Below are 57,671 nucleotides of genomic sequence, written 5' to 3'. Positions count from 1 at the left end.
ATCTAGATGGTCTGTCGGTCACGCCCAACCAGTTTATTTATGTCATGCTCTCAGCGCTTATCGCTGCTGCATTTTGGTTGTTATTTGCGACCAAAAAAGGTCTGCCCGTTTCAACCACTCACGCTATTATCGGCGGCGTGGTTGGTAGCTCCATTGTATTAGGTATCTCGTTAGGTGGCACCGAAATGGCGTTATCTACGGTGAATTGGGGCACGATTGGAACGATTGCTATCTCTTGGGTCATATCACCATTACTCGGCGGCGTTTTCTCCTACCTGTTATATGGCCAAATTAAGAAAAATATTATTGAATATAATGATAGAACAGAAGCGCACATTGCGACGCTAAAGGGCGATAAAAAAACCTTAAAGCAAAATCACAAAGAGTATCTGGATGGTCTGACCGAATCAGAACAACTGGCTTATACCTCAGCGATGTTACGTGATCAAGAAATCTATAAAGATGATGATTGCGACGTTGAAGATTTAGAAACCGATTATTACAAACAGCTTTATGAAATTGAAAACGAGCGCAGCAACCTCGATACCCTAAAAGCATTAAAGCAATGGGTACCTATTATTGCGGCTGCTGGCGGCGCGGTCATGGCCTCTCTGGTTATCTTTAAAGGCTTAAAAAATGTCAATAATGGCATGACAACGCTGCAAGGCTTTTTAATCATGGGCATGATTGCAGCGCTAGTTTGGCTTGCGACCTATATCTATACCAAGAGTATCCGCGGTAAGCATAAGGAAGATTTGACCAAAGCGACATTTATTATGTTTAGCTGGATGCAAGTCTTTACCGCATCAGCCTTTGCCTTTAGTCACGGCTCAAACGATATCGCCAACGCCGTCGGTCCTTTTGCGGCGATTATGGACGTTATCCGTACCAATAGCATTGCTACCGAAGCGGCAGTACCACCTGCAGTTATGTTGACCTTTGGTGTGGCGCTAATTGTTGGTCTTTGGTTTATCGGTAAAGAAGTGATTCAAACCGTCGGTACCAATTTGGCAAAAATGCATCCGGCTTCTGGCTTCTCAGCGGAATTGGCTGCTGCTGCTGTGGTGATGGGCGCTTCAACCATGGGGCTGCCGGTATCGAGTACGCATACCTTAGTTGGCGCGGTACTTGGTATCGGTATCGTCAATAGAGACACCAACTGGGCACTGATGAAGCCTATTGGTTTGGCATGGATAATTACCCTTCCTGCCGCCGCTTCAATGTCAGCTATCAGCTATATTTTCTTAAGTAATATTTTTTAAGACAAAGTTTTTTTAAATGACACTTTTAAAGCTATATTTTTAAAGCCATGTTTTTAGAGTATTGTTCTTAAAGTAGCGTTATTAAGGTAGCTTTTTAAATTAAAGCCGTATGAGTTTTTAACAAGATTTTAACGGTGAGACTTTACTACTTTATTTAACAGCATAAAAAACGCTTATCAGCATCATGCCGATAAGCGTTTTTTTATATCAAAATGAGAGTTAATTTAATCAAAATGAGTTCTATTCGGTGCCAAACTGTTTGCGTTTTTTGGCAAAGAAGCGGTCTAAGCGATCCATGGCATCTTCTAAATCGTGCAGGTTGGGCAAAAACACCAAGCGGAAATGGTCGGGTGCATCCCAGTTAAAGCCGGTACCTTGTACCAGTAAGACGTTTTCTTCTACCAATAAATCCATCATAAACGCCATATCGTCTTCGATAGGGTAGACGGCAGGATCCATCTTTGGAAAGCAATAAAACGCCCCTTGCGGCATGGTACAAGAGATACCTTTAATGGCGTTTAAGCGTGAGACCGCCATTTCGCGCTGCTTATAGAGACGGCCTTTTTTAGAGGTCAAATCCTTCATGCTTTGGTAACCGCCCATCGCGGTTTGAATGGCATATTGCCCTTGAACGTTTGAACATAGGCGCATAGACGCCAGCATATCCAAGCCTTCAATAAAGTCAGCAGCGTGGTGTTTTTTACCAGAAACCATCATCCAACCAGCGCGGAAACCTGCAATACGATGCGACTTTGATAGACCGTTGTAAGACAGCACAAGCACATCATCGGTCAAGGTGCTCATCGGTGTATGTTCCATATCATCATAGAGAATACGGTCATAAATCTCATCGGCCATGATGATTAAATCATGCTCTTTTGCCACCTCGATAATCTGCAGCAGTAATTCATCGCTATACAGTGCACCCGTTGGGTTATTGGGGTTAATAACCACGATGCCTTTGGTTTTAGAAGTGATTTTAGATTTGATGTCCTCGATATCAGGATGCCAATTGTCGTCTTCATTACAGCGATAGTGCACGGCTGTACCGCCTGCTAAGTTGGCGGCTGCCGTCCAAAGCGGGTAATCAGGCATTGGCACAAGGACTTCATCGCCATCATTCATTAGCGCCTGCATGGTCATGACAATCAGCTCAGAGACGCCATTGCCCAAATACACATCCCGTACATCGACAGCAGATAGCAGGCCTTTTGATTGATAATATTGCAAGACCGCTTTACGAGCCGCAAAAATCCCTTGCGAGTCTGAATATCCCGTCGCTTCTGGCAGATTCATCGCCACATCACGCAAAATCTCATGCGGTGCTTCAAGCCCAAAAGGGGCAGGGTTACCAATATTAAGCTTTAAAATACGCTTACCTTCGGCTTCCATTTTATTAGCCGTTTGCAGCAGAGGACCGCGAATATCGTAACAAACGTTTTGTAATTTATCGGATTTTTTTATTGTGTTCATAGAGTGCCCACTCATAGGGTTGTTTTGTGAATGTGGTGCTGCTTGATTTGTCATTGGTTGAGCGTTGTTGCTAACTTGCTTGCTAGGTGCTGCATTTTTATTATGAGCATTTATGCTTTGATTTAAATCTGCGTTGCTAGCAATATCGCTATTAGCTGCATTTTGCAGCTCACCACGCAAAAGGTACCCTTCGCTACAGCCTAAGATACGCGCTAAAGTCGGCAGCTTCGATGATACGATGCCATTGGTGCCGCGCTCCCAGTTAGAAATAGCACCGCGACTGACCTTTGCGCCTGCTGCGGTCATCGCTTGCGCCAATTGCTCGGCAGTCATGCCTTTATCGCGGCGCAGTTGTACCAATCGTTCGGCTTGCGTGCCTTTGTTCGCCTGCAACTCTTTGCTATCAGCCATCGTTATTTACACCTTTTATTAACCAATCAATGCGTTTGTAATGGAATATGACAATAGAATACTTAGCCATAAACCAGTACTAATGCAAGATATTATTGCAAAGTAACTGCTAATGCAAGTATCAAGATAAATATCCGTAAAATTAATTTTAAAGTTATAATAAAATGCAAGAATAACTTGCATTTAAGGTTGGATGATTAGCTTTTAGAATTTTTTAAACAAATTTGGTGCTAAATGGTGAGTGAAATAAGAAGTTACTAAGCCAGCACCAATGAAGCGAAAATAATCAAGCGTACGACATACGGACTCAATAAAATTACAACTTTACTCATTTAGGTGGCAAGATAATTTGTTATATTTTACTTCTCTATCTAAATAATTTTCCCAAGACCTTAAGCTTTCAGCTGGCAAGTTGCGCACCTTTATAATAACTACCTTGAATAGTCAGCCGATAAGCAGCAGATAAAGGCTATCATTTTCATAAAAACCAACGATAACGTTTTGCGAGAAAATGACAAACAACAAACGAGATAGCCACTCATTTCATCCAAATATTCCATAAGGATAAACGATGCAAGACAATCAATTAAGCAAAGAAGAAATCAGCCAGTTGACCGAAGCGGACTGGAAAGAGCGCCTGAGTGCCGATGAATATCATGTGATGCGTGAGAAGGGCACAGAGCGTCCATTTACTGGCGTTTATAACGACGTCAATGATAAAGGTATCTACCGCTGTAAAGGCTGCGGTGCCAGCTTGTTTGAGTCGGACAGTAAGTTTGACGCCGGTTGCGGCTGGCCAAGCTTCGATCAAGGTATCGATAATGGCGCCATTGATGAACACGTCGACGACTCGCTAGGCATGCGCCGTACGGAAGTCACGTGCAGCAATTGCGGCGCGCATTTGGGTCACGTATTCCCTGATGGACCTCGTGAGACCACTGGCATGCGCTATTGCATCAACTCGTTATCTATCGATTTGGATAAAACTGAAGAATAAATGTCAATATAGCTCGTAGTTTGGCTAAAATTAGTATTTTAGCCAAAGTTAGACTGATAAGAAGGAAGTACGTGGTGCTTCCTTTTTTCTTATAAGCCTGCAAATTTCTTATCAACCTGAAGACAATAAAACAATCAATTTAAGGATGAATGATGAGCACTATTTACGATTTTACCGCTGAACGTATGGACGGCACCTCGCAAGCCTTTACTGATTATAAAGGTAAGGTGCTATTAATCGTCAATACCGCCAGTAAATGTGGCTTTACCCCGCAATTTGAAGGGTTAGAGGCGTTGTATCAACAATATAAAGACCAAGGCTTGGTCGTGATTGGTTTCCCTTGTAACCAGTTCGGCGCTCAAGACCCCGGCACTAACGATGAGATTGGTGCGTTTTGCCAAAAGAACTATGGTGTCAGCTTTCCGATGATGGCTAAGGTTGATGTCAATGGCGATGAGGCTCATCCGATTTTTGCATGGCTAAAAAATCAAAAGGGCGGGCTGCTGACAGACGGCATCAAATGGAACTTTACTAAGTTCTTAATTGGTATAGATGGGCAAGTCATTGACCGTTATGCGCCAACCACCAAGCCTGAAGCGCTTAAGTCCGATATTGAGCAAGCGCTAGCAGGGAAATAGCCGATAAGCTGAAAAAATTATTGGTTTTGTATAAAATATAAAACCAATGAAAACAGAGGCTTGCCTGTAAAATTAATAAATTCAGCAAAAATAGTTAAGAAAAGGGCAAATACTGTTTGACAGCCATGTGTAAATCTATATAATACACACCCACAGCAAGGGGCTTTATTGATAAAGCAAGTTGCTGTCGGAAACGCTCATTAAGACGTTTCAAAATTAACCATAGCGTGACAACTATAGTTAATAAAAGCTTTAGAAAATCTTATTTAAATGATTTTCTTTTGCGAAGCTAAAAAGCACTGCTTTTTGATATGCTTCTCAGGGTGATTAGCTCAGTTGGTAGAGCGTCTGCCTTACACGCAGAATGTCGGCGGTTCGAATCCGTCATCACCCACCACTCTTTTAGCGAGTGCGTCCTATTGATAAGGACAAGATGCTAAAAACGACCTAAGCAGCGGTAGTTCAGTTGGTTAGAATACCGGCCTGTCACGCCGGGGGTCGCGGGTTCGAGTCCCGTCCGCTGCGCCATATTTAAAACGAATTTAAGCTCTCGAGTTTAAGCAAGTTTCGCCTCAAGTATTCATTTACTTGAGGTTTTTTTGTGTCTGATTTTTCTTTTAGAGCTTTTGTCTATAAGGGCTTGGCGCCTTCTCTCGATTGGTTTTTACGAAATGGTCTACTCTTTAACAATGCATAAATGATAATTTTTTATGCATGCATTCTCCCTTTTGGGAATCGGTGACCAAGTGCTCAGTGACCAAACGGTGACCATTTTGTGACCAAGGTTGTTAAAGTTTGATGACGTTCATAAAGTAATCGTCGTCTAGGATATTATAATCTGGCCTGCGAATGAGTTGATGACCACGTCAGAACCTTAACACTAATAGCCCTCAAATCATTGTTAATACAACTCGGATTTTTGAAGGTGAATAGCATATTATTCTAGGTTTTGTGCATCTTCCTGCTTCTCAATTTTATGCTGATCTTCTGTACGCTCTACTTTCCAGTAGCTAGATATATATAAATGCGTTTTAGCTATGGACCGGTTGAATTTAAAATAGTCACGCAGTACACGCATACTATGGAATTCACAAGCAGCCCAAACAGCAGGTTGCCCTTCAAGCCAAGTAATGGTTTTAACATGCTCAAGTAAAGGGCTGCTTGCGGAGTTTGGAGTAGGATTTATAACCCAGTAAATGTCAACGTTCTTAGGTTTTTTAAGATTTTGTCGATCTGCCTCGCTGCTGATCTCAAGGATGGCATAGCCGCGTGCATCGTCAGGTAATTGTGCAAGATTGACAGCAATCGCAGGTAGTGCAGTCATGTCACCTATTAATAAAAACCAATCTGCATCACGGTTGATGAGCTTTTTTGGTCCTGGTCCGCCTACCAATATTTGCTCACCCACTTGGGCGTTACGTGCCCACATTGAAGCAGGGCCTTCAGCGTCGTGCAAGGCAAAATCGATATCTATTTCACCCTCACGTTGACCACTTATAGTATAGGTGCGCATTAGTGGTCGAGTCCCATGGCCTTGAGGAAATATGAGTTTGATATAAGCGCTTTCTTGATCTGTTGGAAAGTCAATCAAGCCAGCACCGCCAAGCGTGACGCGGCACATATGTGGCGTGATGTATTTGGTACAAGTAACATCCAGTATTCTTGGAGCGGGTTTTGCCATTTTGATACCTTTCTTAATTTAAGTGTTTCATGTTTTAAGTCATCATTTTAGATAAAGCAAGTGTATAAGACTGACATTACCTTGGTAATAATAAGTCCTACATTGTTTAAAAGTTGGCCTTTAGACTGACTGATATTTGGCGTTCAGGCCCCATCCAACAGTTATTGCTATCGTAGCAAGTACCGACATAGGTTTTATCAAACAAGTTATTGATACTAGCACCGACCGTCAGCATCGGATTGACCTTATAGCTGCCACCAATATCTACCAATGTCACACTTGGCAGCGCATCGGAATTTTGCTTATCAAGTTGCATTCCGTCTTCATAGCGAACCCCTGCATTGAAGGTAAGCTTATCTGTGGCGTAATAGTCTGCCCACAATGTCGCTTTGTGCTTAGCGGTTTGTGCTGGGGTGTTACCTACCACGTCATGGTTGAATTCATCTTTGGTAATCTCAGCATCGGTATAGCTGTAGCTTGTAGCAATATCTACCCACTCACTTAGCATGTGGCTGCCTGAAACCTCGAACCCTTTAGAGGCAATTTCACCCGTTTGGGTTTGACTTCTATAACTGATCTCATCTGCCACCACCACGTTTTTTTGTGTGATGTCAAACACCGCCAAAGTCCCTTGAGTGGCGCGATCTGAGGACAGATATTTGATACCAACTTCTAACTGATCAGCGGTGGTAGGCTCAAATGCTTTATTGGTAATGAAGTTGCTACCGACAACAGGCTGAAACGACTGTGAGTAGCTGGCATAAGGAGAGAGGCCATTATCAAAGTCATAAATGGCAGCAAGGCGACCACTGGTTTTTGAAGCGTCATTATCAATCGTTTTGTTACTATAAACCGCACCTTTAGTGGCTTCGGTTTGCTCGGTAGTGCTGTCAAAATTATCGTGACGTAATCCTGCTACTACCGTCAAATCTTGCCACTGCATCTCATCTTGTACATAAAATCCCAGCTGGCTTTGTTTGATGTCTTGTTCCTGTCGATAAATATCTAATGGCAAAGTGTCAGCATTGATTTGCGAAAAATCGGGTTTGGACAAATCAAGGTTTGGTGTGCCATCTGCTCCAGCATCATAATAAGTGGCGATACTGTCCGTTTCTTGATACTCCACACCGAATAATAAATTGTGCGAGATATTGGCGGTATCTAACTTATAAGCCAGCTGATTGTCTGTGGTCCAGTTGTTCATCTTTCCATCAGTGGTATAGGCCACACGATTTAAAATCTTGTCGCTACCCGTGATAAACCCTTCTTGATTGTACATATTGCGCTGCTGCGCTTCGGCATCGGTATAGCGTAGGATATGCTTAAAGGTTAATTTGTCATTGATAGCCCAGTTGACAGTCACACTTGGCATTATTACTTCTTTGCTAAAATGATTCCACTCGTCACCTGCGTAGGCATCACTATCTAGCTTGCCATAGCTGGCATTGTAGACTGTCCCAACAGCAGGAAGCGGAGTAGAAGGCACCATCTCTGGATCGTCTTGGTAAAAAAGATTGGCAAGAACGGAGACATCTTCTGTCGGTCGCCATTCAAGTGACGGATTAATTAAAGTGCGCTCTTCTTCTGTAGTCTGCATCTGACCCTCTTTTTTACGTTTTAATGCCACCAAGCGATAATTGAGCGTATCTGAAATAGGGCCTGTCGTATCGACTGCCATTTCTTTGAGATTTTGATTGCCAAGTCGTAACTGCACTTCAGATGCTTGAGTGCTTTTTGGTGTTTTGGCGACCTGATTGACCATGCCACCTGGAGCCGCGTAGCCGTAAAGTGAGGATGCTGGTCCTTTTAAGATTTCTACCGCTTCAGTCGCATAAATGTCTACTTGAGGCATCAGGTTCCAAGCACCGTCATAGGGGAGGCGTAATCCATCATAAAAATTGAAATAAGTCTTAAAACCGCGAATATTGTATTCATCAAAAATAGATACCGTACCACGGCTCTCAGTACTCACGCCGGGCTCGTAACGCAAGGCCGCGTTGACACTGTCTGCTTGGCGTTTTTGTAATAGTTCTTGATTGATTCTCGTATAACTTATTGGGGCATCATTAGGGTCTAATGCAGTTTTGGTGCCTGTACTGCGGTAGCTATCGGCATAAACATTAATAGTATCTAAGGTCGTCGCTGGTGTCGGATTAACAGTAGTAACATTCTCATCTTCGTTTTGGACATCTTCAATATTACTTGCCGTTTCTTCAGCATATGCACCATGGCTAATACTCATTAATAAACCAATCCTGACTGCTATTCTTAGTTGTTTCTTTCGGGCAGATTTGGAACATAAAAGAGACGGCATCGTATTTCCTTTCAGATAGAAGTAGTTGACGGTTTTAAATTAAAAGATGAGTATATAAATATGGGAATAATGATAACACTAATGATTATTGTTATCATTAAAAAATTACAATAAGAGTTTTTATAGAAGCATTGGAGGTATTTATTGTCAGCACTTATACAGAATACATAAGGTGTAAGTGAGGAAAAATCATTACTGATTAAAATTATAAAAAGTTAAAAAGCACCTCATATAAGGCCAATTATTTCCTATAAATCGCAGTGTTTTGATGAGTTTTCTTGTATGATGCTGCCATCTTTAAAAACACGTTATAGGCTTGGAAATATTTTGGGTCGAATCTAACAATCAGCTATTTTATATTAATATTATCAATGCGTTCATGACGTTAATTGAGCAGCTAAAGATGGTTAAAGGTCATATTTATGAGTAGAGATACACGTCAACCCCCTAACAATCAACGCTATTTTACAGTATGGAGATGGCATTTTTATGCAGGCATGTTTATTGCCCCTTTTTTGATTATTTTAGCGTTTACAGGACTTGGCATGCTGCTTATGTCCAATACAACAGGCCGAGATAGTGATCGTTTAACCGTCACCCCTCTACAGTCTATGGTTCAAGCACCAATCGCCAATCAAGCAAAAAACGCCCTTCAAACCTTACCAGATAGCACGCTGATTAAATATATCGCACCCCGCAACACCGATACGGTGGCCTTGTTTCAAGTGGTATCAGGTAGGCATGACAATATGGTGGCGGTGAATCCGTACACAGGTGATATTGTTAAGAGTACCCCCACTAATACGGGCTTGTACAATACCCTTGATAGTATTCATAGCGACTTGCTGTTAGGGCAGGTTGGTGATTTTATTCAAGAAGCCACCGCCTCATTAACTATTTTGATGGTTTTAACGGGTTGGTACTTGTGGTGGCAAAAACGCAAATCTGTCAAAGCTATGTTGATTCCGGATGATAGTAACCTAAAGAAAAAGCGTTCATTTTTCCGTACTATTCACGCCACCTTAGGCACTTGGATATCCATTGTCTTGTTGTTTTTTTGCATTTCAGGCATGGCTTGGGCAGGTATTTGGGGCGAGCGAATCATACAAGCTTGGAGTCAGTTTCCGGCCGGTAAATGGGGCGTGGCGCCCATGCCACTTTCGATTGACCATGGTCAGCATCATGCGGGTATGGATATGGATAACGCCAATGCCGCGCTGCACGTTCATGGAGCAGCACCAACACTTACACCAACACATGGTCGTGTATTAAATACGGGCAGTACCAAAGAGGTACCTTGGGTGCTAGAACTGACACCGATGCCGCTGTCAGGGTCAACGAAAGGTGAGAACGGTATCGCGCCTAATATTCCCATTATGATTGATACGGTAGATAGGTTTGCTCGTGAGATTGGCTTTGAAGGGCGTTATCAGCTGAATCTACCACAAGGCGCGACAGGAGTGTGGACGATTAGCCAAGATTCTATGAGCTACGATATGAAAAGTCCAACGGCTGACCGTACGGTACATATCGACCGCTATTCGGGGAAGATATTGGCTGATATCCGCTTTGAGGATTACAATGCTTTTGGCAAGTTTATGGCAGCGGGTGCGGCTATTCACATGGGAACGCTGGGATTATGGAGCGTGTTAGCCAATGGACTGTTTTGCTTATCAGTGATTGCAATTTGTGTGAGCGGTTATGTCATATGGTGGCAACGTCGTCCTCGTAATGCCAACGAAATCATTGGACTAAATCCACCAGCACGTGGACAAGGTTTTTCCATATGGTGGTCGTTTGCCATTCCATTGCTTGTTGTGGCTATTATATTCCCAGCAGCAATCATTGTGATTATGGCTATTACGTTGTTGGATTTTTTGGTAATTTCTCGGGCGCACTTTGTACAGAAGCTATTCAAATAAACGATATGCTTAAATTTAGGCAGTTAATAGTTAAGGTTTAACAGATACTGTGCTTAATTGAGGTCACTTTTAAAAAGTGGCCTTTTTTTTGCTGTGCTATTTTTATCTATAGTGTTTGCTAACAAAAAGTATTGCTATCTCATGACGTAGACCTTCACTGTATCAAAAATATTTCAATACTGTATTGATAATCATTATTATTATCTTTATCATGTACAAACTCTAATGTAACAAATAATATATTTATTCACCAGGACTATTAATAAATAGCTCACTTCTCATGACGCTCTACAAAGCTGACATGTATTAGTAAACACTATTGTCTTGAATAACTGCCTTCCCTCAAATTCTCCTCACTTTCATTGAGATACCATTGATGTTTATGATTACACAAAGTAGAAAACAGCATAAACCTAACCCTTTAAGTTGGTTCGTTAAGCAAACCATGCACCTTTCAGCCATTGCTTCGTTGGCAGTAAGCTCATCTATGATTCATGCTGAAGTATCACAGCAACAAACCGATGATAACGGCATTGAAATCAATCGTGACGAGAATACGACAGAACCAAGTACTACGCTACCGACTATCGTGGTCATGGCAGAGACAAATAAACAGGTCACGGAAAATACTGATAGCTATACAATCCCTGTCACCAGTAGCGCCACAGGTATGGGCTTGTCGGCCAAAGAAACACCGCAAGCGGTCAGTGTGGTTACCAACCAGCAAATCAAAGATCAAAATTCAAACACCCTAATAGATGTGCTTAAACGCACGCCTGCTATTCAAGTAAGTAGCGTTGATGGCGCGCGTAATGGTCTTTCATCAAGAGGCTTTGCTATCAATAGCTTCCAAATTGACGGCTTAAACACCGATTTTGTCCAGCAAGCTGCCATGGGCGAATACTCTGCCAATACCGCGATGTTTGACCATGTTGAAATCGTACGCGGCGCGACTGGTTTGATGAGTGGCTCAGGCGACCCTTCTGCCAATGTCAACTTGATACGTAAACGGGCTGATAGTGCTGTGCCAAAAACAGAGCTATCCGCCAATGTTGATCGTTATGGGCAATATGGTCTCAGTGTTGACCGTAGCCAGCCATTAAGCGAAAGCGGGGCGGTACGAGGCCGAGTGGTGGCTAGCTATCAAGATGGTAATACCTTTATCGACCGTCAAGAACTGGGTCAAAGTCTGTTTTATGCCACAGTAGATGCGGACGTGGGCGACAGCACCACGGTCAGTGTGGGTGCTAGCCGTCAACACAATAAATCAAAATCAACCATGTGGGGCGGCTTGCCAAACTATCTAAGTGATGGGTCAAAAGCGGATTGGGATACCAGTAAAAATGGCAGCGCAGATTGGACAAACTGGGATTCTGATAATACCTATTACTTTGCAGATATTGACCATGATTTTAATGCCGACTGGAACTTGACCGCCAATGCCAGCTATAACGAGAGTGACAGTAGTCCAAAGCTGCTTTATATGTACGCCAATGGCGACCAACAAGTGGACGCTACTACTGGACTTATTTTTAACCTAAACCCATTTCATGCCGATACCGAACGCAAACAGTTCAATGTTAAAAGCAAGTTAACTGGTAATTTTGATGCGTTGGGAAAGACGCATAAGCTCATCGTAGGCGGTTCCTATAGTAAAAGTGATCTTGATACTTTCACTTATAAGTCACCGCCTGATGGTATATTGCCGCTCCCAGATTTTTCTGACTGGGATGGCAGTTATCCTGAACCAGAATGGGGAGAGCGCAATCGCAGCTCTGATGTCACAACCAAAGAAAAAGCTATCTTTGCGGCAACTCAGCTCAAACCATCGGATCCTTTAGCCGTGATTTTGGGAACGCGTGTGTCTGATTTTGAACGCTCAGGTGTGCAGTATGGCCGAAACGTCAACACGGAAGCCAAACACATCTGGACTCCGTACGCAGGTATTACCTATGCGGTTAATGACAATCACAGTCTTTATACCAGCTACAGTGATATCTTCAAACCTCAAACTCAGCGTGATATAAATGGCAAATTCCTCGATCCTATTGAAGGTAAAAACTATGAAATCGGTCTAAAAAGTGAGTCAGATAATGGCGCATTACAAAGCCAAGTGAGTATTTTTAGAATCGAGCAGGACAACCTTGCTCAACTCGATGGCGGTCAAATAATACCCGCACCGACCTTGAAAAAGCCTACTACGGAGCAAAGGTGCCACCAGTCAGGGTGTAGAAGTACAAGTGTCTGGTCAAATCAGCGACCAACTACAAGCGAGCGTTGGTTATACGCATTTTAATGCTGAAGACAACAAGGGCAAGACCATTAATACAGGCTTTGCCGATACCACGCTGAATCTGTTTGCCACTTATAATCTTGATCATATCATTCCTAATTTAATCATTGGCGGCGGCGTTGACTGGTCAAATGGATACTATGGCATTGTCAAAAACCCTGTGACAAAACAATCTGAAAAGTACGGTCAAGATGACGTGACGCTTGCCAATATCATGGCAAGATATACTTTTAACGACAATCTTGAAGCGCAGGTTAATGTGAATAATTTGTTTAATCAAAAGTATCTTGCGGGCAGCACCTTTAGTGAATTGACTTACGGTGAGCCTTTGAATGTAGTCGGCAGATTAACCTATCGCTTTTAATCGTTCGCTTTTAACTTTCATACCGATTATGACCATCTATCTTAATATGCAGGCAGTCACATGAGTAAGCGCCGTAGCAGTCATGGTTTTTATCTACCTGATTTTAAAGTCCTTAGTCGTATTTTTTTAGCGATTATTGGTAGCTATGGCATCGCGGTGCTTACGAGTTTGATGTTTTTGGCCTTACCTATAGATGAGATTTCTGCCATCTATTGGGGTCAAATTGCTAGCGTTGTTGTATGCGCGCTCATCCTTGTCTTAGTATTTTCTTTGCGTCGTTTATGGCTGGCATGGGCGGTGGTCGTCGGTATTGCAGGGCTATTAGGGGTGATTGATTATGTCGCTATTTAGATTTTTTCTTACCATCAGGCTGTTATTATGCCCTCAGACTCTACTAAGACCCAAACTGCCACAATGAGTAATATTCAGACAAAAAGTAAAAATAAAGTGAAGGGCTATCGAGTCATTTTGTCTGACGTGCATACTTGGTTTGGCCTATTATTAGGTTGGTTGTTGTTCACCATTTTTCTGATGGGCACGGTCAGTTATTTTAATAATGAGCTGACGGCATGGATGCAACCTGAAGTTCCGGCACGCTCTCAGCAAACACCATTCATATCCTCAGCATCTACGCAAAATCAAAATATGACAAATCTAGAAGATAAGTCAGATCGTTTTGCTATGGCAATCGCTCACTTACAGCAAACCCAAGCCAATGCCAAAAAATGGTTTATAGCCAAAGATATTGATAGCGATAATATTGCTCAACGTCTGCATATCAATGTGACTACAGATGACAAAAGGCTAAAATATCAGTTTGATACGCAGTCCCAAATGGCATATACACCAAGAGATACCGTAGGCGGTCACTTCTTTTATCGTATGCATTTTGATTTGCATTATATGAGTGTGATATGGGCCAGAATCATCGTCGGTATAGCTTCTATGATGATGTTGATTGCTATTATCACAGGTATTATTGTCCACAAAAAAATATTCACGGATTTTTTTACCTTTCGTTGGGACAAGGGGCAACGCTCGTGGCTTGATGCGCACAATGCTTTTTCTGTGCTGCCAATACCGTTTCATCTGATGATTACCTTTACCGGCATTATTACCTTGATAACCTTGTATATGCCGTGGGCAGGCATGGTATCTACTGTAGATAGTGAGCAGTTTTTTAAGGAAATTTATTCTTATCGGGCAGCGGATACAACCGAGTTACAGACTGCCCCTATGGCCAGTATTGCTCCATTGCTTGCTACAACGCGATCTGATTGGCAAAAACGCAACCCTAATTATGCCGTGACCAGTGTCAGTATTAATCATCCTAATACTGACCAAAGTATGATTATTATCGATGGTAAAGCTGAGCATCAATTATCGACGTTAGGGGTATTTCTTATTTATGATGGGCAGACAGGCAAAGTACTCAAAGACAGTCGACCACCGCCGCTTGCTGTGGAAACACAAGCGGTCATGATAGGTTTGCATGCAGGACGCTTTGCTGATAACTGGCTGCGCTGGTTGTACTTTTTATGTGGCGCAGCGGGCTGCGGTATGATTGCAACAGGCTTAGTGCTTTGGACGGTTAAACGTCGCCGCCAATTATTAACTATAGATAAGCCTGATTGGGGATTTTGGTTAGTAGAAAAGCTCAATATTGCGACGCTAGCGGGATTACCTTTAGCGATGATAGGGTTTTTATGGCTCAATCGTTTGTTGCCGTTAAAGTTAATAGGGCGAGGCAAGTGGGAGGTAGATGGATTTTTTATCATCTGGGCGTTTGGTTTCTTGCTGACGTTATTACTCTCTAGTCGTCATGCGTGGCGTCTATTATTATCATTGGTCACTCTATTGCTTTTATTCACACCGCTACTGAATAGCCTAACCACTGAGCGTGGATTGCTTCACAGTATCTTGAGCTTCGATGTGCTGTTTATCAGCTTCGACGTTATGTTTTTTATTCTAGCGTTGCTGTTTGCTTATATCACTTATGTGGTCAGTTTTAAGAAAACGTCTCGCAAGCAAAAAATAAAGTCACCTAATCGTTCAAAGCTTCAGATGGGAAATTTATAGTATGTCTAACGTGCTGTTATCTGGATTGCTATTGGCATTTAATCTGCTAGGTATGATGGCATTAATGATGACGAGTAAAAGACATAGGGATAAGTTTCATCTCAAACGGCCACTCTTAGTCGCCGTAAGGTCAAACCTGCTATCTCATCATGATGAGCAGAAACGATATATTATTAAACAGAAATGGTTACGATGGATGGGGTTGCTACTGCTATTGGTAAGTTTTATCTTAACTTGTTCATCGCTTCATACTGGTTACTTTATCGTCGTCTGGTTTGCCAGCTTAATCGTAGCAGCAGGAGGTGTATATTTAAGCATGGTTATTTATGAAAAACTGGCATAGTCAGTTTATATAAAAGAGCTATGTTAAAAATAAAATGCTGCTATAAATCTCTCCCGCTTGCTATGTGCTTTGCCCGCCAAAGGCTATGCTATTCTTTGGAATTAAGTAGTTTAATAGTATGACTTATCAGCAGTTATTTTACCTAAGAAGCTACTCTAGCATAGCAATGGCGTCCGCACTGGCGCGCTGGCGTTCTTCTGCATTTAATTCCGTCAGTTTTCCTTCTTTCATCATAAGCAAGCGGTCAGCATGCTCAAAATAACCGTCGTCATGACTGATAATAAACAGCGTTTTGCCCATAGCTCTTAATTCAGGAATCAGCGCTTGATAAAATACTCGGCGAAAAGCAGGGTCTTGGTCAGCGGCCCATTCATCGAGCAGCAGAAAGTCCTTTTGTTCGGCGACAGCGAGCAACATGGCCAAGCGTTTGCGTTGTCCTTGGGACAGCTTGTCGGTAGACAATCGATGCTCAGTTACCGTCACTTTATCTTGCAGGTTCAATTTATGCAGCCACTCGGTCACTAAAGACATATCAGGGTCATTGTCTTGACTGCCGATTAATTGTTTAAAAAGATGTTGATCGCTAAAAATGGCAGAAAATAGCTGCCGATAATGGCTATTATTGTCCGAATCAATCACCTGTTTGTCTACTTTTACAGCGCCTGTCGTAGGCGTAAAAATACCAGTAATTATTTTTGCAAGGGTAGACTTACCGCTACCATTAGAGCCTATCAAAAACACCACTTCGCCACGCCTCAAGGTGAGATTGACATTTTTTAAAATGTCATCAGTAAGCGACTTATTTTCAGTCACAGTTTCTTGTGTATTGTGGTTTATACCTTGATACCGATAACTCACATTGTTCAGTGAGATGGTCTGCCAGTCATTTGCTGCTATATTGGTTAAAAATGCTGGTTGATAATCAGCAAGCGCCAACGTCTGTATTTTATCTAACGCGACTTGCGCCGTTTGTAAAGTTGGATAAGCGCCAACGGCTTGTAGCAGCGGCGATTGCATAAATAGAATGGTTAAAGAAAAAGTGGTGGCAACGCTCATGGGAATATTAAGATAGTTTGAGACCGCAAAGACGACACCAATCGCTGCAAACATCATAATGTTCGACCAATTCACTGCTGATAAGTGGAAGGTATCTGCTTTAATAACGCGCTTTTTATAAGACTGGGCGTGACTTAAAAAATCATTGGTATACAGCTTTTGCGCGCGGTGCTGATTAAGTGCAAGCTCTTTTCGCCCTTCGATAATAGATTGATAATCTTGATATAAAAGATCATTAATCTCCCTTAATTCTGTTAAATGCTTATAAACGTGCTTCACCAAAATGGTACTTATCCAAATCGTCATTACAATCCAAACCATGATGATCAGTAATAATGGCAATGACAACCAACTCAAGTATAAGGCGACTCCGCTAGATAAAATAATCCCCTGAACCAACTCTGGCATACGGACAAAAGCGACGGTAATCGATTGGATATCGGTAGATAAGCTGGCGAGTAGTTGGGCGTTCCCTAACTTGTCAATCTGCGGAACGTTGGTATCGATAATTTGTTTTACCAGCTTGGTTCTGAGCTCATACACAAATCTATGACCCAAGCGGGTTAGGGCATATTGTGATAAAAAAGTCGTGACTAATAGGAGAACGACTAACGCTGAAAAATAACCTAAACTTTGCCATGACAAGGTATTAAAAACAGGCTGACTGATAAAAGTGTGATTAATATAAGCAATAATACCCACACTGACCGCCGCATTGACTAAATTTAATAAGATAACTTTGAGAAAAGGCAAGCGGTAATGCGACCAGATCATATGATATAGAGAGGCTGTAGCGCGAGAGGACATAAGGACTCAATAATAAAATGAATTTTGCATATTTTTAGATAGCACAAAAGGGAGTAGGTGGCGCCTAATCCCTTTTATTCAAACCCGATAATGATTCTATAACGACAGTTTATTCAGTATAGTAGTTTCATTGGCGAAGCTTAGCGTTCAAATTTAAAAGTCAAACGTCGCTGAAACTTTTAACGCAGTGGGTTCGCCCGCATTTAAATAACCAGCATCTGTATAACCACCGACTGACTGCCAATAATCTTCGCCCGTGACATTCGTTACCATGCCTTTTAAGGTGACATCTTGACCTGCTAGCACGGTCTTATAGCGAGCACCAAGATCTAACGTCGTATAACCGTCAACTTTTAAAGTGTTTGCATTATCGGCATAGCGTGGGCCCGTATGAATGATATCACCTGTTAAGGTTAGTCCTTCGAGTGCCGCAACATCATATTCTAGATTGACATTACTTTGTAAGGTAGGCAGACCGATGACTTTATTACCATCTAGCGCTGAATCACCGGTGTCTTTTTGTTTGGCACTTAAATAACTGACGCCCGCATTTAGACGCATATTTTCGCTAGGGCTACCAAATACGGTCAGTTCTACACCTTGGTGACGGTTTTTACCAGCAGATATAAGGGTGTTTGAAGCATCGATATAGTCACGTGCGGCATCAGTGCGATATATTGCCAAACTACTACCAATAAGCCCGTTGTCATACTTTACGCCAATTTCAGTTTGTTCGCTCACGTAAGGGTTCAAAGCTTGACCAGCATTGGTGACAGGGGCACTATTATTTGTTTGAGGGGCTGTTTTTCCTGGCGCTAAGCTTTCGATATAGTTACCGTAGAACGACCAGTCCATGTTTGGTTGATAGACAATACCGATACTTGGTGTCCACTCACTCTTATCGTAATGAGCAGTTTCTGCCTGCGTGTTGGCATCATAGCTGGTGGTTTTTATATTTTGATGACGCACACCTAACGTGGTTTTAAGTTTGTTATCGAACAGCGATATGGTATCTGCTAGCGCAAAGCTTTGTAGTTGTTTCTCATTGGTTAACTTTGGATCATCTAAGTTACCGCCAAACGTAGCTGTACTTGTAAAAGGGACTTCCGTGTAGTCGGTAGGGCGGTATAAATTGGTCGCAGGTTGATTGCCAAAATCAAACGCGAATGCGCCTTTTTCTTTTTGATCATATAGGTTTGCGGCCAACACTAAGTTATGAGCCACTTCACCGGTTTGCAATTTACCACGTAGACCAAGCTCGGCACTTTGTACCAAATCTTCTCTAGAGTTATCAAAACGATAAATTGTGCCCGCACCATCAGCATTGTTGACGGTTAAGGTGGCTAGTGAGTTTTCTTCCTCGCCACTTCGCATGCCGTAAGCACCATAAGCGGTGAGATTATCATTAAAATCATATTCACCTCTAATGGTACCAAAGATATCTTTTTCATCTGAGTACGTCCAAGGCTGAGCCCAATTTTTTGAGCCGTCTGGCTCTTTTGGTATGCTAGAAACACCACCAAGATTGACGCTAGGACGAGTCTCTTTAAGTTTATTATCTTGCCAGCCCAAATCTGCTGATAATCGGTATTGTTCGCCTTTATAATCTAGCCCAAGCGCTGCCAATCCTAATGTTGAAGACTCATCATCGATGGCACTATCGCCATCTTGATAAGCGGCGTTAAAGCGCACGCCAAATGCATCATCAGTACCAAAACGGTCACTAACATCTACCGCCACTTTACCTTGGTCACCTTGACCATAACCAAGCGTTAATTGGCGTAGGGGATCATTACTAGCACGCTTTGGTAGTAGGTTAATCGTACCACCAGCATTGCCGCCACTGGGTGCTGCACCGTTTAGCATAGCAGATGCGCCGCGTTGAACTTCAACACGCTCAAATAATTCGGTGGCGATATACTGTCTAGGCAAAATGCCGTATAGGCCATTAAACATCGTATCATCTGATGTGGTGATGAAACCGCGCATAAAGTAAGCTTCTTGGAAGTTACCAAAACCCCTTGCAACGCGAACAGTGGGGTCTTTTTTAAGCAGGTCGCCTACGCTTTGAGCTTGTTGGTTGGCAATGTATTCGTTGGTATACGATGTAGTAGAAAATGGCGTATCCATGATATCTTGATTGCCTAAAATCCCTACACGGCTTCCGGTCGCGACTTGGCCACCTTCGTAAGCATCTGGCAATCCATCTGCTGACGCTTCAGCACTACTGGTCACTACAATCGTATCAAGTACCACACTTGGCACATCTGATTGACTGTCGTTATTTATATCGGTTTGTGCCCATGCTGCTTGGCTGGCAGCAAGTAAAACGACTGAGGTAGACAGGTGAAAGATAGACAGTGATTTTACTGAAAATGGATGACGCGCTCTGTTAGATGCTTTAAGGCAAAATAGGGCGGAATATAGGCGAGACAGTTGCATGAATGTTACCAATGTGTAAGTTAAATCACTATTATAATGATAATCATTTTCATTACAATAGGGGCGCAATATTAATTTTAAATATTTTTAAAGCCTTAAGTAGCGATAATGATGTTATGTCGTTAATGAAGTATTAACCATATAGATTACGCTCTAATACGCCGCATCAAATATAGGAAATAAGCCCCGCCAATAATGGCAGCGATGGTGCCAGCAGGTATCTCATAGGGGAATATAAGATAGCGTCCAATCCAGTCTGCTATGACCATTAAGCCCGCGCCTAAAATAGCAGACAATTGAATTTGACGTTTGAGCTTCACCGCGCCTAATGTGCTGGCGAGGTGAGGAATCATCAGACCCACAAAACTGAGCGGACCCACTGCCAACGTTGATATCGTACTCAGTAATGCTACAAGAATAAGTATCAAGGTTTGATAAAATCTCAAAGATACCCCAAGCTCACGGGCAATCCCACTACCTAGGCTCAATATCTCTAATGGTTTTATGACCATAAAGCTTAATATGAAAAGTATAAAAGCCAATCCTACTAAAATCCATGCCGTTTCTGGACTGGCAAGATATGTAGAACCTGATAGCCAACTTAGCACCGCTTGTAACCGTTGATCGCCAGATATTTTTACCAGGCTTAATAATCCGCCCATCAATGCGGCAATGGCCACACCAACTAATAATAAATAAGCCGGATTGATACGACGGGCAAGCCATAAGATCAAACTGAGCACGATAAAAGCACCCAATAATCCTGATAATATAATACCTGTATAGCCAAAACTGGGCAGGAAAACAAAGGCCAGTACCACTCCTATCGCTGAGCCTGAGCTAATACCGAGTACTTCAGGGCTGGCCATCGGGTTACGTGTCAAGGTTTGTAGCAGCACGCCAGCAGTGGCTAGCATTATGCCAGTGGCGGCTGCGCTTAAAGTACGAGGCAATCTAAAATCAACAATTAAATGTCCTAGCGTACTAAGCTGCCAGCCATTTGAAGTAGCCGTAAAGATAAGTACGCCTATGAGCAACAGTATTAAGGCGATACTCCAACCCATTAAATGAGTGTCACGGCGTTCTGAAACTAAAGTCGGAATAACCTCATCGGTATGTTGAAGACTTTGGCTCACGATTAACCATATCACCAATGGGGCACCAAGAATGGCCGTCATTGCATCAGCAGGAATATTTAGGCTTAAATAATGTTGTAACAGCGTCGTAGCATTACTGGTGATCCATAACAACAGTGCCCCAAACACATAACCTAATAGCAAACGGTAACCAATACGCCTTACTGAAAACACATTCACCAGTGTAGCAGCCCCTAAGCCAATAAAACCAATAGGCCCCACGCGACTGACGACAAGGGCGGTCAGTAGTGCCACCAATCCCATCACCAATCCACGAATGAGGTTGATAGGAACGCCCAAGCTTTTGGCTTGCCTATCATCTAAGCTCATTATTTCTAATGGTTTTAATAAAGGCATTAAGCTAATAAAGGCGACCACACTAGCGATGCTTAATACGGCAGATACTTGCCAGTTATTCTGCGTGAGACTGCCCGCCGCCCACACCATGACGTTTAAGGTTTCTTCAGCATAATAAATCAATAATAAACCAGTAATAGCGCCCAATAAAATATTGGTCACCAGTCCACCTAGTACCAATACCAAAGGATTCATGCGACTAGGCGCAGCTAGAAGAAAAACAATCGCCATACTACCAAGTGCGCCAACAAAGGCGACCCAGAAACTTCCCCCTAACGCCAAACTAGGCAGGAATAACGTGACAATGAGTAGTGCCATGTTTGCACCGCTACCGACTGCCAATGTTGTGTCTGAGGCCAGAGTATTTTTTACCAGCTGTTGTAATAAAATACTGACCAATCCTAAAAGACCACCAGCGGTTAATGCTACCAACATGGTCGGTAGGATTTGTAGCTGGATACTCATGTCCGAAAGCGATAGCTCAAATGAGGGTATGAATAATTCTAAAAAAGGCAGGTGCCAAAGTTGATGTACGACTGCATAACTGCTCACTACTGCTAGCAGCATTAAGAAAACGACTATCATATAAATACGGTTAGCAGACAAAAAATTATTTTTATTAATCATAAATCGGTATTGCCTACAAAAGTGACATTCGTTAAGCGATCGGCTAAAACATTCATAGAAGCCACGCCACTATTGTTCCATGTCGCAGGCAGTAAGGTGATACAACGGCCTTTTTTGCTAGATGCATGCTCTTGATCAAAGGAATAACCCAAGCGCTGCCACACTAAGCTGTCTTCTAATTCAAGTTTGAGAAGGTCACTAAGAGGTTCAACGACCACAAGGCAAGTATCGGCATCAAGCTGCGCTAAGTCTCCTAGCATAATGGGCGTAAACCCCCATTGATTGCCATCTGCCAATGCCACTAGCTGTAGTCCCATCGTCTCTAAAGCAGGTTGAAACAAGCTATTATACGAAAACATACGCAAATTATTGGTGTCGGCAAATTGCACGACAGCCAATTTTTTGACATGAGGATAACGCGCATGAAAAGTCTGTCCCGCTTGTAAGATTTGTTTCTTACTGGTGTCTAAATAATCTTGCGCGGCTTGCGGTTTATTGATAGATCGGCCCAATTCTAACGTTGGTTCTATAAAGTCCTCCCACTTTGCAGTTTTGTTAGGACTGGTCAATTCAATAGAGTGGATAGGCAAATCGCCGTACATAGGACGCAGGTGCGCATAAAAATCGTTGTCTATGACCAAATCCAAATCTAACTGAGAGAACATTTCAGGGTTGGGCTGATAGCGTGTTCCTACGTCGAGAGTTGTATCAGGTATAAGAGGCTCACCGACCCATTCTCTATAGAAAGGTTTATCGCCCATAGCAACTGGTGGGTATCCCATGGCAGTCAGCGTCGCCGCAATACCCCAATCGGGCGTCATGACTTTAGGCGTTTTTTGACTGTTTTTAGGTGACACTGCTTGTGGTGCTTGTGAGGTGGCGTCAGACGACTGGCAACTGCTTAACAATAAACTTGAGCATAATGCCACACATAGCCCGAACGAAAAGGTGAGCGCTTTCATATAACTGCGACTTTATGAGTAGTGGTAGGATGGGTTAGTAGGGTAAAATCGACACCAAATATCGAGCGCAGTACATCCTTTTCCATGGTGTGTTTGACATCATTCATATGGCACAGCTTGCCTTGTTTTAGGGCGATAAATTCATCACAAAACCTTGCTGCTAGATTTAGGTCGTGCAGGATAATCACAACACCTAAGCCTTGCTCATCGACCAATTGACGAATCAGTTTTAACACTTCTATTTGATAGACCACATCCAGCGCTGCTAGTGGCTCATCCAATAGAAGATACTTTGTTTGCTGGGCAAGGCACATCGCCAGCCAGACGCGCGCACGCTCACCACCTGACAACGTCGATACTTGGCGATCTCTAAAGGCGTCAACTTGAGTGAGGGCGATGGCTTTTTCTACTTGTTGACGGTCGTCGGCAGTCGGCTTTTGCAGCCATTTCTGATGAGGGTATCTGCCTAACATCACAAGCTCATAGACTGTAAAAGCGCCCGCATCAGGTAGGTTTTGCGGTAAATAGGCAAGATGCGTGGCCAGTCTTTTAGCAGAAAAACTTCGCAAATCTTGTCGTTCTATTTCAATGCCACCTTGCGTGGGCGTCATTTCTCCTGCCATGGCTTTTATAAGGCTAGATTTTCCCGAACCATTATGCCCAATGAGCGCATACAGTTTATTTGGTTCGATAATAAAAGAAGTAGGATGAAGCAAAACTTTTTTTTGACGTATTAAGCTTAAATTATTGATGTGCATCATAGTGAGCAGTCGAAAGTAAATGGGGGATTTTAAAGAAAAGTAGATGGTTAATGCAAATGATTTTCATTTTATTTATGAACATACGGCAATTATTGAGCGCGCCAATAGACTTTTATGACCATATCTTGACGAGATAGACCAAGGGTTGCTTTTAATTGTTTTCTTAATGACTTGATGTCCGCCGCTTCAAGCGCACCCCATACCTTGCCAATCTTAAGAGGCAATGTCATTAATCTTGCATTTAGTAAGCTCATGATTTGTTCAGGAATTTCGGTTGTTGGCGTCTTAATGATATGAAGTAGATTGTCTTGTAGAAAACACTCATCATGACCTAAGCACGGGCAAAGGTTTAGAGTGTGTAAATAACTGATGTCTTTTGGATCTTCAGTAATAGCAATGACAAGGGGTGGTAACGGATTTTGCCAGTTCTCTAATAGATTGGCGACTGTAGGTAGAGAGGTTTCATCACATATTAATAAGCATTGACCCTCATTGAGGTGTTCTGTTTTCTCAGGATAGTCGCGCACCGTTTTTATTGGCATACCGCAAGCGAGAGAACGTGCCCAATTGCCACCTGGTGTGTCGCCATGGATATAAACATCTATCCAAGCTTGAACAGACAAGCTGATTGGATCTTGCCATGCTTTTCGCAGGGTGTAGTAGCGCTGTAAAGGCTTGTCGTTATTACTTGACTCATCATTTAGGGTGGAGAAAACGTCAGAGTTTAACTCAAATAAATAAGCATACCCGGGATGATTGAGTGGGATGTTATCGGGTGCTGTGACCATCAGTCGATACATATTAGAACTGACATAATAACTATCAATCACGCTAAAGTATTGTTCTTGAAGTTTGATTGTACGCTTACCAAGCTTAGTAGCGGATGACTGCAATAACGCTATATATTGTTCATGTAGTGTCTCAGCGTCGCTAATAGGCACAAAAAAGTTGATAAAGTATTGATGATTAATACTAGAAATGTTTTCAGCGAGGCTGTTATCTGTAGAACTGCTATCTTTTAACACATTAGAGTTATTTTGATAGCGATTCATCGTCATAACATCTAACAGAAGACCGTCAGGATACAGTTCTGTTATTGATACTAGATCGTACTCGCCGACTGAGGCAGAGGTAAAGGCATTGATAAACATCGCAAGTTCATCTTGATGCTCTTCATTGAGATGATGAATGAACATGGCTTTATCAGCAATGGCTAATGGGGTTTTATCGGTATCATAACGAGTAAGCGTTTCAGCCATAAAGGGTCATCCAAGCCAAAAAATCATATAAAGGTTACTTCATATAACCGTCAAATAGATAGCATCTGAAAATATAAGGATGTTACTGATAATCATTAACATCTAGATTATTATTACGTTAATTTGATTGTATGTCAACGTATTTATAATCATAAGCGGGCTATTGTCATAGGATTATTGACATTTTTCTTTCAATGATAAGCGATGGTGATGATTATTTCTGAAATAATACGAATCTTTAAAAGCGTGTTTAGCCGAGTTAAAGTCAGAGATTAGGAGGGTAAGGAGCTGTCTAAATGTTTATTTTAAATTCCCATGAAGTCGCAGTTACCACTGAGTTATCAGGATAGTTTATTTTATTCAAACCCCGATATTAATAACGTTACCTAAGAAAAGTAAATTTCATAATCCAGCCCTCTACACTATATAGATAATAGCATATAGAGCTTTTCTGACTTGTCAGAGTAAGATTTTTTCATGGCATATGCAGGTATTAATGATATTTTAAACACCATAATATTGAGGGATTTACTAGCTAATAAGTTATAGTTTCAATAAGAACTTAATCTACTTTAGCGTTAACTATTTCTAGTAACGATCTCAATTTCAGAACTGAGTCTTTAGCTTGATTTGAATCCCAATGTTCATCTAGCTACTTAGCAAATATATTTACTCTTACTATAAAACTCATAGCATCAGTGTATTTATACCGACTCTAATACTTGCTGGCAAGCTTGAGCTAAATAAGGATCAACCGTATCTTGTTTAAGCAACCATTTAAGATAGCCAGCACCCTCAAAACTAGTAGCTAAATCCGCAATAGCCTCACCTTTATGTTTACCAAAACTTAGATGCGTAGGTATACGAGCTATTTGACTAAAATTATATAAGCTCTCTACATCACTTATCTCATGACCTTGACTATTGGCTAAATCAATCAAACTACCAAGTACCAGCTCAGTGAAGTAAATATCAGCAATAGCAGCATGAGCATCCCTTGCTTGAGCACGAGCTATATCACGGTGAAAGTGGTAGAGGAGGGATACTAGCTTATGGCTCTCAAGTGTAGGAAGAAGACAGTTAGCCATGGCATTGGTGCAAATCAAATTAGGAGTATGAGTTACGCCCGCATTTTTAAGAACTGCCATATCAAAATCAATATTGTGACCAATCAAGTACTCAACACTGTTAGGTAGTCTAAAATCTGTGTGAGGTGGTTCATCCGCTACATCTTCATCACAGATATGTGATATCGCCATAGATCCCAAACTAATTTCTTTCAGGGGGTTAAAGCGCTTCGCTCTCGGCTCCTGCAACACAGTTACTTTACCATCGTTAATATCAACAATGGAGTAGGCTGCTTCAGTCATGTGCGGTTCGATAAGCCCTGTAGTTTCGGTGTCGAGTATGTATGTGGTCATAATTAGCCTTAGTAAATATGAGGAGCTTAGCAATCTGTTATAAGTGGTCTATTAATAGGTTTGAAGGGTGAAATAAGTGGTTCCCTTGGTGTATAATTTTAACTCAGCCACCGCCTAAACATCTCATTATTTATTCGTATTGAATCTCCGTCGATACTCACTTGGTGTCAAACCAACAATGCGCTTAAATATCTTACGAAACGCACTGACATCACCATAACCCACCTTCCACGCAATTTGCTCGACAGGCGTTAAAGAGAACTGTAGATAATCTTTTGCTTCTCCGATGCGTAATCGCTGACAGTATTCGGTTGATGTCATGCCTGTCGCCTTATGAAAACGACGCAGAAAAGTGCGCTCCTCTAACTGCGCACAATTGGCTAGTGTGGACAAATCAATATCCTGCGCCTCTGTTTTTTGCAGCCAATGCTGTACCTTTAATATGGCCGCGTCCCCATGGGTGAGGCTGGGCGAGAATGCGCTGTAATAACATTGTTCGCGCCTTGAGGGATCGATTAACAACGCACGAGCGGTCTCATTCATCACTTGTGAGCCAAGAAAGCGATCTACCATCCTCAGTCCCAAATCTGTCCAAGCCATTGCGCCACCAGCGGTCACAATATCACCGTCTTCGATAATAATGCGATCCACATCCAAATCGACATCAGGGAAACGCTGCTTAAAATCCTCTACATAACCCCAATGCGTGGTCGCCTTGCGTTTGGAGAGTAATCCTGTTTCGCCCAATAAAAAAGCACCGGCACAGACGGATGACATGATTACACCTCCTGAATGCTGATCTCTCAGCCAGTTCAGCCAAGGCGCTGCTGCTTGTTGTTCAATCGGTGCCTCTAACGTTGGTGGGATAATGATGGCTGCTAATTGTCCAACGCTATCGGGATCGCTAGAAAAAGTGCAAATAGGATGCAAATCAGAGTTTTTAACCTTCCAGTGACTGATCTGTAAAGGCAGTTCGGTTGTATCTTGACGTTTGGCGGCAATCTTACTGGCAACCACTAATAAATCAGTCAGCCCAAGGACAGCCGCCATTTGAGCCTTCTCATAAACGACCAAGCCGATTTCAATCTTATTTTTTTTATTCATGTGTCGTTATTAACCTCTAATGTGTCGATGTAGCCACTCGTTAGTGTAGCACAGTGCTTGTAAAATATACTTCTATACAGTCACTTCCATAAACAAAGAGGCACCATCATGAACACACAAGCACTTATCGTTGTAGACATCCAAAATGAGTATTTCGCGCAAGGTAAGTTATCACTCGTAGGTATTAACGAAGCCGCTGATAATGCTGCTTTGGTGATTGCGTCTGCTAGAGAAAAAGGCCATACCGTCATTCACATCCGTCATGAGATGCCATCTGCTGACGCACCGATTTTTACGCCTGGTAGCGATGGTGTGGTGATCAATGAGAAGGTAAAGCCACTAGAGGGTGAAGCCGTCGTTGTGAAGCATTATCCCAATTCATTCCGAGAGACTTCTCTTAAAGACCTGCTCGATGAAAAAGGAATTAAAGACGTTACCGTGATTGGCGCCATGAGCCATATGTGTGTCGATGCCACGGTTCGTGCTGCAGTGGATTTTGGTTATACAACCACTACGGTTCATGATGCCTGTGCCACGCTTGATCTTGAATTTAATGGCACGACCGTACCCGCCGCTCAGGCTCATGCCACTATCATGGCAGCGATTGAGTTTCTATATGGCGAAGTGATTGATACTCAAACGTGGATTGCCCGTTAATCCAGAGTTGTTAATCAAGCCATGATTTAGTCATTAAATAGACTCTTAAACCCTATTCCCATTAAGAAGAATTTTCTCAATAAGGTAATTATTATGAATATAGTAAAATCGCTGACCGGCACCACACTGTTAAGTGGCGTGATGTTGTTAACGGCATGTACCACCTTTGCTAGTCCAGCAGCAAATTCTAACGCGGTAAAACAGACGGCGACCAATACCGTTCAATTTCAGCAAATCCGTAATGCCACGATCAAGCTTGATTATGACGGCACCACTTTTTTAGTGGATCCGATGCTAGCGGCTAAAAACGCTTATCCAGGGTTTGAAGGCACAGTCAATAGTAACACTCGCTATCCAATGGTGGATTTGCCGATGACTGTTGCCGAAGTACTTAAGGCGGATGCCATTATTTTGACCCATTTGCATGCTGATCATTGGGATGATGCCGCACGTAACCTTGTGCCTCGTGACATGCCAATTTTTACCCAAGATGCAGCCGATGCGGCAATCGTACGTAAAGATGGTTTTACCGATGTCAGAGTATTAACAGAGCAAGGGGTTGTATTTAAAGGTACTAGAATCAATAAGACCATCGGACAGCACGGTACCGATGCAATGTACAAAATACCAGCCCTTGCCGAAGGACTTGGTAAGACGATGGGGATTGTATTCCAGAAGTCAGGCTACAAGACGGTCTATGTAGCAGGGGATACCATTTGGGATAAGGAAGTAGAAGATGCGCTGACTCGCTACAAGCCTGATGCGGTCATCCTCAATACAGGCTATGCGAAGATGACTGGTTTTGTCGATGATTCTATCATTATGGGCAAAGACGATGTATACCGTGCGTATCAATTCTCTCCTAATGCTCAGATAATTAATGTGCACATGGATACGGTCAATCATGCCACGCTAACAAAGGCAGAGCTGCGCCACTTTATCGAGGAAAAACATCTGGATAAACAACGTGTGCTTGTTCCTAATGATGGTCAGTACTACAAATTCTAGAATTGGTTTTAGATAAGTCGTTTTTCAAACCTTCCTTGTGTGGCAATACCCAAAGTGTGTTGCCATACATCATCAATACGGTATAACCGAGATCGTTTATGAATGTTCCAAATAATTCTGGCAACGCTCCTTTTGTTCTTTCGGTGCTCGACAATGCCTTCACCGGCGTTGGTCACACAGTAGAGAACACCTTTTAAGAGATGATCGCTCTTGCAAAACTGGCTGACAAAAGGGGTTTTCAGCGGTTTTGGATGTCTGAACATCATGCTACCGAATCATGTGCCTTTGGTGGTCGCTGAACAATTTGGTATGCTCGATGCGATGGCGCCAGGACGAATCGATCTGGGTTTGGGAAGGGCGCCAGGTACGGATGGCGCAACGGCGTCAGCTTTGCGTCGTCATCACGCGGCGAACGATGAGTTTCCTCAGCAAGTCGCAGAATTGTTGGGCTTTTTAGAAAACAGTTTTCCAAAAGAGTATCCTTATAGTGAGGTTCATGCGGTGCCAGGTCCATGGCAAGCCCAGCAAAACCGAGTACCACCATCAAAGACCGCTGCTGATGTCTGGATCTTGGGGTCCTCGACTTACTCAGCTCATTTGGCAGCACAGCTTGGCAGACCATATGCGTTCGCTCTACAGTTTGGCAGTGCCGACATACTAAATGCCATGCGCATTTATCGAGAGAATTTCCGTCCTTCAAAAATTCTAGCCAAGCCATATAGTTTGGTCAGTATTGGTGCGATTGCAGATGAAGAGCCTGTAGAGGCACGTCGCCAATCAACATCGTCTGCCATGGCAATGTTAAGAATGTTCCAGCGCAAACCTTTTGCTTTACTGCCACCTGATGAAGTGGCGGCTTTTCAAGGCAATACGTAAGGGCATCAGATTATTGAGCAGTATACCGATCAAACCCTGCATGGCACTGCTGCCAAGGTCGCAAAAAGTTTAGAGAGTCTTCAGGAGCAGACAGGAGTCGACGAGGTCCTGTTGGTTGTTCAAGGTTATTCGCGCCGCGCCCAATCGCGTACTGTTGAGCTAATCGCAGATCACTATGGTATGCCAAGTTACTAGATCCTGTTGAGACTAGCAATATTCAAAGCTTAGCAAAGCGCTTAATGCCTAACTATTAGGCTCAATCGACTCAAGGAGTTTTTTTATGTATGCCCAAAACAGCTGCTAGTCTGTTACTTGAAAAATCTCCTAATTTTCTAAACAAAACGAACGTAGTAATTCCTTCCTATTCCGCCTTTTTCTCATAAGATGTAGGAATAATTATTGTCGTTAAATTATGAATCGTTAATTGAGTTGCCAATAAAGAGGCGTGCCATAAGCCTCAGCAAAGTAGTCAATCAACGTTCTTACATTTAGAGAAACATGGCGGGTGTTAGGGTAAATAGCTGCGACATGCTGAGGTGTGGTTTTGACTGCCGTATCATAATCAGGCAATAGCTTAATGAGCTCACCACTCTTTAAATACTCACCGATGAGCCAATCTGGAAAAAGCACAATCCCCATACCTTTGAGTGCAGCTGCCAATAAAGATTCTGCATTATTAGACGTTAATAAGGCGGGCGCTAAGAATGGCGTCCAATCTTCATTTCCTGTTTTAAAAAGCCAACGATTCGGTCCTGTTGAGCCTTTGTATACTAGGCACTTATGATGCATCAGATCTGCTGGTGTTTGTAGCTTACCGTGTATGCGTATGTACTCCGGAGAAGCGGCAAGATGATAAGTTTGCTCAGCAAAGATACGCGCATGAAAGGCGGAGTCATTTAAGGTGCCAATTCTGAAAATAACATCTGTTGCGTAATGATGAGGATCAATAAAATCATCAGTTAACGTCAAATCTATCTGTAATTTAGGATACTGAGCACTAAGCTGTGGCAGCCAAGGAGCGATATGTCGTTGTCCAAAAAACACAGGGGCGTTGATTCTGATCAAACCACCCGGTTCCAATGTCCTATCTTGAAGCTCCTGCTGTGCTGCACTCATGCTCTCGGTCATGGAGTGTGCATAGCGCATAAACATACGACCCGCTTCAGTCGGAATGACGGCACGTGTATTACGATAAAAAAGCTGCTGCCCCAGTGCGTCTTCTAACTGCTTGATGATACGTGACACTTTAGAAGCGGACACCCCTTCTTTTCGAGCTACTACAGAAAAACTCTGAGCATCAAAGACCGCTATAAAATATAGTAAGGTTTTTATGCTGATGTTATCTACCGTATTCATTTGTGCAACTTATGCAAAGGTCATTTCTATATTATAGCGTTTTTTAATGGGTATAGGCTGCGGTACACTACGCCACATTGCTCATTAGGAATTTTTTATGCAAATTTTATTAATACTCGTTGTTGTTTTAGGCGGCATGGGGCTGTCCGTTGAGGCAGGATTACTAGGACCTTTGGGAAGTGAAGTGGGTGAGCTATGGGCAACTTTGAGTATTTTTGGTGTTGGCGCTGCTCTGACATTCTTTTTGATGTTGTTTTTTAGTCCGCGAGATAGCCCTTCCTTTTTCTCACAGCCCCCTTTACTGCTGGTTGGCGGTATTTTGGGTCCTGTTTATGTGGTGGTATTAACCGTGGTGACACCGGTCATTGGCATTGCGTTGACGATGATTGGCATACTGGCTGGGCAAGTGTTTCAAAGTTTAATCATAGATCATTATGGTTTATTCGAAACTATGGAGCGAAAAATAGACAGTAAACGCATTATCGCTTTATTTTTTATTATTGCTGCACTTATCTTTATGGCACAGGGGTAAAAAACAATGCTTATTTTAATGATTGTATTGTCGATAATTGGCGGCGCGGCTTTGAGCGTTCAAGCGGCATTGAATGGCCGTCTTGGCGGCAATGTTGGCGTATTTAAAAGTGCTTTTTTAACCTTTTCTGTGGGTGCGGTAGTAACTGCATTGCTTATTTTCTTTTTTGAGCCAAGTCATACTGTCACGTTGATGGATGTCCCTAAATGGCAACTGCTTGGAGCCTTATGTGGCGTTCCTTATATCGTCATTATGGTGGTTGCAGTCCAGCGTATTGGTACTGCGGTGGCAACGGTAGCGGTTATTTTTGGTCAGCTGAGCATGAGCGTACTGATCGATAATTTTGGCTGGTTGGGTAACGAGGCGATTAGCCTTTCGGTCAGTAGAATGGCGGCTTTGGTTTGCTTAGCTATCGCACTTTGTTTTATTTATGCCAGTAGTAAGTCTGAGCCTAAAGAGGCTCAGTAGTTCATATGTATTGATTATTTCTAGACATATTTTTTACTTTGTAGCTATGAAGAACTGGGTGTATTACTGCTAAACCTTTTTATAATGATAGTCGCACACTGTTCAGGTGCTTCCATTGGCAGAAGATGTCCATTGTCATAAAGCTCAATGAGTCGGTCAGAAGGGACGAGATCTTCCCAAACTTTACGAACCTCATCGCTAATAAACATAGAAGGTTTGCCAACAATAATGGTGTAGGGAACATCAAGAGTGTTCAGATCTTTTAAGGCTTCATTGACGAAAGGGGTATCAAAGTAGCTTGCCATCTCTTGCTCAGGTGTAAGCAGCAGACTATATTGACCTTGTTCATTTTCGACAAGACTGTTCTTTGCAAAGACATAAAGATTGTTGTCATCAATACGTTTGAAGGGGCGATGTGCCCGTAGATAGTTGTAATATGACTCAATACTTTCCCAATCCGCTTGTTTGGCTCGTGTGCTTTTAAAAGGCTCTTGATCTACCTTCAACTCGTTAGGTGCTGAGTTCAGCATGAGGGTCTGTGACTTGGTAAAAGTAACATGCTCTATTAAATACAGCTGTGAGAATAGTTCTGGCTGCTTGGCCGCGGCAATGGCGGTGGCAGTTGCACCTTGAGAATGCCCTATACCAACCACCGGCTTATCTTGTGTTTTCTCTAAAAAATCAATCAGAATATCGGCATCTTGTTCGCGGGTTAGCTTCTTCACAGTGGGTAAATCATACCAATAGCCACGCATAGCAAGACTGGTGATAGTGAATTGCTCACTAAGCTTGGTTAATAGTGGTAGGTAGACACCAGTCGTAAAGCCATTGCCTCCATAAAAATGCGCAGGAGGCAGCTTTGTATTTTTATTATTATCAACCAAAGCAGACAGGTCATAATAGCGTGCTTTTTTGCTATCTAAAGTCATCGTACGTTCGAATGTTTGCATGGTATTTTTCTTATTATTCGTTAATGATTAAAAGCTTACTTCACCTTTTACGGTATCAACTTTTATAGTAGTGGCAGACACGCCATTATTAGTAGCCACAGCCAGTTAAAATGGCTGTGGCTACTAATGTCGCTATCATAGTTGTTAATAAAGGGCGCTTGAATACAGGTACTAGTATAGGAAGTAAAGTAGTAAACATAAGTGACTCATAATATTACAAACTATAGAAAGTTGATTATTCAAATGACTGCAAAATATAGGATAGCTAGTAAAAAGCCTGTGTAGCTGCATTAATAACGGAGCTCTTCGAAATTAATTTGCCTTCAGGGTTAGTGCTTAGTTCGATTCTCTGAGAAGTCGAAAAGGTGAGCAGCGATTATAGTAAAGGAGTTAATAGTGTATATCAATGAGAATGATTGTCATTATTTAGTTTAATAGGTTGAGATATTTAACTATGTAACAATTTTCAGCTAGTAGTTTCGTTCTAGTCAGCTTTCAGCTTAAACCTATTTAGATAGAGAGGATGATTCGTAAGCGAAAATTAATATCAGAAATATATTTATTAATATTATTGATAGTAGTTATCGTTTGCATTATCATTACAGTTTTATTTCATAAGCTTATTAGACTGATATGAGTTCAACAAGTTTCAATGTGCCATCACTTAAATTAACGTCAACAGTTATGGGTTGTGTTGTCGCAATACATTTGATGACGGCAATTGTATTGGTGATGGTCAAAACCCCTGTGACTACTATTAAGCCACTTAAAATAACGCCGCCTATAGAAATACAGTTGGTGTCAGAAGTTACGACAATTGCAGAGCCGGTGACGGCAGTCGCAGAAGTCGAACCTATTAAAGCCCCTAAACCACAATCTGTTAGCGTAGCTGAGGAAAAACCAGAGCCTAAAAAAGCAGTGCAACCAGTGGTGAAAAAAGAGACAGCAAAGCCTAAAGTCGGCACTAAACCTACTACGACAATAAATACGACAACAAAAATAGTAAAGGACAAGCCTGTCATCAAACAACCAATAAGATCACAAGAATCGGACGCAGCAGCTCAAGAAAGCGCTTTAGCAGCCGATAACGAACGTAAGATATTGGCAGCACAGGCTGAAAAGGCTACTCAACAAGCGCATGCCAAAGCTATGCGAGAGTCTCAGGCTGTAGCGGATGCCAAAGCAAAGGCAGATCGTGAAGCGCAAGCCGAATCCGATGCTAAAGCTGCAAGAGAAGCCGCACAAGCCGCTGCTCGTGAGAAAGCCAATCAACAAGCCGCCGCCGCAAGTAATACCCCCGTCAATTTTACTGCCACTAACGCTAACTGGGCCTCAGCACCGAATTTTAGTTTTCCTGCTCGTGCCAGACGAGCTGCTAAATCAGGCGAAACCTTTAGGGTGGTCTTGATATTACAAGTTAATAAGCAAGGCGGCATTGATAATGTGAGCTTAGCGCAATCTTCTGGCAACGCTGCACTCGATAGAGAAGCTCAGCAACAAGTACGTTCTGGTAAATTTAAACCCTTTACGAAACATGGCGTACCAGTGGTGGGTAATGTGACTTTACCCATCAGTTATGCAGTGCCGTAAAAGTTAGTTATTTACCAAGTCTATTATTTTCAAAGCATCACTATTTATAATTTTTCATGATAAGTCGATATGCGGTACTCGCAACGAACTTATATGATTACATAACCTATTAAGGAGTCTGATATGGACTTTACAAGCTACTGGCAATATAGCGATTTGGTGACCAAAAGCTTGTTTTTCTTGCTATTGGTCTTATCGGTGCTCTCTTGGGTAACTGGTATTATTCGTATATTACAAAGCCGAAAATTGGCCGCCTGTGTTGCTGATGATTTGAGTCAGCAGGTTGAGATAAAACGTTCAGCTGTGAATAACTCTGATGCTGCTATGCGTCGATTAGTCATTGAGCAAGCATTATTAAAGCATATCGGGCGTTACCGTTTTGCTAGCGAACGCGGCCTACCTATTTTAGGCACAACTGCAGCGATCGCGCCATTTATTGGGTTATTTGGTACAGTGTGGGGTATTTTTCACGCGTTACATAACATCGGTACCAGTGGGCAAGCAGGACTTGGACAAGTGGCAGGGCCAGTTGGCGAGGCGCTCATTATGACAGGTCTCGGTATTGCCGTCGCAATTCCAGCAGTGGTGTTTTATAACCTTGCCGTACGTATCAATAGACGGGTAATGTACCATGCCAATGATAGAGCCCATGATTTATTAGCGCAGTCTGTTGATTTAGCAGCAATGCAACCTTCAATGGAGCTTCATAATGTAGCTGAAAAGCAGGGTATAACTACTAATGTCACTGGTAGTAAGAGTGCTCATAGCAATAGTAGTATTTATACTGATAAACAAGAGGCTTATCAACAGTAGCAGTTCTAGCTTTCATTCATAAAACGGTTATAAACGCTAGGGCTACATAGCTTTTGTTAAAAAAAGCAAACGTTTATGACTTTATATAAGACGGATACATGATTGAGAATATTATGGCATTTCAGTTAGGTGATGATGACGTCCAAAGTATGAATGAGATGAATCTCATTCCACTGATTGATATCATGTTGGTATTAATGATTATCTTTTTATTAACAGCGACTGTATTGAATCCAACAGTACCGCTCAATTTACCCAAAACTAGTGCGTTAGTCAATGACCAGCCACCTGAAGTAATCCAAATCAGTATTGATAAAGATGCTGGTATTTTTTGGGATAGTGATCCTATTAGTATGGAAGAAATAGAGAGGCGTTTACAACAACAAAATGATGCTGGTAAAGATCCATCGGTACAACTGCGGGCAGATAAAGACAGTAAATATGACACCGTTGCTCAAGTACTGGCTGCAGCGAGTAAAGCAGGGCTAAGTAAGATAGCATTTGTAAACGAATAGGAGTCATTTATCATAATGTGCTGAGACCATCCTGAATTCTGTGTAACTGCCATTTAGATTAAATGCTTACTGATACGGTCATCAAACATAATAATAAAAAAATGTAACAATAAGCTTTATTTCCCGCTTTGCTTGGATAATATAGCAAGGTTTTTCTTATCTATTATATAAAGCAAAAGTAATAGAGTGATTTCAAATATAGTTATTTATTGAGTCAATACAATTTGCCATTTCAGAACGCTCAATTAAACTATCTTCAATTAAAAAGGGTGTAATTGAATCTCAAAAAGCCTGACTAACAGAGACCATCCCACATTCTGTGTAACTGCCATTTAGATTAAATGCTTACTGATACGGTCATCAAACATAATCATAAAACGATTCAGAGCAGACGTCCAGTTACGGATGGGCATCGACCACTTTTTAGACGCCTGCTGGGTGGCTAAGTACACCACCTTGAATGCTGCCTGATCAGATGGGAACACCTTACGCTTATTCACCGCTGTCCGAATCACGCTGTTTAAAGACTCAATAGCATTGGTGGTATAAATCACTTTTCTGATGTCTTTCGGGTACTCAAAGAACACCGTTAAGCCCTCCCAGTTATTGCGCCAAGACTTGATGACATGCGGATACTTATCACCCCACACCTCATCAAAGTGCTCGAGATTGGCCTCTGCTATCTCAAGCGTATCAGCGCCGTAGATGGCTTTTAAATCAGCTGCTACGGCCTTCTTATCCGTCCATGGCACAAACTTCATTGAATAGCGCAGCATATGCACGATACACAGCTGAACCTGAGCGTTTGGATAAACGGTGTTGATAGCATCAGGGAAGCCCTTTAAGCCATCGACACAGGCAATGAGGATATCTTGTACCCCGCGGTTTTGTAGTTCAGTGAGAACACCTAGCCAAAAATTAGCCCCCTCATTCTCTGACAGCCACATACCAAGCAGCTCTTTTTTACCATCAAGAGCAACACCTAGCGCTAAGTAAATGGCTTTGTTGATAATCTGCTTATCTTGACGTACTTTGACGACAATGCAGTCTAGATAGACAATAGGATAAACACTGCTTAACGGCCGGTTCTGCCAAGCGGTGATGTCCTCTAATATGTTATCGGTGACTCTTGAGATAAGAGAGCTTGAGATGTCGACATCGTAGAGCTCTTTAATGCTCTCTACGATCTCGGTGGTGGTTTGACCCTTAGCGTAAAGGAATATGATTTTATCATCGAGACCTGAGATACGGGTTTGATGCTTACTAACGAGTACAGGCTCAAAGCTGCCACCGCGGTCTCTTGGGGTGGATATCTCAAGATCGCCTGTGTCACTGCGGACGGTCTTTTTAGTGTGCCCGTTACGCTTATTAGGTTTATCCGCCTTTTCATGTTTGGGGTAGCCGAGATGGTCTTCCATCTCAGCCTCTAAGGCAGTATCGATAAAGGATTGCATGAGCTGCTTTTGGAAGTCTTTGATGTCATCAAAGCTTTTCATGCTACCAGCCATTTGCTCGGCCAGTTTTTTAATGTCAGATTGAGTAGTCATTACTTATTCTCCGGTTAGTGGATTATAAGCAGTTACACAAAGTTTGGGAAACTCCCGACTAACATGCTCTACAATAGGGAATAACCTTGTATCGTTCTCATAAATTCTTTGGTTGAAACCTTGGTCTTTCATAATTTTGAGGAGTTGAAACGATGTAATTGATGAGCGTAAATTATTATCAGTGGGATAATTTTTTAAGTAATCAATTATATTATTAGAGTTACTACTAAAAATTCTTATCGATTTTTCCAATAATATTACGTTGAGATTCAGAGTTAACAGAAAAAGCAATAACCTCAAAATTTGTCAAAATTGAATAGCTTTTTCAACATCAATCTCTACATTAATGTTTAAACCTAACTTATGACATAAGTCTTCAAATAATTTTTGACGTTTACCGCTCTGGTCAACCTGATGTTCGATAAAATCTTGAGGGTTAGGTGTTGTATTTTTGGCGCTCAAACTTAGTTGGGATAGTTGAGTGAATGGTAATGGAGATACGACTTTAAAGGTACAATCTGTTCTCTATATTTGATTAAATGCTTTTATCAATACACCTGAGACCTCTAGTGATGATAAGGTCCATACATCCGAATTGTTGTGACTAGATTTGCATTGATGAAACTCTCTCTGCCCATCTAAACCCTCGACAATTAAATCAACACATGTCTCATCTTCTCCTAAAGGCTCGATAGTGGCAGACCGCACTTCCTCTTCCGCTAGCTTCAATAATTGCTTAGCAACCCAAATTGCTTCGTAGCTATTACCAAATTTATCTGCAAACCCACCACCTTCTACTTTTTAGCATGAATTTTGTCCATTACACCGAAATCTTCAATCAAAAAAACCAGATAGCATATGCGATCTGGTTATTAAGTACTCTTCAAATTATTATCTACCAACTGTAAGCTGACCGCCAGAAAAGCTAATGCATGATTCGCAGAACCAAGATGACTGTTTTCTGACATAAGGAATATCAGCTGGTACATCAAGTTGATATGGTCGTCCACAGTACTCACAATGCACATCATCTAAGTAAGCCTGACACTCCGCTAATATGCCAAACAAAATATGATAATCGATATGATACTGTTTGCAGAGTATCTCTATATGCTCTACATACCGTCCATCATGCCCGTATGCCCAATAGTCTTCACATAGTTGTATGTCGGACTGATCTACATAAGGGCTAAAAATAAGTTTTAAGCTCATGGTTATCTCCAAACCAAGTAGTTGACGTTAATCACAACGAATAAGGGACATCGTAGTGATTCATCATGGCCAAAAATTTGGTCTCAAGATTCGTTAAGGTATAACGATTCAGCGCTAATCCTTCATTTAGCTCTCGTTGCACCCATATCCTAACCGCTTCATCATTATAGAAAATGGGGTTAACGCCTAGCATCTTTGCTAACTGTGAACCCTGTTGTATTTGCAGGTTTACCATGAGCTTGGTAGATAGCGATATCGCTTCGGCGCTTAACCAAATTGAAGCGTGCAGCGGTTTAATAAATGTGTTCATGTATAATCTCCTATAGATTAATATTTCTTTCTGCTGATCGTAATGACTTCCTACAGTTGAAATTATACATACATTTTGAGCTATTGCAACTTAAAATAACCTTCTATAGAACTTTTTGCTACTTAACAGGATATTCAATCTATTTGAGAAACTATAGTTTGCTGCATATTATTTGGTGTAATAACTGATAAGCGCAGCGTTATCTTGGGTTCTAAAAGAAGAGAGGTTTATTCTTCTTCCTTAACTATCTCATAAAGGTCGCCCACTTCAATATCCAAATATAAACATAGCTTCTCGACAACTTCTAGATCCACTCTTGTGGCTTCTTCGTTATACATGCGTGTGATTGTGCCTCTGTTGACATCAGTATCTCTAGATACATCAGCAATCTTTAGTCTTTTCTCACCCATAATTCTAGATAAATTGCACTTCACCATAACCTCCTCCATATTAAAATAATCTACTGTAGATAAAAATGTCTTGCAAAAGATTATTTTTAGTGTAAATTATGTTCTATAGCAGGTTATAAAGCTATTAGACAATAACACTTTAATCTTTAGTAAGGATTTTACTATGAGTTATACCTATTTAACAACCGAAGAGCTGTCACAACGCATTAAATATGACAGCAAGACCATACGCAACCAGCTTAAAGATGCGGTATTCATTGAGGGCGTTCATTACATCAAACCATTTGGAGGTAGAAAAATCCTTTTTATATGGCAAAAGATTGAAGAGTTGATGCTGACAGGCTATGACGATAACATTCCGTTTGCAGCGGGAGCATAATCATGGCGAGTATCAATAGCCGAAATGGCAAATTATATGTGGATTTTCGATACATAGGCCAGCGCTGTAGAGAGCAAACCTTATTAACAGACACTAAGCCTAATCGCAAGCGCCTAGAAAACTTCGTTAGCAGAATGGAAGCTGATATTCAATTGGGGAGTTTTCGCTATGAAAACTATTTTCCACAAAGTAAAAAGCTTGAGCAGTTTCAAAGCTTAGAGCTTATGAGGTCAACGAATAGCCATAAGGACTCAAACTCAGGCTTTGATAGTTTTAGCAAAGTTTGGTTAGAGGAGAAAAAGCCAGAATGGCGGGACTCTCAAATAAGTAATGTAGAGGATATATTTAGAATTTATCTACTTCCTCATTTTAGCAATGTACCGCTAAATACCATTAGCAAAGCTAAAATCATGACTTTTCGAGGCAAGTTAGTCAAAGATGGTAATAAGGGACGAACTTTATCAGCGTCTCGCATTAATCATATCATGACGCCATTACGTATGGTGCTGACCGAAGCCTCTGAGCGTTTTAATTTTGACAGCCCTTGGAAGAATATAAAACCACTCAGTGAGCCTAAAAGTAATGTCAGTCCTTTTACCTTAGATGAGGTCATGCTCATTATCAATAATGTGAGAGCAGATTATAAGCCTTACTATATCGTACGCTTCTTTACAGGTATGCGTACAGGTGAGATTGATGGCTTGCCCTGGAAGAATATAGATTTTGAGCGCCGACAAATCATCGTTGATCAAGCAGTCGTTAATGGTGTTATAGGAAGACTAAAACTACAGGCTCAAATCGTATCATCCAGATGAACCAGCTAGTTTATGATGCATTGCTTGAACAGAAGAGCCTAACTAAACATCAAGGTGAGTTCGTTTTCTGTACAAAAATAGGTACTTCTTTGAATCATCGTAATGTGACAAAGCGAGTTTGGTATCCGTTACTACGATATTTAAAGCTTGATAAACGTAATCCTTATCAAAGTAGACATACCGCTGCGACGCTTTGGCTTGCTGCTGGTGAGTCGCCTGAGTGGATTGCTGCCCAAATGGGTCATAGCAACACGAAAATGCTATTCACAGTGTATTCGCGATATGTGCCGAACCTAACTCGTCAAGACGGAAGTGCGCTGGATAAGCTTTTGAAAGACCGAGGTATACTACAAAACATATGAAAAAGCCTATATTTAACAAAAAGACATCCAAACAGGTGTCTTTTTTTTTGTATTAACGCTGGATGGTTTAAATGAACGGAGCTACAGTTATCTAAATGGCTTGTAACGGTTGCAGAATAATGGCTCATGAAAGTAATATCTCTAATAATATTAAGGATTGGCTAAAGACACATATCCTTGATTTCGCCGATACCAACAAGGTTGAAGGCTTAATAGTTGAGTTGAAATTTCTAATTGATATCTTACCTAAGCAGTATAGATTAGAGTTGCATAGTGAGTGTCATGTTCTATTTGAGTGGATAAAAACAAATTCCATAAATAGTACTTTGACAGAGTTGGAAAAATTAGAAATCTACAAAAACGGAATAAATCACAAGATTTTTCTAAAAAATATTAAAAAACCTCATCAAAACATGAAAGAGTTATATCTAATTACTTTTCTAGTAAACCGTGCAGAGTCTTCTAAAGTAAACGTTATTCGCGCCCTTTACTTTTTTCTATGCCTAAGAATGACTGTGCTAACGGACTATGATAGTCGAATTGAAACTACACTTGATGAGTGCAGGTTTTTGACCAATAAAACTCGCGAATTTCTAATTCCGTTTTTACCTGATGTAAATGAATATAGCTCTATGCAGGATTTATTAAGTGCATTTGAGTCAATTCAGTCAGAAAACCTATATGAAGAATGGTTAAAATCAGACGACAAGGAATTAGAAGTGTTTGTAGAAAAAATTCGTAGAAAATTGCATCAAGACGAAAAGGATCAAGAATGGACTGATAACGAGCTCGTTAATTACCGATTATGTAAGCACCTTTATGAATTTATTTTACCACTCGAAAATATACTACTCAAAAAATCAGGGATTACTCGAAACATATCTCGATCAGGAAAGCCTACTGTTATATCATCGGATACTTTTGTTGATGAAGCAACAGGAGATAGCACCTCAACAATCTATAGCGTAAATATAATACCAAATGAAAATCAAACTCTAGAAACCTTTGAAGCTGATGAACGGCAAGACGACGATATTGAAGCGGTATTTGAAGTCTCACTTGATAGGCCAATATCTTATCACTTGGACATTGTGAATGCCCAACAACAAGTAAATATGCGACGTAAACGCTCTATGTTATTAAATACAGATGTGCAGGTAGCTAAAAGTTCAGAGATAAAGATATTGTTTAATGAGTTATTTATAGTTCTAGAAAATTGTAATGTTGATTATTCAACCAATAGTAACACTACTAATAAGCTAACTATCGAAGAAATGGAGGCAGTATATATATTGATGACTTTGCTTACTGGGAGTAGTGAATATATTCAATACAATGGTATAAATAAAAGAAATGAGTATTACGATCGACATTGTATTGAGTTCAATTTTTCACCAGCAAGATCAGTGTTAGATCGACAATATAGCAGTGATCTATCAGCAGTTAGTAGTGATAAGCTAGAGTTAACTTTACCAATAGCAGTAGCAGTTTTGATAAAGAATATGAAAAAGTATATTGTTGGTACAAAAAGAGAAAAGAAAAAGTTTTTTAGTGAACTTGAAAAATTATCTGAAAATAGAGTTCGGAAAATTAATAAGAAAAATAATATTCGGTTATCATTGAATAAACTGAGAACTTACTTAAAACATGTGCTTTTTCATTCAGGTACAGATACAGCTGTCGTTGATATTATAACCCTTTCTCCTATACATCACCTATCTGCTTTACCATATTTTAGCATCACGAAAGCTGATATATATTATGCGCAATATCACTACTATGACCATCTTAAAGAAATATTATTTTTGGAACCTAGAGTTTCATTAGAAAAAAAATTAATAGATAATAATAAGCTCTCAAAGGTTGACTTAGTTAATTTTCCAGATGACAGGCATATCTATAAAGCAGGGCTACTAATGGGAACAAAACTAGCTCTTCTAAGCTCTAAAATTAAATCAGAACTAGTGCTTCCTATCATTAATGAGCTCAAGACCTTAAGATCTTATAAGGATTTCACTATAATAAATTTTATAGATTTTCATAACAAATTGATGGATTACTTATATATTATGTTGGGTTTATCATCTGGTTATCGTCCCGTTATTGAGACATTTGGGCGTCTAAAAGATATCGATATTGATACAGGTATGTATTTTATTTCGGATAAAGAAAATAGAATGAATGCGCAGGGACGATTTATTATCCTTCCTGAGATAGTAAGACTTCAATTACGATATTACCAGAGCTACTTATATAAAAATATGAAGCTCTTTAATGTTAAGCATTATCAACTGGGCAAATTAATACAGGCAGTTTATGAAAGTAGTGTTGGCCTTATTATTTATCTAGAAGTCAACGAATATGGCGAATTTAATTTCGTTAAAAATCAAAATAACACCTTTATTTCTAATAGATTCAAATTGTATGCTCATTTACCATTAAACTGGTATCGTCATCATATTAGATCGTTGAAAGACTCTAACCATAGCATATTTAGCAGCAATTTAGCTCAACTGAATGACGAAGTAGTTAGTAGTTGGATGGGACATACTGATCAACTTGGTTTCGATTATTACGACACCTTTAGCGGATTAAAACGTTCACAACAAGCGGAGCTCGCTGAACTGATCGATAAAAAATTAAAAGAATATGGCTTTGAACCCATTGAACTAAATGAGGCGAAAAATGTCAAAGAATAGTTTTTCAGGTATTGATAAACGAAAAGTAGAACGAGAGAAAAAACTGGTAGGGGCAAAAGATAAAGCTCTTAAAATAGCTTTGATTCATATTAGAGTTGATGAGCTTGCCAATAAGCCTAATCCACAAGCAGAGTTCACCAGAAGATGGAACAAATTTGATCAATCACTTAAATCAACGAAAATTTTCCATAATCATACGTTCTATGGGAAGAGCTATAACTACGCTCTTCAAGAGATTCAAAAAAAACTTGACTGTTATGATTTAGATATCAGTTTTCCTAAATATATTGTCTTTGAACAGCGTCCAAAACTTTTTAGAGATAGTGATTGGTTTCAAGAAGCAAAAAAGGTGAGAACCTTCTACCAGCTATGGATGAATAGTTTTGAGAATCATAAAGAAGTTAATATTTATGACGTTTTTCTATCTTTAGTTTTTCACAATGCCATACTACAAGCTCCTTTGCTTGAATTTATTATTAAAAAATTAATTGCTGGAGATCTAAAGATCCAAAGTATTTATAATCTACCTTTTGTTAGAGCTGATTTTAATAAAAGAGGTTATAGTACTAATGTCAGGAATAGCAAGATAAAAGATGAAAAGTACACGTCACAAAATGTATTTCTATCACCTATTTCAGCCACTTTATTGCGATCATACAGACTAGACGATATTTCACTAATAAATGGTTTTTTAAAGCCTGATGGTTCTATCGACATCAAGGTATTTTATCAGAAATTACTCGATCATCAAAAATTGTATCAAATACTACCTAATAACTTAGAAGGTTTTTTGAAAGCTAGCCTTTATGTCTGTGAAAATCACGAAAATTTCAACTTGCCAGAGTACTATCTATACTTATTGTTGGGCATTAAAAAGACATACTCCCTACCAGTTGATAATTGGCAATGTATATTATATGAACGACCAAAACCATCTGATATAGACATCTTAGAAGATTTCGATGCCCATCAACAACATCAAAAGAACTCTAAACATACTGAACATAAGCAATTGGCGTTACAAATTTCTAGACTGTTCAAGCCTGAGAATGAAAGAAAGGATAAGAAAATATCAGGAAGCGTATTTGATAAAAGGTTGAAAGCGAATTTAGTACTATTAAAGCAAGAAAAAGCTCCTATCAATGAAGTCGCACTGCTTACCTGGTTTGTCCATAAGCGATTATCCAACCAACCAAGTAGTATTCAAACCTATAGCAACAACATTACGAATAGGTGGCTAGCGTTAACTTATGGACAGAACATAGATAATTTTGATGAAACTGACTTTGAATCTCTCTATGCAGAAATTATAGCATTGAGTCGTACTACATCAGCAAAAAATGAAACTGCTAAATTGCTAGACGATTTTCATGAGCACTTAGTCAATGTTTATGGCGCAGAGCCAGTTGAACCAATGTCAGTTGGAGCTGTAGCTCATGTAAAAGCAGGATATATATCAGAAACTATGTTTCAAGCAATCCTATATGCATGCAAAAACCTAAATATTAATAAAGAGAAAAAAGATGCTATTTATATTGCTTTAATTCTTGGCCAACGATTTGGCATGAGAATAGGAGAGATAGCTAAGCTTAAGCTCATAGAGATATCAGGAACAGTTGAAGATATTGAAGTTCGTAATAATATTTATGGTGATAATAAAACATCCTCTGCTTTGCGTAGTTTACCTATAGCCTTGTTGCTATCAGCAGAGGAACTAAGAGTTTTAACTGCCTTATACCATAGACGTGTTGAGGAAAAAGGACAAACCTTGATTGCTGACGCCAGTGGGCAAACAATTCCTAAGAATCAATTATCACAGATGGTCTCAGGATTAATAAAAAAAGTCACGGGGTTGTCATATTTGACAGCTCACAACCTTAGGCACAGCTGCCTATCTAACATTCAGTTACTGCATTTTCTGTATGATTCAGAAACGTTAAATAATACAGCAGCAAATGAAAGCTTGAAGGACTTACTACCTTATAAAAAAGCCGATGCATGGAACATTTATTACAAACTATTTGGATCAAGGAAATCTATTAGCAACTACATAATTGCAGGGGTTGCTGGCCATAGTGAACCTAGTGTTAGCTTTAATAACTACATTCATTTCACTGATATTCAAATTGGACTCCAGTTATGGAATATTGATTATCAATTAAGCGAGAACCAGAAAATTTATTTACTTCAACTACCTAGACGTAAGCAAGGATTTGAAGTCAATGAAATTTATGAGTATTTACTTAAAAAGCTAAAAGTTGAGCCATTACCAAAATTTGAAGGTAAACCCATAAGATACGCATCTAATTACAAAGAAGTCGAGCGAGAATTTGGTTTTAATGAAGTTGCTAAAATTTTGCGTAGTCATTACATGCATGATGATTTTCAGCATTTACTAAAACTATATGATATATCTAATGATGAATTTAAAAAATGGTATTGTAAAGCAAAACACTTAAAGGAAAGTTCTGAATATCAAACTAAGTTCGGTGGCTCAAGGCTATTTTTATCAGAGCAAAAAAATCTTCTTGTTCCAAGCTATAATTTAATTGCAGAAGATCAGAAAGTAATGGATGATATGGAGCGTAACTTTAAAAGACTATACTTATCAAAAAAACATAAAGAAGATCTGGATTGGTTTATACGCTATACACTACAAAATTGTGAATATACTCAAAATAAAATCAGGTTTAAAGCTCTTGAGGATTTTGATCGGTTTTTAAATTATACAATCAAGCTTTTGCCTAAAGTATTAATTCATATAGATATTCGAAACTTACAAAGTTGTACTGATAAGAGGTTATTAAACAAATGGAAAAATCGACTTAATAAGTTGCCAGAATCCAACGTACACTATGATCTACCGAATGATAAAAAAGAAATAAGATATACTAAGAAAGTAAAATCTAGTATATCTATTGCTAGTTCTAAAGAAAAACATAAAAAATATAATAGTACAATACATTATAACCGCATATTACAAGTTTTTTGTTTTTATAGTTTCATACTTTTAAATGATGTTAAGGGTATTATATTAAAATAGATGTTTACTCTGTGGCATATAAAATACTTAATAACTTACAGCATGAGCAACATATGAATAAATCTATTATTAAAAGAATTGCGAAAAACTCAAATCTGTCATGGCACCCAATGACAAAAAAGCTGCATAAATCTTTTATGAAGTCTTACAGGGATGAGTTTTATAGTACGATTATTAGAATGTTCCAAGATAACCTACAATTAAGCCAACAAACTATCTATTTGATCTCAGATCGTGAACAGGTGAAGTTACTAAATCAGCCTAAAAAAAGTAAAGAAAAAGAGAGTATTGATTATCAGATAGTTGCAGGTTGTTTTAACCCTTGGTTCGATGATGAAGTATTGAGAACGAATAAGCAGTTAGTAGCCATAGAACTCAGTCCAGTGGAGCATCAGAGCAAAAAAGCATTTGAAGATGAGTTGCAAACTTTAATTTTATTAGATTTCTTGAAGTCCTTATCTCAAGCAAATATGTCAGCACTCGGCAATAACTTTCATGAACTTCGAAATATTGTTAAGAGCTCAAAACAGTTAGAGCATGTATATCTAGAGCTTATGGGAAATAGGATTAGTGCTGAGCAATTTGCTTATTATTTTGGACGTCAGCGAGATTTTGTCTATAAGCATAAATGTTAAGAGGAATTTAATTTACAGCTTCAACACGAAATAGTCGTTTTACTATATTTTTAATTAAATTAGGCTTGTTGAGCATGGACAATAAAATGCTAGCAAAAAAAATATTGAACAAGTGATCTTTAAGTTCTCAAACCAAAAGATACCATTCGTTATGTCTCGCACCATGCTCAAAGATAATCACTGGACCAGACTAATACCGATACTATTAGAACTAAATCTCTATGACAAAGGAAATCTGAGACAGACGGCCGAAGGTGTTGTCTATCAAATGATTTTTGGTCGCCCTTGGCATGACTTACCCTCCCCATATTTTGGTAAGCACTACACTGTCTACAAAGACTATCAGCTTTGGTTTCGCAAATGGAGAATTCTTGAACCGCCTGACTATATTGGATACTTAGCATAAGTCAGGTTAGCATTCAATTATTATAACTTTATGGAATACGTCCGGTGCGCTCTACACGTATCGAACCATTAACATTAGGTATGAATTTAATTACTATGAACTTGTTAGCATGCGTCATTAAGCTATCTGATATAAAATCTCCCGTGTTTAATTTTAAGGATCTGACAGCAGGCCTCAAAACCTACTAAACTATGTAAGGAATACCGTGTAGGACTTTTCCGACTTTTCAAAGTAAAATCCATCTATAGTATAAGCAGATATTAAACCCCGATTTTGACAACCTCACCTGAGTGAAGCACAAAATACAAAGAAGGTTGTGAAGACTATATTATGTGTACCTCTGGCAATCTTTTGCACCAATATAAAAATTGAGTTGCTAATAATGTTTAGAGGCTAAATTTATATTTACATTCCCGTGTTCATAAAGTAATCGTCGTCTAGGATATTATAATCTGGCCTGCGAATGAGTTGATGACCACGTCAGAACCTTAACACTAATAGCCCTCAAATCATTGTTAATACATCTCGGATTTTTGAAGGTGAATAGCATATTATTCTAGGTTTTGTGCATCTTCCTGCTTCTCAATTTTATGCTGATCTTCTGTACGCTCTACTTTCCAGTAGCTAGATATATATAAATGCGTTTTAGCTATGGACCGGTTGAATTTAAAATAGTCACGCAGTACGCGCATACTATGGAATTCACAAGCAGCCCAAACAGCAGGTTGCCCTTCAAGCCAAGTAATGGTTTTAACATGCTCAAGTAAAGGGCTGCTTGCGGAGTTTGGAGTAGGATTTATAACCCAGTAAATGTCAACGTTCTTAGGTTTTTTAAGATTTTGTCGATCTGCCTCGCTGCTGATCTCAAGGATGGCATAGCCGCGTGCATCGTCAGGTAATTGTGCAAGATTGACAGCAATCGCAGGTAGTGCAGTCATGTCACCTATTAATAAAAACCAATCTGCATCACGGTTGATGAGCTTTTTTGGTCCTGGTCCGCCTACCAATATTTGCTCACCCACTTGGGCGTTACGTGCCCACATTGAAGCAGGTCCTTCAGCGTCGTGCAAGGCAAAATCGATATCTATTTCACCCTCACGTTGACCACTTATAGTATAGGTGCGCATTAGTGGTCGAGTCCCGTGGCCTTGAGGAAATATGAGTTTGATATAAGCGCTTTCTTGATCTGTTGGAAAGTCAATCAAGCCAGCACCGCCAAGCGTGACGCGGCACATATGTGGCGTGATGTATTTGGTACAAGTAACATCCAGTATTCTTGGAGCGGGTTTTGCCATTTTATAAAGTGCCTTATTTTGTAGCGGTAAAGACAGTTGCCAATTAAGTCAGGATTGATACTGTCATCTTTGATTTCAGAAAAAATAAAATATTAAGGAGCAGGCTGAATGTCTATTTTAAATTCCCATGAGGTCGCAGTCGTCGCTGAGCTATCAGGGTAGTTTATTTTATCCAAACGCACGCGTGCATAGCTATTGCCTTCAGCAGATCTAATGAGCGCGCCTTGTGCGCTGTCAACTGGTTTGGCATTTAGTTGATGCGTCATGCCATTGTAGGTATACCAGCCAAAGTCTAGGTTCGGGAAATTACCCGTATAAGCAGGATTGAGATCCGAACCTTTACTATCAATGACCCAGCTTCTGGCACTCATCGGCCTATCGTACACAGCAGTGGTGGTAAGGTTGGTTAAAGTCGCCGCGCTACCATCGGTCGTAAATTGACTGGTAATGGGTTTACCTTGCGCATCATAATATCCGGCTGGCGTGGCGGCGAGGTAACCACCAACTTTGCCTTTTTTAGTGCCAATAGCAGAATCGCCACCATTTAAAATCAAATCATTACGCTTAAAGCCAATCTGCCAAGAGCTGTTTTTATCGCTGCTACTTTTTCCTGTGGTTAAATCAAAATAGACCCAATTATCATTGTTTGAGGCATCGATGGTTTTAGTCTGTATCTTATTTGGTAGCGCGGTATCAATCCAGCGCAGAGTAGGGTAACCAGAGGCACCAGTATCATTATAATAATTGGTAATCTGCATGGCATAAATAGGCTGCTGTACACTGCTGTCTGTCATGGCGCTGCTATTATCTGTGGTAACAAGATAGACGCGATTGTTCGGGTAGAGCTGATGGTTGCCTTTTAAATTGTATTCAAACCAAGGCTGTGCATCAAATATACCGCCACTACGGTCTTCATTGTAGTGCATGGTAATATCACGTTTGGTATCAGGGTCTTGAGTTGCATTGCTATAACGGCTCAAATCTGACCAGTCGATCAAACCAAAAACGCCGCCCAAACCTGCGCCAGAATCACCGCTATTTGACCAAAGCTTAACCGAACGCGCTTGGTTATCAAACTTAATATCCCATTTATTCTCGTCACACGAGCTTTCAGCTTTGATGTCAAAATCATAACAGGTTACGGCATCAGGCGCTAAATTAGTAACTTGCCAAGTGGCCGTTTCGCTAAAGCTGGCAGTGCTAACAGGCGGCGTGTTACCGCCATTACCAACATTGCCGTTACTGTCACTGCTTGTGCCATCACTGCCGCCACCGCAGCCGGTCATGCTGAGTGCTAAAATGCTGCCACTAAAAAGTAATGCCAATTTGGTCGGCTTGGTGTGAATTGCTGGGAGAATTGGGGTCATATCAGCTTCCTTGATGGTTGTCGTTTTATATAAAAGGTGAAAAACAGCGCTACAAATACAATGGCTTTAGAATGATTGTGAATCAAAGGCTTACCAATGGTAACTGGCGCCAAGTAACCACTCACGATTATCAATGGGACGATAGTCACTGGTATCGGTGACATCACGCTGCACATCAAGGATATTATTAATCGCTGCATACAAGCTCAAGTTTGCAGTTGCGTCATAATTGAGCTTGCTATCGAGTGTCCACCAAGACGGTGAATATGCTTGCTCGCTGGTACTAATCAGCTGTTTAGATTCATAATTGAGGCGCGGGATCAGCTGTAATTTGTCATTGATTTGATAATCTAGTGCGAGCATCGCTTTGTGATTGGGCTTATAGGTCAGCTCGGTATCCGTTACATTGTTATGCGTCTTGAGGTAAGCGTAGCTGGCTTGTAGTTTCGCGCGCTCGTCCACTTGCCAGTCAATACCAATATCGCCACCATAAGTTTCGGCGCTATCAACGTTCATATATTTATAAATGGCGATGTTACCGTCAAAGGTGGCGTTGTCCTCGTCGGTTTGGATCAGATCGTTCACTTCATTATAAAAACCATTAACCGTCAAATTGACACTATCGCTCAGCTGACCTTGATAGCCGATTTGGTAACTGGTTGAGGTTTCAGGCTGCAAGTCGGGATTACCCATGACTTTATAACCCAAATTGCTATGGTCAAAGACGTAGTAGCGTTCTTTCAGGTTGGGCACGCGATAACCACCGCCAATACTGCTACGAAAGACATGGTCGCGACCGCTCGCATCCAAATGGTTGTATTTGAGTGATACCTTTGGCGCCGTATGGCCACCAAAGTCTTCATCGTTTTGATAGCGAATACCGCTCAACACCTCCCAGTTATCACCAATCAGCCAATCATCTTGTATATATAGCTCGCCGACATCACGGCTAACGTTATCGCTGATAAGCTCGCTGGATTGATTTTTCGTTTGGCTTAACTTGTCTTGCTGAACCTGACCGCCAACTTGAATAAGATGAATGTGCTTATCGGATAGTAATAGCTCAGGTAGGTCGAGCTGCGCTTGCGCCAGCGTGGTACTGATGTCTGTATCACGGGCGCTGGTGATAGTTTGCTGTGTTTTAGTATTGGATTCGCTTTGATATTCCTCATGCAGGGCTTGTGCGGACAACCGATAAGTTTTGCTGCGATTATCCACATGCGGCATGATATCAGCGCGCGCACCAACACTAAAGCGCTGCTTAGTAATGTGCTCATCTCGTTGCTGTGCCAAATAGCGCGGCGCCACATAATAATTAAAACGGCTAACATCGTCTTCTTTATAGTGGTTGGCCTCTAACCAATATTGAGCGTTTTTGACCATTCGGCTATCGTTGCTACTATCGTCATTGTCTGATATGTCTTGACCGTCCGGGCGGTAGCTAAATCGGGCACTGATTTGTGATTGCTCACTGGCATCTTTTAATCTGGGCCATGCTTCATGGTCTAGGCTCAAACCATTATTATCCAGATACGAGCCTGATAGACGCGCATGAAAGCGCTGGTTTTTATCTAATGCCCCTTCCACGCTGGCTTCTACATAGCGTTTGTTAGAATCTAACTTTTTACCAGATGGATTTTGCCGACCATTGCTGGCAATCTCGGTGGTGATATGTCCTGTCGCTGTGCCAATAGGTTTAGTGATGATATTGATAACGCCGCCCATCGCCGCGCTACCAAACTGCGCTGACGCCGCTCCCTGAACCACTTCTATTTGTTCAATATCCATATTCATATATTGATTTAAGTTTACCGTCGAGCCAGTGCTGGCGGTGATGGGTAAGCCATCAATCAACACCAATACTTGATCACCGGTAAAGCCTTGCATGCTGACCTCGTAACCTGTTTTACCATGGACTTCGCGTAAGTACACATTGGGCAACAAGGCTAGCGCTTCTTTTAAAGTATGAGCATGGTTGTCATCTAGTTGCTGGCGGCTGAGTACTTGCAGGGCAACTGGCGCATCGCTCAATGCACGCTCAGAGCGTGTGGCCGTTACCACGATAGGATCTAAACGTGTGCTCGGCATGGCAGCATTGCTTGTAATATCACCATTATTCTCTGCAAGAGGCGGCGCTGCTTGGACGGAAACTGGGGCTAAAGTAAGCAATGCTAACGCCACACTCATGGTTAATCTACTACGACGCAGTTGTGGTGGATGGGTGTGTAATTTTGTATGAGTCAAAAGGGGTTGAGACGCTAAAATCGACATAAATAAAACAACCATCGTAAAAGTAGAAAGTAAGAAAGTCGCGTTGCTTAAAGATCTTTTGCTACAAAAAGAGCAATCTAAAGCGACCGTGTCATAGTTTTAATTGTTAAAGACTTTGTTACTTGATTCACTATCGTCAGTAACAAAGCTTAGACATCATATTTCAAAAGATAATAATTATCAATATGCAAATGATAATTATTACTATTTACAAAGTGAAAAAATGTTGCCATAATAATTTCCGTTCAATATCACCTAGCAGGAATAATAAACGGCAGTTATGAAAAAGACATGATGACTAATACGTTATAAAAAAGCAGTCTCTTGATCACGTTTTGACAAGCACTGATTTTTCAAACGTCTGTCATATACTTTATCCCTGCTATTCTTAATACATTCATATTTAAGCTGACAACGCCAAGGTGATTGGTTTTTTTATCATCGACTATTTTATGGAGCGCACTATGAGTCACCCGTTATCGTTAAGCAAAAAAAATACTGAGCTATGGCAACAATACCAAGCATTAAAAGCAAAAATACCGATGCTGTTTCCCACAGAAGGGGCGACTGCGCTAGGTGTCAGCGAGTTTGAGCTCATGCTTGCATCTCCTTATAGTCAGTATATTGGTGATCAGTGCAAAGCCGTTTTAAAGCAGTTTGAGACGTTTGGTGACATGGAAAGCATCGTCAGAAACGAGTTGGCCGTGCATGAAAAAACGGCGCCGTATCACAATCTTAAGCTTGGCGAAAAGATGGGATTGGCGCTCAATGTTGGTGGTCTAGATTTACGATTCTTTATGTGGCAATGGCAGCATATGCTGGCGGTAACGGATACCAGCCGCGCCGATAAACCGTCTTATAGTATCCAGTTTTATAACGCCCAAGGTGCTGCTATCGACAAAGTGTATCTACGAGAGTTGAGTGATGAGAATATCAGCCGTTGGCAAGCGATGATTCAGGAGCAGCAGCAAACGGTCAGTAATGATACGCTGACGTTAGAAGCACAAGAGCCGCCAAATGACTGGCGTTACAAGGCATTAAGTGAAGAGGAGCGTGCGCAGCTACAACAAGGCTGGCAGGCAATGACAGACGTGCATCAATTTCACTCATTATTAAAAAATCTCGATATCGATCGTGCTAGTAGCTACCATCAAGCACCAGAGCAGATGACGCAGCAGCTTGAGGTTAGCGCTGTCGAAGCGGTATTTGCGCAAGCGCGCGATGCCAAATTCCCAATCATGATATTTGTCGGTAATAGCGGACTCGTACAGATTCAGACAGGAACGGTACAGACTCTCAAACGCATAGGGGATTGGTTTAATATTTTAGACAAAGACCATAGTGACTTTACGCTGCATTTAAAAGACAAAGCATTGGCGCAAGTATGGAGTGTTAAGCGTCCAACCAAAGACGGCATCGTCACTTGTATCGAAGGTTTTGATAATAAAGGGACTAGTATATTTAGTGTGTTTGGTCAGCGTATTGAAGGCACGCCTGAGCTTGAAGCATGGCAGCAGATCGTTGCCAAGGTTACCGAAGCCCATTCGTATGCGGACATGCTGTATGAAAAGATAGAGCATGAAAAGACAGCAACACAGTTACTAACGACTGACGACATGGCATAAATTTAACGTTGGATATGAATAATGATGACTGGCACTAGAGGCGTCTATCATTTATATAAGCCTTTATGTGACAGTCGTTTTAATCATAAATAATTTGTCAATCGACAACCATTATAAGAAATCCTTCAAAATGATGACCAAGGAACCGTTATGTTCTCTCAGCTATTAAAACAAAACACAAAAAACTTAAAATTCGAAAAATTATCAACGATAAATATATCTTTTAGCAGAAGTGCTATAAGTATAGCCACTATTATTGGCGCATTTGTAGTGCCTTCACTTTCTGCCCAAGCTTATGAACGTATCGTCGCGATGAGCCCAGATGTGGCAGATGTGGTCGTGGCCCTAGGATCGACTAATAAGTTGGTTGGTAAAGATGCGACCAATAATAATCCAGCGCTAAAGAATGTACCAGCCGTGGGTATGCATCGTAATATCACCGCCGAGTCAGTGTTGGCCGTCAAGCCAGATTTGGTGCTCGGCAGTTATATGGTACAGCCTGCCAGTATTTATCAGCGGCTAAACGGCTTAAAGATTAAAGCCGTCAATGTAGCGCCAAAAGAAGAATTAAGCACCTTTGCCAATAGTATTAAATCTATCGGCAGTTACGTTGATAAAAAATCCCAAGGCACACAGCTTGCTAAGCGTTGGAATGCAGGGATGAGCCCAATGGCAAAAACCGGTAAGCGCTATTTATTAAGTTACGATGGTCGTATCGTTGCAGGTAAGGGCACGGTAGGCGATGAGCTGATTCGCCGTGCTGGTGGAATCAATGCGGCAAACGTATCAGGGCTAAAACCCATGTCACGTGAAGGCTGGCTGGCAGCCAAGCCGGATGTCATCATTATTGCTGATCATAATCAGGCAGTGGTTGGCGGTGTCAGTCGATTTAGTAAACGTCCTGAGGTTTCGACAAGTGCTGCCGGTAAAAATGGTGGCGTACACTTTTGGCCAGCCGATGACTTTTTACGTTATGGGCTGAACTCACCACAAGTCTTAAAAAAGCTGAACGCTGTAGCAAAATAGCTCAAGCAATATATAGCATAACCTCTTTTATATTCAATAAAACGATATCTCACATGGCAAATACGATTTCCGCTTCTATCCCTATACAAACTGGAAAACACAAACATAGCATCTATTATGTTGCCGCCACTGTCGCATCTGTGCTGCTAATTTGGTTGGCGCTTGGTATTGGCTTTGGCGAATGGTCAAGCCCTAGCCATCTTGACGATACTATCTGGCAGCTGCGTTATCCACGCGTGGTGACGGCATTGTTGGTTGGCATGGCGTTGTCAGTTAGTGGTGCAGCATTACAGGCTTTATTTGAAAATCCCTTAGCGGATCCAAGTTTAATCGGTACATCAGGTGGCGCGGCGCTTGGGGTAGTGTTGGTATTGGCGCTAGGGTTTGGTGGTTTTGGTATTCCGCTTGCAGCGTTTACCGGAAGCGTATTGGTGTGCTTGTTTATTCTCGCTTGTCATCGGTTTTTGGGTGGTGGGCAGATGGGCTTGCTGATATTGGGGTTTGTCATCAGTGCTTTTTGTGCCGCTGTGGTCAGCCTGATTTTATTCATGTCTGATGACATGGTGCTGCGCTCGGCGACCATTTGGCTGTCAGGTAGTATGGCGGAAGCGGGCTTTGTACCGCTGCGTTATTCGATTGTCTCTATGATTTTAGGGCTGGCTATTTTATTACCGTTAGGTCGGCAGTTAGATGGGTTGATGTTAGGTGAGGCAGCCGCAAAATCTTTGGGTATCAAGGTGGGTGTGGTTCGTTGTTTGGTCGTGATTGCCTCGGCATTACTGACAGGGGCAGCGGTGTCTTTAGCAGGCGTCATCGGTTTTATTGGCATGATGGTGCCAAACCTGCTGGCTATTCTGTTTGGTGGCGGACGTATGCGCCTCATGATTTGGTCTGGCTGGCTTGGGGCGATATTATTACTCGTCATTGATGGCGCGGCGCGACATGTCGCTTATCCAGTGGATGTTCCCGTTGGCATCGTTTTAGCGTTGCTTGGCGGTCCATTCTTTATTTGGCTGTTTGTGCGTAGTAGCCGCCGTTAATCAAAGAGAGTGCTTATGTTTCATTCATTTTTTACGGCTACATCAAAGACCTCGCTAGCAAATCGAGAAAGCAATATAGATAGTAGTAATATCAAGAGTAGTAATATCAAGAGTAGTAATGCAGGCGAGCTGTTGTCGATGCAAGATATTCATATCTCGCACGGTCATAAAACATTGTTAAAGATAGACAAGCTAACAGTGCCAAGCCAAAAGCTGGTCGCCTTTATCGGACCAAACGGCGCAGGTAAAAGCACGTTACTGCACGCGGTTTTGGGTCAACACACACGAACCGCGCTTGAAACAGATGGCCACATTACGATTTACGGTCAGCCGATCAACGAGGTCATGAATGATGGCCATATCGCTTGGGTTGGACAACATGAGCGTTTTGAGCTGCCGTTAACGGTACTGGATTATGCGCTATTGGGCGTTTCACCTAATCTTGCATGGTATCAGCGCCCAAATAGCCATCATGTTGAGCGCGCACAAAATTTACTACAGGATTTTGAATTATTAAGTTTGGTCAGTGCTCGCGTGCAAACCTTATCAGGCGGTGAAAAGCAGCGCTTGGCTATCGCACGAGCGCTGATGCAAGATACCGATATTATGATGTTCGATGAGCCGACCAATCATCTTGATATTCGCCATCAGCGTTTTTTGCTTAAATATTTGCATAATTTGGTGCGACAGCAGCGCAAAAGTATCGTGGTTGTCCTCCATGATTTGACCCATGCGCATCGCTATACTGATGAGGT

At 41.2% G+C, this 57,671-nt stretch carries 43 protein-coding genes, 2 tRNA genes and 2 pseudogenes (2 of these 47 cut by a window edge); 28 read left to right on the top strand and 19 right to left on the bottom strand.

All coding sequences use genetic code 11. The features are described from left to right. A protein-coding gene (locus tag JMX94_RS02565; RefSeq protein ID WP_201562921.1) for an inorganic phosphate transporter crosses the window boundary here: on the top strand, window positions 1–1,262 show its 3' portion. 346 nt of this gene lie to the left of the window's left edge; 1,262 of the gene's 1,608 nt are visible here — the last part of the coding sequence; the start codon falls outside the window, past its left edge; its stop codon occupies window positions 1,260–1,262. 240 nt (window positions 1,263–1,502) lie between these two features. On the opposite strand, the gene JMX94_RS02560 is transcribed toward JMX94_RS02565, so the two are convergent. Further along, the gene (locus JMX94_RS02560; protein ID WP_201562919.1) at window positions 1,503–3,146 is read right to left on the bottom strand and encodes an aminotransferase class I/II-fold pyridoxal phosphate-dependent enzyme; all 1,644 of its coding nucleotides are present in this window, start codon (window positions 3,144–3,146) and stop codon (window positions 1,503–1,505) included. 571 nt (window positions 3,147–3,717) lie between these two features. On the opposite strand from JMX94_RS02560, the gene msrB reads away from it, so the two are divergent. From msrB to JMX94_RS02540, 4 genes are all read left to right on the top strand, one after another. Beyond that, entirely contained in the window at window positions 3,718–4,143 is a 426-nt protein-coding gene (gene msrB, locus JMX94_RS02555; RefSeq protein WP_201562918.1) for a peptide-methionine (R)-S-oxide reductase MsrB, read from the top strand. A 152-nt stretch (window positions 4,144–4,295) separates the two neighbouring features. Continuing rightward, window positions 4,296–4,781: a glutathione peroxidase gene (locus tag JMX94_RS02550; protein ID WP_201562917.1), complete on the top strand. Its 486-nt coding sequence runs from the start codon at window positions 4,296–4,298 to the stop codon at window positions 4,779–4,781. Window positions 4,782–5,102: 321 nt separating this feature from the next. Then, window positions 5,103–5,178, top strand: a tRNA-Val gene (locus JMX94_RS02545). A 54-nt stretch (window positions 5,179–5,232) separates the two neighbouring features. Next, window positions 5,233–5,309: transfer RNA gene (locus JMX94_RS02540), tRNA-Asp, on the top strand. Between the two features lie 409 nt (window positions 5,310–5,718). Here the strand turns inward: JMX94_RS02540 and JMX94_RS02535 are convergent. Both JMX94_RS02535 and JMX94_RS02530 read right to left on the bottom strand, forming a co-directional pair. Then, entirely contained in the window at window positions 5,719–6,462 is a 744-nt protein-coding gene (locus tag JMX94_RS02535) for a siderophore-interacting protein (protein ID WP_201562876.1), read from the bottom strand. A gap of 106 nt (window positions 6,463–6,568) precedes the next feature. Next, complete coding sequence (locus JMX94_RS02530) at window positions 6,569–8,704, bottom strand: TonB-dependent siderophore receptor (protein ID WP_227673477.1); 2,136 nt, start codon at window positions 8,702–8,704, stop codon at window positions 6,569–6,571. Between the two features lie 494 nt (window positions 8,705–9,198). On the opposite strand from JMX94_RS02530, the gene JMX94_RS02525 reads away from it, so the two are divergent. The 5 genes from JMX94_RS02525 to JMX94_RS02505 all read left to right on the top strand — a co-directional run bounded on the left by JMX94_RS02525 (window position 9,199) and on the right by JMX94_RS02505 (window position 15,434). Then, window positions 9,199–10,698 carry a PepSY domain-containing protein gene (locus JMX94_RS02525; RefSeq protein WP_201562915.1) on the top strand — a complete coding sequence of 500 codons (1,500 nt, stop codon included), beginning with the start codon at window positions 9,199–9,201 and terminating at the stop codon, window positions 10,696–10,698. Between the two features lie 382 nt (window positions 10,699–11,080). Beyond that, complete coding sequence (locus JMX94_RS02520; RefSeq protein ID WP_201562914.1) at window positions 11,081–12,994, top strand: TonB-dependent siderophore receptor; 1,914 nt, start codon at window positions 11,081–11,083, stop codon at window positions 12,992–12,994. Further along, entirely contained in the window at window positions 12,939–13,355 is a 417-nt protein-coding gene (locus JMX94_RS13380) for a TonB-dependent receptor domain-containing protein (protein WP_201562913.1), read from the top strand. The genes JMX94_RS02520 and JMX94_RS13380 overlap by 56 nt, the downstream gene beginning before the upstream one ends. 60 nt (window positions 13,356–13,415) lie before the next feature. Then, window positions 13,416–13,706, top strand: a complete 291-nt coding sequence (locus tag JMX94_RS02510) for a hypothetical protein (protein WP_201562912.1) — start codon at window positions 13,416–13,418, stop codon at window positions 13,704–13,706. 27 nt (window positions 13,707–13,733) lie between these two features. Next, window positions 13,734–15,434, top strand: a complete 1,701-nt coding sequence (locus JMX94_RS02505; protein ID WP_201562911.1) for a PepSY domain-containing protein — start codon at window positions 13,734–13,736, stop codon at window positions 15,432–15,434. A gap of 493 nt (window positions 15,435–15,927) precedes the next feature. Here JMX94_RS02505 and JMX94_RS02500 read toward each other — a convergent pair whose 3' ends face one another. The 8 genes from JMX94_RS02500 to JMX94_RS02465 all read right to left on the bottom strand — a co-directional run bounded on the left by JMX94_RS02500 (window position 15,928) and on the right by JMX94_RS02465 (window position 27,709). Next, on the bottom strand, window positions 15,928–17,640 hold the full coding sequence (locus JMX94_RS02500) for a multidrug ABC transporter permease/ATP-binding protein (RefSeq protein WP_201562910.1): 1,713 nt from the start codon (window positions 17,638–17,640) through the stop codon (window positions 15,928–15,930). A gap of 153 nt (window positions 17,641–17,793) precedes the next feature. After that, on the bottom strand, window positions 17,794–20,082 hold the full coding sequence (locus JMX94_RS02495; protein ID WP_201562909.1) for a TonB-dependent siderophore receptor: 2,289 nt from the start codon (window positions 20,080–20,082) through the stop codon (window positions 17,794–17,796). Between the two features lie 146 nt (window positions 20,083–20,228). Further along, window positions 20,229–22,202 carry a Fe(3+)-hydroxamate ABC transporter permease FhuB gene (gene fhuB / locus JMX94_RS02490; RefSeq protein ID WP_201562908.1) on the bottom strand — a complete coding sequence of 658 codons (1,974 nt, stop codon included), beginning with the start codon at window positions 22,200–22,202 and terminating at the stop codon, window positions 20,229–20,231. Next, the gene (locus JMX94_RS02485; RefSeq protein WP_201562907.1) at window positions 22,199–23,164 is read right to left on the bottom strand and encodes an ABC transporter substrate-binding protein; all 966 of its coding nucleotides are present in this window, start codon (window positions 23,162–23,164) and stop codon (window positions 22,199–22,201) included. Before JMX94_RS02485 ends, fhuB begins: the two co-directional genes overlap by 4 nt. Next, window positions 23,161–23,925: an ABC transporter ATP-binding protein gene (locus JMX94_RS02480; RefSeq protein ID WP_201562906.1), complete on the bottom strand. Its 765-nt coding sequence runs from the start codon at window positions 23,923–23,925 to the stop codon at window positions 23,161–23,163. The genes JMX94_RS02485 and JMX94_RS02480 overlap by 4 nt, the downstream gene beginning before the upstream one ends. 89 nt (window positions 23,926–24,014) lie before the next feature. After that, complete coding sequence (locus JMX94_RS02475) at window positions 24,015–25,184, bottom strand: siderophore-interacting protein (RefSeq protein WP_201562905.1); 1,170 nt, start codon at window positions 25,182–25,184, stop codon at window positions 24,015–24,017. Between the two features lie 704 nt (window positions 25,185–25,888). After that, complete coding sequence (locus JMX94_RS02470; protein ID WP_227673476.1) at window positions 25,889–26,554, bottom strand: 3'-5' exonuclease; 666 nt, start codon at window positions 26,552–26,554, stop codon at window positions 25,889–25,891. A 177-nt stretch (window positions 26,555–26,731) separates the two neighbouring features. Next, window positions 26,732–27,709 (bottom strand): GlxA family transcriptional regulator, encoded by a 978-nt coding sequence (locus tag JMX94_RS02465; RefSeq protein ID WP_201562903.1) that lies wholly within the window; start codon window positions 27,707–27,709, stop codon window positions 26,732–26,734. Between the two features lie 108 nt (window positions 27,710–27,817). Between JMX94_RS02465 and JMX94_RS02460 the strand changes: the two genes are divergently transcribed. The 3 genes from JMX94_RS02460 to JMX94_RS02450 all read left to right on the top strand — a co-directional run bounded on the left by JMX94_RS02460 (window position 27,818) and on the right by JMX94_RS02450 (window position 30,250). Continuing rightward, entirely contained in the window at window positions 27,818–28,366 is a 549-nt protein-coding gene (locus JMX94_RS02460) for a cysteine hydrolase family protein (RefSeq protein ID WP_201562902.1), read from the top strand. 93 nt (window positions 28,367–28,459) lie between these two features. Then, window positions 28,460–29,374 carry an MBL fold metallo-hydrolase gene (locus JMX94_RS02455; protein ID WP_201562900.1) on the top strand — a complete coding sequence of 305 codons (915 nt, stop codon included), beginning with the start codon at window positions 28,460–28,462 and terminating at the stop codon, window positions 29,372–29,374. Window positions 29,375–29,638: 264 nt separating this feature from the next. Then, window positions 29,639–30,250 carry an MsnO8 family LLM class oxidoreductase gene (locus JMX94_RS02450; protein WP_265088922.1) on the top strand — a complete coding sequence of 204 codons (612 nt, stop codon included), beginning with the start codon at window positions 29,639–29,641 and terminating at the stop codon, window positions 30,248–30,250. Window positions 30,251–30,670: 420 nt separating this feature from the next. Here the strand turns inward: JMX94_RS02450 and JMX94_RS02445 are convergent, their stop codons facing one another. Continuing rightward, window positions 30,671–31,606, bottom strand: a complete 936-nt coding sequence (locus JMX94_RS02445; protein WP_201562898.1) for a LysR family transcriptional regulator — start codon at window positions 31,604–31,606, stop codon at window positions 30,671–30,673. Between the two features lie 97 nt (window positions 31,607–31,703). Here JMX94_RS02445 and JMX94_RS02440 point away from each other — a divergent pair, with 97 nt between their 5' ends. Beyond that, complete coding sequence (locus JMX94_RS02440; protein WP_201562896.1) at window positions 31,704–32,138, top strand: DMT family transporter; 435 nt, start codon at window positions 31,704–31,706, stop codon at window positions 32,136–32,138. 6 nt (window positions 32,139–32,144) lie between these two features. Further along, window positions 32,145–32,606 (top strand): DMT family transporter, encoded by a 462-nt coding sequence (locus JMX94_RS02435; RefSeq protein WP_201562894.1) that lies wholly within the window; start codon window positions 32,145–32,147, stop codon window positions 32,604–32,606. Window positions 32,607–32,650: 44 nt separating this feature from the next. Here JMX94_RS02435 and JMX94_RS02430 read toward each other — a convergent pair whose 3' ends face one another. Continuing rightward, window positions 32,651–33,556, bottom strand: coding sequence for an alpha/beta fold hydrolase (locus tag JMX94_RS02430; protein ID WP_201562892.1), 906 nt, complete (start codon window positions 33,554–33,556; stop codon window positions 32,651–32,653). 684 nt (window positions 33,557–34,240) lie between these two features. Between JMX94_RS02430 and JMX94_RS02425 the strand changes: the two genes are divergently transcribed. From JMX94_RS02425 to JMX94_RS02415, 3 genes are all read left to right on the top strand, one after another. Then, window positions 34,241–35,146 carry an energy transducer TonB gene (locus JMX94_RS02425; RefSeq protein WP_227670935.1) on the top strand — a complete coding sequence of 302 codons (906 nt, stop codon included), beginning with the start codon at window positions 34,241–34,243 and terminating at the stop codon, window positions 35,144–35,146. Between the two features lie 123 nt (window positions 35,147–35,269). Further along, window positions 35,270–35,959: a MotA/TolQ/ExbB proton channel family protein gene (locus JMX94_RS02420; RefSeq protein WP_192529611.1), complete on the top strand. Its 690-nt coding sequence runs from the start codon at window positions 35,270–35,272 to the stop codon at window positions 35,957–35,959. Between the two features lie 113 nt (window positions 35,960–36,072). Continuing rightward, a complete protein-coding gene (locus tag JMX94_RS02415; RefSeq protein ID WP_201563042.1) occupies window positions 36,073–36,474 on the top strand; it encodes a biopolymer transporter ExbD in 402 nt (133 codons plus the stop codon). Window positions 36,475–36,806: 332 nt separating this feature from the next. Here JMX94_RS02415 and JMX94_RS02410 read toward each other — a convergent pair whose 3' ends face one another. From JMX94_RS02410 to JMX94_RS02400, 3 genes are all read right to left on the bottom strand, one after another. Next, window positions 36,807–38,021: an IS256 family transposase gene (locus JMX94_RS02410; RefSeq protein ID WP_201562888.1), complete on the bottom strand. Its 1,215-nt coding sequence runs from the start codon at window positions 38,019–38,021 to the stop codon at window positions 36,807–36,809. A 1,243-nt stretch (window positions 38,022–39,264) separates the two neighbouring features. Next, on the bottom strand, window positions 39,265–39,543 hold the full coding sequence (locus JMX94_RS02405; RefSeq protein WP_201562886.1) for a hypothetical protein: 279 nt from the start codon (window positions 39,541–39,543) through the stop codon (window positions 39,265–39,267). Window positions 39,544–39,770: 227 nt separating this feature from the next. Then, the gene (locus JMX94_RS02400; protein ID WP_045445187.1) at window positions 39,771–39,980 is read right to left on the bottom strand and encodes a helix-turn-helix transcriptional regulator; all 210 of its coding nucleotides are present in this window, start codon (window positions 39,978–39,980) and stop codon (window positions 39,771–39,773) included. Between the two features lie 136 nt (window positions 39,981–40,116). Here JMX94_RS02400 and JMX94_RS02395 point away from each other — a divergent pair, with 136 nt between their 5' ends. The 6 genes and pseudogenes from JMX94_RS02395 to JMX94_RS02370 form a co-directional block, all read left to right on the top strand. Beyond that, entirely contained in the window at window positions 40,117–40,332 is a 216-nt protein-coding gene (locus tag JMX94_RS02395) for a hypothetical protein (RefSeq protein WP_021813684.1), read from the top strand. 2 nt (window positions 40,333–40,334) lie between these two features. After that, window positions 40,335–41,509: pseudogene (locus tag JMX94_RS02390) on the top strand (Arm DNA-binding domain-containing protein). Between the two features lie 119 nt (window positions 41,510–41,628). Then, window positions 41,629–44,208, top strand: a complete 2,580-nt coding sequence (locus JMX94_RS02385) for a hypothetical protein (protein ID WP_201562884.1) — start codon at window positions 41,629–41,631, stop codon at window positions 44,206–44,208. Continuing rightward, window positions 44,195–47,251 (top strand): tyrosine-type recombinase/integrase, encoded by a 3,057-nt coding sequence (locus JMX94_RS02380; protein WP_201562882.1) that lies wholly within the window; start codon window positions 44,195–44,197, stop codon window positions 47,249–47,251. Before JMX94_RS02385 ends, JMX94_RS02380 begins: the two co-directional genes overlap by 14 nt. 53 nt (window positions 47,252–47,304) lie before the next feature. Beyond that, a complete protein-coding gene (locus JMX94_RS02375; RefSeq protein WP_201562880.1) occupies window positions 47,305–47,886 on the top strand; it encodes a hypothetical protein in 582 nt (193 codons plus the stop codon). 151 nt (window positions 47,887–48,037) lie between these two features. Continuing rightward, window positions 48,038–48,259, top strand: a pseudogene (locus JMX94_RS02370) (transposase); the annotation flags it as partial. Window positions 48,260–48,843: 584 nt separating this feature from the next. On the opposite strand, the gene JMX94_RS02365 reads toward JMX94_RS02370, so the two are convergent. From JMX94_RS02365 to JMX94_RS02355, 3 genes are all read right to left on the bottom strand, one after another. Continuing rightward, a complete protein-coding gene (locus tag JMX94_RS02365; protein WP_201562876.1) occupies window positions 48,844–49,587 on the bottom strand; it encodes a siderophore-interacting protein in 744 nt (247 codons plus the stop codon). A 92-nt stretch (window positions 49,588–49,679) separates the two neighbouring features. Further along, a complete protein-coding gene (locus tag JMX94_RS02360; protein WP_201562874.1) occupies window positions 49,680–50,954 on the bottom strand; it encodes an HmuY family protein in 1,275 nt (424 codons plus the stop codon). A gap of 90 nt (window positions 50,955–51,044) precedes the next feature. Beyond that, complete coding sequence (locus JMX94_RS02355; RefSeq protein ID WP_227673475.1) at window positions 51,045–53,198, bottom strand: TonB-dependent siderophore receptor; 2,154 nt, start codon at window positions 53,196–53,198, stop codon at window positions 51,045–51,047. A 491-nt stretch (window positions 53,199–53,689) separates the two neighbouring features. On the opposite strand from JMX94_RS02355, the gene JMX94_RS02350 reads away from it, so the two are divergent. The 4 genes from JMX94_RS02350 to JMX94_RS02335 all read left to right on the top strand — a co-directional run. After that, entirely contained in the window at window positions 53,690–54,850 is a 1,161-nt protein-coding gene (locus JMX94_RS02350; RefSeq protein WP_201562870.1) for a ChuX/HutX family heme-like substrate-binding protein, read from the top strand. 270 nt (window positions 54,851–55,120) lie between these two features. Further along, window positions 55,121–55,876 carry a hemin ABC transporter substrate-binding protein gene (locus tag JMX94_RS02345; protein ID WP_265088921.1) on the top strand — a complete coding sequence of 252 codons (756 nt, stop codon included), beginning with the start codon at window positions 55,121–55,123 and terminating at the stop codon, window positions 55,874–55,876. Between the two features lie 53 nt (window positions 55,877–55,929). Next, the gene (locus JMX94_RS02340) at window positions 55,930–56,916 is read left to right on the top strand and encodes an iron ABC transporter permease (protein WP_201562866.1); all 987 of its coding nucleotides are present in this window, start codon (window positions 55,930–55,932) and stop codon (window positions 56,914–56,916) included. Window positions 56,917–56,931: 15 nt separating this feature from the next. After that, window positions 56,932–57,671, top strand: the 5' portion of a protein-coding gene (locus JMX94_RS02335) for an ABC transporter ATP-binding protein (protein ID WP_201562864.1). It continues 133 nt past the right edge of the window; the window shows 740 of its 873 coding nt (coding positions 1–740); the start codon lies at window positions 56,932–56,934; its stop codon lies off the right edge, out of view.

The sequence above is a fragment of the Psychrobacter sp. CMS30 genome (assembly GCF_904846565.1).
In the GTDB taxonomy this organism is placed as follows: Bacteria; Pseudomonadota; Gammaproteobacteria; order Pseudomonadales; family Moraxellaceae; genus Psychrobacter; species Psychrobacter maritimus.
This window is presented reverse-complemented; position numbering and strand designations above follow the sequence as displayed.

Bases quoted from the DNA above. Each gene is read 5' to 3' on its own strand.
- JMX94_RS02560 (WP_201562919.1), bottom strand. From the start codon at position 3,146: ATGGCTGATAGCAAAGAGTTGCAGGCGAACAAAGGCACGCAAGCCGAA.
- msrB (WP_201562918.1), top strand. From the start codon at position 3,718: ATGCAAGACAATCAATTAAGCAAAGAAGAAATCAGCCAGTTGACCGAA.
- JMX94_RS02550 (WP_201562917.1), top strand. From the start codon at position 4,296: ATGAGCACTATTTACGATTTTACCGCTGAACGTATGGACGGCACCTCG.
- JMX94_RS02535 (WP_201562876.1), bottom strand. From the start codon at position 6,462: ATGGCAAAACCCGCTCCAAGAATACTGGATGTTACTTGTACCAAATAC.
- JMX94_RS02530 (WP_227673477.1), bottom strand. From the start codon at position 8,704: ATGAGTATTAGCCATGGTGCATATGCTGAAGAAACGGCAAGTAATATT.
- JMX94_RS02525 (WP_201562915.1), top strand. From the start codon at position 9,199: ATGAGTAGAGATACACGTCAACCCCCTAACAATCAACGCTATTTTACA.
- JMX94_RS02520 (WP_201562914.1), top strand. From the start codon at position 11,081: ATGATTACACAAAGTAGAAAACAGCATAAACCTAACCCTTTAAGTTGG.
- JMX94_RS02510 (WP_201562912.1), top strand. From the start codon at position 13,416: ATGAGTAAGCGCCGTAGCAGTCATGGTTTTTATCTACCTGATTTTAAA.
- JMX94_RS02505 (WP_201562911.1), top strand. From the start codon at position 13,734: ATGCCCTCAGACTCTACTAAGACCCAAACTGCCACAATGAGTAATATT.
- JMX94_RS02500 (WP_201562910.1), bottom strand. From the start codon at position 17,640: ATGTCCTCTCGCGCTACAGCCTCTCTATATCATATGATCTGGTCGCAT.
- JMX94_RS02495 (WP_201562909.1), bottom strand. From the start codon at position 20,082: ATGCAACTGTCTCGCCTATATTCCGCCCTATTTTGCCTTAAAGCATCT.
- fhuB (WP_201562908.1), bottom strand. From the start codon at position 22,202: ATGATTAATAAAAATAATTTTTTGTCTGCTAACCGTATTTATATGATA.
- JMX94_RS02485 (WP_201562907.1), bottom strand. From the start codon at position 23,164: ATGAAAGCGCTCACCTTTTCGTTCGGGCTATGTGTGGCATTATGCTCA.
- JMX94_RS02480 (WP_201562906.1), bottom strand. From the start codon at position 23,925: ATGATGCACATCAATAATTTAAGCTTAATACGTCAAAAAAAAGTTTTG.
- JMX94_RS02475 (WP_201562905.1), bottom strand. From the start codon at position 25,184: ATGGCTGAAACGCTTACTCGTTATGATACCGATAAAACCCCATTAGCC.
- JMX94_RS02470 (WP_227673476.1), bottom strand. From the start codon at position 26,554: ATGACTGAAGCAGCCTACTCCATTGTTGATATTAACGATGGTAAAGTA.
- JMX94_RS02465 (WP_201562903.1), bottom strand. From the start codon at position 27,709: ATGAATAAAAAAAATAAGATTGAAATCGGCTTGGTCGTTTATGAGAAG.
- JMX94_RS02460 (WP_201562902.1), top strand. From the start codon at position 27,818: ATGAACACACAAGCACTTATCGTTGTAGACATCCAAAATGAGTATTTC.
- JMX94_RS02455 (WP_201562900.1), top strand. From the start codon at position 28,460: ATGAATATAGTAAAATCGCTGACCGGCACCACACTGTTAAGTGGCGTG.
- JMX94_RS02450 (WP_265088922.1), top strand. From the start codon at position 29,639: ATGCTACCGAATCATGTGCCTTTGGTGGTCGCTGAACAATTTGGTATG.
- JMX94_RS02445 (WP_201562898.1), bottom strand. From the start codon at position 31,606: ATGAATACGGTAGATAACATCAGCATAAAAACCTTACTATATTTTATA.
- JMX94_RS02440 (WP_201562896.1), top strand. From the start codon at position 31,704: ATGCAAATTTTATTAATACTCGTTGTTGTTTTAGGCGGCATGGGGCTG.
- JMX94_RS02435 (WP_201562894.1), top strand. From the start codon at position 32,145: ATGCTTATTTTAATGATTGTATTGTCGATAATTGGCGGCGCGGCTTTG.
- JMX94_RS02430 (WP_201562892.1), bottom strand. From the start codon at position 33,556: ATGCAAACATTCGAACGTACGATGACTTTAGATAGCAAAAAAGCACGC.
- JMX94_RS02425 (WP_227670935.1), top strand. From the start codon at position 34,241: ATGGGTTGTGTTGTCGCAATACATTTGATGACGGCAATTGTATTGGTG.
- JMX94_RS02420 (WP_192529611.1), top strand. From the start codon at position 35,270: ATGGACTTTACAAGCTACTGGCAATATAGCGATTTGGTGACCAAAAGC.
- JMX94_RS02415 (WP_201563042.1), top strand. From the start codon at position 36,073: ATGGCATTTCAGTTAGGTGATGATGACGTCCAAAGTATGAATGAGATG.
- JMX94_RS02410 (WP_201562888.1), bottom strand. From the start codon at position 38,021: ATGACTACTCAATCTGACATTAAAAAACTGGCCGAGCAAATGGCTGGT.
- JMX94_RS02405 (WP_201562886.1), bottom strand. From the start codon at position 39,543: ATGAACACATTTATTAAACCGCTGCACGCTTCAATTTGGTTAAGCGCC.
- JMX94_RS02400 (WP_045445187.1), bottom strand. From the start codon at position 39,980: ATGGTGAAGTGCAATTTATCTAGAATTATGGGTGAGAAAAGACTAAAG.
- JMX94_RS02395 (WP_021813684.1), top strand. From the start codon at position 40,117: ATGAGTTATACCTATTTAACAACCGAAGAGCTGTCACAACGCATTAAA.
- JMX94_RS02385 (WP_201562884.1), top strand. From the start codon at position 41,629: ATGGCTCATGAAAGTAATATCTCTAATAATATTAAGGATTGGCTAAAG.
- JMX94_RS02380 (WP_201562882.1), top strand. From the start codon at position 44,195: ATGTCAAAGAATAGTTTTTCAGGTATTGATAAACGAAAAGTAGAACGA.
- JMX94_RS02375 (WP_201562880.1), top strand. From the start codon at position 47,305: ATGAATAAATCTATTATTAAAAGAATTGCGAAAAACTCAAATCTGTCA.
- JMX94_RS02365 (WP_201562876.1), bottom strand. From the start codon at position 49,587: ATGGCAAAACCCGCTCCAAGAATACTGGATGTTACTTGTACCAAATAC.
- JMX94_RS02360 (WP_201562874.1), bottom strand. From the start codon at position 50,954: ATGACCCCAATTCTCCCAGCAATTCACACCAAGCCGACCAAATTGGCA.
- JMX94_RS02350 (WP_201562870.1), top strand. From the start codon at position 53,690: ATGAGTCACCCGTTATCGTTAAGCAAAAAAAATACTGAGCTATGGCAA.
- JMX94_RS02340 (WP_201562866.1), top strand. From the start codon at position 55,930: ATGGCAAATACGATTTCCGCTTCTATCCCTATACAAACTGGAAAACAC.